Source organism: Providencia sp. PROV156 (assembly GCF_028480905.1).
Taxonomy (GTDB): Bacteria; Pseudomonadota; Gammaproteobacteria; order Enterobacterales; family Enterobacteriaceae; genus Providencia; species Providencia hangzhouensis.
In genome coordinates this window covers 1-57,671 of sequence record NZ_JAMPPE010000023.1, presented here as the reverse complement: position 1 = coordinate 57,671, position 57,671 = coordinate 1, and the positions used below count along the sequence as shown (strand labels likewise).

Here is a 57,671-nt window from a genome sequence, read left to right as displayed (position 1 = left end):
TAAAATCTTTAAACGATCTACTCTATGCTGATTTAACAAGAGATAAACTCGCTTTTCTTGCAAGTAATCCAAACAAACAACCAACCAGCATAACTAATGCTAATGATATTTTTGGTGAGATAGACAAACCGATTGCACAGAGTCCGAGAGTTGCTCCCCCTGCCATTTGAACAAAACCCACTAAGGCAGATGCAGTGCCTGCTTCATTACCAAACGGTTCTAAAGCATAACTGGTTGCCGTTCCCATCATAAAGGCCAGCCCTGTACAAGCACAAGCGACAGGCAACATATAGACTAACCAATGGCTTTGTATTTCTATCGGCAATACGACAAAACCTAGCAATAATCCTAAGCAGCCAAGTGCCATCATTGAACTACCAATCAATAAACAGGTTGGCCGCCCTATTTTATGAATAAAATAATTAGCGATATAACTGGCAAACATGATCCAAAAACCATTAACACCAAATACTATAGAAAACGCGAGCGGGCTTAACTGGGCATCCCCCATCAGTACAGTTGGTGCAAGTGATACATATGTTAATGCCATACCCATCGTGCCTGCGTTCACTAAGGCAAAAATAATAAATTGAGGATTCCCCAAAATTCGCCAATAGGTTTTCAGTGGGATAACTTTTGCTTTTGACAAATTAGCTGGGCGAGTTTCAGGTAAAAAGGCAACAATCAGCACTAATATGACTAACGCATACAAAGCAAGAAACCAGAACGGTGCTCGCCAGCCCCACGCTTCTGCTAACAGGCCTCCGAGCAGCGGAGCTAACGCAGGAACAATATTCAATGTTCCATTTAAAAAACCAAAGGCGCGGGCCGCTTCTGTGCCATTCATTCGGTCACGTACACAGCTAAATGCCACCACCGAAGTACAACAGACTGCAACCCCTTGCAATAAACGCGAGGCAATAAATACTGTGGGTGTTGTTGCTACAATGGCAACACCAGCACCAACGATGTACAACACCATGCCCAAAATCGCGATAGGTTTTCGTCCATATCTATCGACTAATGGGCCTGAAATTAACTGCCCTAAGCCTAACACTAAAATAAACAAGGCAATTGTAGATTGAATCACCGACTCACTGCTTCCTAAATCCTTCGCAATATCAGGTATTGTTGGTAAATATAAATCAATCCCTAATGGACCAAGTAATACCAATAAAAGTAATAAGATAAGAAAATTACGCATAAACCATGCCCAGACTCGATAAAGTTAATTTTTAAAATATGAGATGCAATAAATTATAGAAAAGCTAAAGCCACCGTCGAATTAATGATTTACTTATAATAATAAATTAAATATTTTACGGCTCTTCAAAGTCAAAAAAGGCGCTAAACCTAGCGCCTTTTGTGTTATCAAAAATTAATGATAACGAATTTTATTCCATCCACTCAGTGTGGAAAACACCGTCTTTATCCGTACGTTTATAAGTGTGAGCACCGAAGTAGTCACGCTGGGCTTGGATTAAGTTTGCAGGCAACACCGCTGAACGGTAGCTATCATAATAAGAGATAGCCGCTGAGAATGTCGGTGTTGGGATACCATTTTGTACGCCATAGCAGACAACATCACGCAGTGCTTGCTGATATTCGTCAGCAATTTGCTTGAAATATGGCGCTAGCAGTAAGTTTGCAATTTTCGCATCTTGGTTATACGCATCAGTAATTTTTTGCAGGAACTGCGCACGAATAATACAACCTGCACGGAAGATTTTTGCAATTTCACCGTAGTTTAAATCCCAGTTATATTCTTCCGATGCCGCTTTGAGCTGTTGGAAGCCTTGTGCATAAGATACAATTTTACCTAAATACAGCGCACGGCGAACTTTTTCAATAAAGTCTTTTTTATCGCCTTCAACGGCTTTCAGGGTTGGACCCGTTAATACTTTGGATGCCGCAACACGCTGATCTTTTAAGAAAGAAATATAACGCGCAAATACAGATTCAGTAATTAAAGTCAGAGGAATACCTAAATCCAGCGCACTCTGGCTAGTCCATTTACCAGTACCTTTATTAGCCGCTTCATCGAGGATCACATCAACGAGATATTTACCATCTTCATCTTTTTTCTTGAAAATATCAGCTGTAATTTCAATTAAATAGCTGCTCAGCTCACCTTTGTTCCACTCAGCAAAGATACCAGCTAACTCTTCGTTGCTCAGGTTCAAAGAACCTTTTAATAATGAATAGGCTTCTGCGATTAATTGCATATCACCGTATTCAATACCGTTGTGAACCATTTTCACATAGTGGCCCGCACCATCTGCACCAATATAGGTCACACAAGGTTCGCCTTCAGCCTGTGCTGCGATTTCTTTTAAGATTGGCGCAACTAATTCATAAGCTTCTTTTTGCCCGCCCGGCATAATTGAAGGGCCTTTCAGTGCGCCTTCTTCACCACCTGAAACACCAGTACCGATGAAATTAAAACCTTGCTCGGATAATTCACGATTACGACGGATAGTATCAGTGAATAAGGTATTACCGCCGTCAATTAAGATATCCCCTTTGTCCAGATGAGGAGTCAGCGAGGCAATGGTTTTGTCCGTAGCTTCACCCGCTTTAACCATCAACAAGATGCGGCGAGGTTTTTCCAGAGAGTCAACAAACTCTTCAATTGTATAGTTGGGAACTAATTTTTTCCCTGGATTTTCGGCAATCACTTCGTCTGTTTTATCTTTAGAACGGTTAAAGATAGACACTGAGTAACCGCGGCTTTCAATATTGAGCGCAAGGTTACGCCCCATGACTGCCATTCCGACAACACCAATCTGCTGCTTTGACATGAACAACTCCTGTCTGATTAGGACCAAGTCAGCCTCGACCGTGCTGACATTCTGTTAACGGGATCACATATTAACCTAGGATTGGGCAGCATGGTAGTTATTGATGCAATCGATGACGTATACAAGGCCATTTTTGTCAAGAATTGTCCAATTAGCGTGATTTTTTATTGATATTTCATTCAACAAACCGCATTATTCATTCGTCGGTATAAGCCGTCATATCAGAAGGTAAAACAAACTGTATGGAATGGATCGCAGATCCTTCGATTTGGGCGGGCCTCGCTACCCTTATCGTTCTAGAAATCGTTCTTGGTATTGATAACCTCGTTTTCATCGCCATTCTGGCAGATAAGCTCCCGCCAAAGCTGCGTGATAGAGCCCGTGTAACTGGACTTTTATTAGCCCTGATTATGCGTGTTGTGCTTCTATTTAGCTTGTCATGGCTCATTACCCTCACGAAACCAATATTAACCCTCTTTGAGCATCCTTTTAGTGCTCGAGATTTAATCATGTTGGTGGGTGGTCTATTCCTCTTGTTTAAAGCCACAATGGAACTAAACGAGCGGTTGGAGGGGAAAGACGAACACACCAATACTCAAAGAAAGACATCGAATTTCTGGGCTGTTGTTGCACAAATTATTGTTCTTGATGCCGTATTCTCACTGGACTCCGTGATCACCGCTGTCGGCATGGTTGACCATATCGGCGTAATGATTGCCGCTGTAACCATTGCTATGGTATTAATGATTTGGGCAAGTAAACCGTTAACTAGCTTTGTTAACCAGCACCCAACCATTGTCATACTGTGTTTAAGCTTCTTACTGATGATTGGTTTCAGCTTAGTTGCCGAAGGGTTTGGCTATGCCATACCGAAAGGTTACTTATACGCTGCAATTGGCTTCTCTATCATGATTGAAGTCCTAAATCAATTTGCCCAATTTAACCGTCGTAAGTTCCTTAAAGGCTCACGTCCACTACGTGAACGTACGGCAGAAGCGGTCTTACGTATTCTTAGCGGTAATAATGAGCGTGGGGAATTAGACCCGCACACTTCTGACCTTATCGCTGATAATCAATCGGTTTTTGACCCACAAGAGCGCTTGATGATTGCTCGTGTGTTAGGTATGGCACAACGTAACGTAGAAAGCATCATGACATCACGCCATGATGTGGATTACCTTGACATTAATAAGTCTTCTGCGGATTTACTGCAATTAATGGAGAAAAACCCACACTCACGTTTAGTTGTCATTGATGAAACGATTAGTGATGAACCTGTTGGGGTGGTACATGTAATGGATTTGGTTAAACAGCAATTAAAAGGCCAGCCATTAAACTTACGAGCACTGATTACCCAGCCATTGATATTCCCTGAAGGGCTATCTCTGTTAAAAGCGTTAGAGCAGTTCCGTAAGGCGCATACTCACTTTGCCTTTGTTGTGGACGAGTTTGGTTCTATCGAAGGTATAGTGACATTGACCGACGTAATGGAAACCATCGCGGGTAATTTACCCGTTGGTGATGAAGAAAATGACTCTCGCCACGACATTCAAAAACTCGATGATGGTACTTGGATTGCCAACGGCTTTATGCCACTTGAAGACCTGATCATGTTTATCCCTATGGAATTAGACGATAAACGTGAATATGAAACGATTGCAGGCCTTTTAATGGAGCACTTGCAGCGTGTTCCTGAAGTGGGAGAGCAAGTCACTATCAATGGTTGTATTTTCCAACCACTGGAAGTCAATAGCCACCGAGTCAATAAAGTGTTAATCACGCCACCTGCCCCTGAAGGGGATGGTTATGAGTTTGAAGATGACTAATTAGTTTTATTTCTTTACTACAATACCGGCCTATAGAGTCGGTATTTTTTTGTCTAAAAACCGCAGATGTTATCTCTTTACCCGTTAACAATAAAAACAGTAGCGTTTTATTAAAGAAAATAGCATTGAAACACTGAATAATTCGACCAATAAAATACAATTAACTTTAATAAAGGTCATATTATGTATATCAATAGCAATCAACCAAATAATACTAGTCAGAATGTAAAAATAAATAACTCATCAAAAGGTGTAAGTGGAAACACGAGTAGCGTTAGTAATCATAATCAAAAATGCCCTGTGGCAACTTTAGAAAAAATAGTCCATAAAAAAGAGATTACTAAGCTGAATAAAGATATTACTACTGGATTAAGTCACATTAAATCGAAGCTAAGTAATATTCTAAGTGACAAAGCATCAGGACCTTTCCAAAATGATTCTATCAAAGAGTTAAAGTCACAGCTAGATAGACTAACGGCATCCGTTAAATCGTATCAGGATAAACTAGATTCCTCACCATATAAACACAATAGTTCAAAGCAAAAAACAATCACTAAGCTAGAGACTAAATTATCAACAATCACTGAAAAGATGAGTAAGGCAGAAAGTAACAATAAGTTTAATGTTAGTAGAGGTAACCAAGCTCATCTTGATAATATGCAAAAAGCGGCTGATTTAAGGGAGGGGAACAAAGCCCCATCCAAATTTGAACCATAAATATTAAGTGGAGTCACCTGTTTTAGGTGGCTCCATGATGACATATATCGTTACAATGCATTCAATAAATCATTAAGCCCTTTATTTTCTTCTTTCTTTAAAAAATTACCAAGCGCTTCTTTGGCTTGAGTCCGTAACTCATCACGCAGTAGTTTTTCCACATCTAATTGGTATTTTAAATTATTCCAACTACCATAAATACGCAGTGGAATGGTCATCGCTTGCAATTGCTGGACTAAACGTGAATCACCGCCCCAGCCGTTAGCAATATTAACCCCTAAATTGACATCAATGGTTTCATTAGGGATATTTATACGGCCTTGCCCACTAATATTCACTAAGGATGACATTGCATTCATAGAGGAAATATTCAAATTACCTTTATTTAATTTTCCTGCTACAGTGAAAGAATCAACCTCAGTGACGTTACCCGTATTCACTGGTGCATTAATTTTATTGGTTACTCTGGAAACGGATTGCTGAATTAATAACGGAATATTCAACCCCTGCAATTTTGCATTTCTTAGCTCAAAATTAACAGGCCCCTGCCATTGATTTTTTACTGCATAATCATCATAACCCACCCCTGATAACGCAGCATTTAACGAAATTACTCCACTTAACTTCTGTGGCATATTGAAGGCACTTAATAATGGAGCCAGATCGATATTTTTTAAATCAGGTTTTGCTGAAACATAGGCAGGCGTTGAACTGTAATTAAATGTCACAGGTAATGAAAAATCACCATCAAATGCCTTACCTTGTAATTTTGAAACTGTCAAGCGAGGTGTTTGGTTTTGTGCCTCAAAAACTACGTCACTAACCTTCATTCCACGATAGATTAGCTGGTTAATGGCTAAATTGATATTGGCGGAAAATGCCTGCAAGCTGGATAAATCATATTGTTGAGGATTCGCACCAGAAATAACCGGTTTAACACCAACACGGTTATTATTCACCTCTGATTCGATACGGGTACTGCTAGGCACAGTCCCCAGTAAGTTATCTAAATCTAATTTCTCGGCCACTAAATTGACCATGATTTTTGGAGTATCGGCTAATTGAATACTGGCATCGCCTGACAGGGCACTTTCATTAGCCGTTATCACCAAATGGCTTAAACTTGCACTTTCTACTTTCCCTTTGGTGTAGAGAAAATCACTTGTTATTTGCCCTTCAATTCCACTTTCAGGCAAATCAACACCACTCAATTTATAATCAAATTGCGTTAATTTCCCACTAATCTTTTGATTAATATCCGATAAATCGATATCTGCACGCAGATTAAATACAAACTCTTGTTGGTTTTTATTTAGATTTCCACTGAATTTAACGGCGACCTGTTTTTTATCACTTTTCTTCAGTGATAAATCAATGTTACGTAGGTTAAACTCATCTTTAGATGTTTGCCAAATCACTAAGCTATTAGAAATATTAATTTTTTCTATATCTAATAACCAGCTATTTTTCTCTGGTAAAGGGGGGGATGTAGGCACACCACCTGGCGCGACAGGAGCATTACGGTGAGTTTGGATTTCGCTATCCGGTGTTTTGCGGATAACAGCACCATCAATCACAATTTGCTCAACAGAAAGCTTATGGGAGATAAGTGGCCATAATTCAACATCTAAGCGCATATTATCTGCACTTAGTATGGGTTTAGCGGCATTCGGTGCAGTAAGGGAAACAGGGCCAGTAATAATGCTTAAAGTTGGCCATACATGCCAACGCATATCACCGTTGAATTCAAGTTGATAACCGCTTTTTTTCTCTACCTGTTCAACAATATAATGACGAAAATCATTCGGGTTCACCAACATTACAAGTGTGGTTAACCCTGCAACAATTACCACGAGTAAAATAATCAGTGTCGTCAAAAAACGTTTCATTCTTCCCTCTCTTAAATTCCGCTTGCGCTCGCCACAAAAATGAACTCACACCTATCCCTGAAAATGGGCGGAAATTACCTGTTTAATCTCCATTAAACGCCGCAATTTCCGCAAAGTTCACCGGTTATCAGTCTTCGCTGATACGGCTACCAACAGCACCTTGTTGGTTTTTATATTTAGCGTCTTGTCGGCTATTATAAGGGCGATCAGCACTACCAGATAACGGCTCAAAACTTAATGCGCCAATCACCATGCCAGGACGCAACGCTAACGGTAATTTACCTGAATTATAGAATTCTAGCACGATTTGCCCATGCCAACCGGGGTCAATTCGATGTGCTGTTACGTGCACCATCAAACCTAACCGCGCTAATGAAGAGCGCCCGTCTAGCCAACCGACAAGGTTATCAGGGAGCGTAACAGACTCAAGCGTCACTGCAAGTGCTAATTCACCTGGATGTAGGAAAAAGGGCTCATCTTCATCAAGCACAATTTCATCACTCATGACGCGATCTAATGCGGCATTAACCTCATCTTTAGGGCCACTAAGGTCAATAAATGCAGCCGTGTGTCCTCGAAAAACACGGAATTGATTTCCTAAACGAACATCTGCAGTTGCACCATTGATTCGTTCAACTGGTGGGCGTGGGCTAATAACTAATTTACCATCATCCATCCATTGAATAATATCGCGGTCACAAAGACGCATGGTTGTTTCCCCCTTCATTATTTTAATTTCTGCGCGGTTTAATCTTGACAGAATTCGCCAATTTTTGCTTTCAAGATATCAATCGCAACACGGTTTTTCCCCCCGCGAGGTACTATAATATCGGCATATTGCTTTGATGGCTCAATAAATTGCAAAAACATTGGGCGAACCGTTTTATTATATTGGTCAATAACGGAGTCGAGCGTTCTGCCCCTTTCATTTACATCACGTTTAATACGGCGCATCAAGCAAATATCAAGTGGCGTATCGACAAAAATAGAAAAATCCATTTCACCACGTAAGCGCTTATCTGTTAATAATAAAATACCTTCAATGATAATAACTTTTTTAGGTTTAAACGTGATGGTTTTTTGTTTACGGGTATGAGCGACATAGTCGTATTGCGGAATTTCTACTGCTTGGCCACTTTTTAGTGATTTGAGATGTTCATAAAGCAAGCTGTGGTCCATCGAGTTAGGATGGTCATAATTTACTTTAAGACGCTCTTCCATTGGGACATCGGCTTGGTCCTTGTAATAACAATCTTCTGGAATAACACCGATATTATGATCACCAACCTGTTCCCTTAATTCACGGTATAACGTACTGGCAATTAAGCTTTTGCCAGATGCAGAGGCTCCCGATATACCTACAATGGTACAGTGATGCGCTATGTCAGTCATAAAATGATAACCTGGTTAAATATTAGAAATGAAAATACACAACAGCAAAATGTTATGTTGGCGGAATTATAGGGGGTAATGGCGTGTTGTTCCAGCATACCTCAACAAAGTTCGCTAAAAAAACACCCATTAGATAGGAAATGCCGTAAATCAAAGCGTACAAAATGTCATTTATACACTAAAACTGTTTTTTTCCTTCTAATACCGCAATGCGATTTTCAATCGAAGGGTGAGTTGAAAACACAGAATCGCCCTTATTAAAAATATAAGCGGCCTTACGGTAAGCTTGCCCTGTACTCGCCTTATCATACTCGTGGGTTTCGTGCTTACCCGATATTTTTTTCAGTGCGCTGATCATCGCTTGGTTATCAGAAGTGAGATCGACCGCTGCGGCATCCGCCATATATTCACGGGTACGCGATAAATAAAAATAGAGAATTTGAGTTATCCACGGTAAAACAAAATTCAGAACTAATAGGATCATTTGCGCTTTGTTCGCCGCATTATTGCGACTGCGCCCTGCTGTTCGAATAAAAATCTGACTAAATAAATTGGTCACGGTTAAAATCACATTCGCCAAAATCCCCACGTACAGAGTTAATTTTGAATCACCGTGAATAATGTGCCCAACTTCATGAGCAAGAACGGCTTGAACCTCTTGCCGATTAAGTGTCTGTAATAAGCCTCTTGTCACCCCCACAAGTGCATTACGATTATTCCACCCTGCTGCGAAAGCATTAGGCTCGTCCGTTTCTAAAATATATAAGCGAGGAATATAGCCTAAGCTGGCACTTAAACTTAATTCTTCAATAATATTAAAAAGTTGCTTTTCTTGGGGGATATTCGCATTTTCTTGGGTGATTTCTCTGGCATTCATCCCAGCTAACATCATTTTATGGCCTCTAAAATGAATATAAATTAGCCCAAGGAAGGTTAAACCTAAAACAATGAAAGTGGCGATAGGTAATTCATGAAGTGTCACAAACATCATCGCATTGTCGACCAAATCCAATTGTTCATTTGGATGTGTTGCAATATCCGCCAGTAATCCAATGATTAGCATTAAAACAATATAGCTCATCACCACCAAACGTGTGCGAATATTATTTTTACGAATGACGTTTCTAAAATCCATAATGTAACCTGTTATCTACTACTCATAAAATATCGGAACACCATAAGGCATCCCGATGATTTATCACTTCAAAGGTTTAAAGGCTTTTAATCAAAATTAATTCGACGTGATTCCTCAGTCTTAATGGTTTCTTCATCAAGACGCCAATATTCCTTTGAAATTTTTAAGCTAGGAATAATGCCAACAATGAGTGCCGCAGGCATAGAAGCGATATACGCATTATAAGTTTCTAATGAACGGTTATAACCACGTTTAGCAAATGACAATTTATTTTCTGAAGAAACGATTTCTTCTTGTAAATTTGCCATAATTGCATCGGATTTTAGCTCAGGATAAGCTTCCACCGCGACATTAATTGCCCCACTTGTTACCATTTTTGATAACGCATCTTCGGCTTCACGAGCTTTATCCCCAGTCGCCGTTTGTGCTTGCGTCCGTAGCTCAGTAATTTTACTGAACACCTCGCTTTCATGGCTTAAATATTTTTTAACTGTTGCCAATAAGCTATCAAATACTTTTCCACGACGATCTAATTGAACTGAAATTTCTGTTTCACTCGAAATAACAGCTTCTCGCAATGCGACGATACGGTTATAAAAATAAATAACGATCAGCACCACGACAACAATAAAAATTAAAAATTTCATAGTCACCTTTTCGGGTTGCCCGTAGAAAGAAAACTGATTAAATAAAAGATGTGGTTATTCTACGCGAACATGACTCAATAAAGAAATGTTCCGCAAACAATTCAGAAAAATAGAAGGTTAAAAAACACGTTTAGTAAAGAAAAGTATCAACAATAAATAAGGCTATCTAGCGATAAACTAAATAGCCTTTTTTCTCTATAACCGATTAAACGGCACGGAAAGAAATCTCTGTTGGGATTTTATCCCCTTCCCAATACATCAAGGCTGAAATACCCGAAGCAATTTCACGGTAGATATCTGCAAATTCACCTTCAGGATCACGCATAACAGTAGGCTGGCCACGGTCAAGGTCTTCACGTAAAGAAATATGCAGAGGCACCTGTCCCAATAATTTAGTATGGTATTTTTCAGCTAATTTCTCAGCACCACCGGTACCGAAAATTGGCTCAACATGGCCACAATTACTGCAAATATGTGCGCTCATATTTTCAACAACACCCAGCACTGGGACATTGACTTTCTTAAACATCACAATGCCTTTCATGGCATCGACCAAGGCGATATCTTGTGGAGTCGTCACCACAACAGCACCGGTTACTGGGATATTTTGAGAAAGTGTTAGCTGGATATCACCTGTTCCCGGTGGCATATCGATGACTAAATAATCCAAATCTGGCCATAACGTATCTTGCAGCATTTGCATCAACGCTTTGCTTGCCATTGGCCCACGCCAGACCATCGCGTTATCATCAGTCACTAAGTAACCGATTGAGTTTGTCGCCAAACCATACGCCATAATTGGCGCCATATGCTGACCATCTGGGGAGGTTGGGCGCTCTAAAGTTGTGCCTAACATATTTGGAATTGATGGGCCGTAAATATCCGCATCAAGGATCCCCACTTTCGCCCCTTCTTGTGCCAGTGCGAGCGCTAAGTTCACAGAAGTACTGGATTTACCAACACCACCTTTACCCGAACTGACGGCTAAGATATTACGAACACCATTAATACCCGGCAAATCATTTGCACGTTTTAATGTGGTGATGTCATGGCGCAGTTTCCATTCAACTGCATGAGCCCCTGTTTGTTGCTTTAATTCAGCAGTTTTTTCGCTAATTAAAGTTTGAAACGGCCCTTTCCAAACGAATGGCATAACTAATTCGACATGCAGCACGTTGTCCAACATTGCACAATGATGTAACGCTTTGATAGAAATCAAATTACGTTGCAGTGTTGGGTGTGTAAATGAAGCCAAAACTTTGGAGACTTGTTCAGTCAGCAGTTCTGGTTTGTTCTGCTCGGGGGATTTATCGTTCATCCCGGCTCCTTTATTTATATTTTTGAACTATGTATATCCTAGAATAAGTTACAGAAAATTGGGCGGATATACTTTGACTGAGATTAATCATAACAGAGAACAGGAAGAAAGTTATTATATCGAGATAGGAAAAGCCACGAAGAGGTAAAAATTCTTTTTCAAACAAATTTCCAATTAATATTTTATACCCCTAGCAGCGATGGTTTTGATCGGTTAACATCAAAGACCCTTTTCAAATAATGGAAGTAAGAAAGTTACTATGTCTCAAGTCGCGAATAAATTACTGGTAACCTGTGCGTTACCCTATGCTAACGGTTCAATCCATCTTGGTCATATCCTGGAACACATTCAGGCTGATATTTGGGTCCGTTATCAGCGAATGCGCGGCAAAGAGGTTCACTTTATCTGTGCCGATGACGCGCACGGAACTCCAATCATGCTTAAAGCTCAACAGCTTGGCGTAACGCCAGAAGAGATGATTGCGGCAGTGAACCAAGAGCATCAGAACGATTTTGCTGGTTTCGCCATTAGTTATGATAACTACCACTCCACACACAGTGAAGAAAACAAAGTTTTATCAGAGCTGATTTACGGGAAACTAAAAAATAACGGTTTTATTAAGAACCGTACTATTTCACAGCTTTTCGACCCAGAAAAAGGCATGTTCTTACCGGATCGCTTCGTTAAAGGCACTTGTCCAAAATGTAAAGCCGAAGACCAATATGGTGATAACTGTGAAGTCTGTAGCGCAACCTATAGCCCAACAGAACTGATTAACCCACGTTCAGTGATTTCTGGCGCTACACCTGTAATGCGTGATTCAGAACACTTTTTCTTTGATCTTCCTGCATTTAGCGACATGCTTCAAGCGTGGACTCGCTCTGGCGCCTTACAAGAACAAGTCGCCAACAAAATGCAAGAATGGTTCGAATCAGGCCTACAACAATGGGATATTACCCGTGATGCGCCTTATTTCGGTTTTGAAATTCCTGATGCGCCGGGTAAATATTTCTATGTTTGGTTAGATGCGCCTATCGGTTACATGGGCTCCTTTAAAAACCTGTGTGACAAACGCGGCGATCTTGATTTTGATGAGTTTTGGAATAAAGATTCGAAAACCGACCTTTACCACTTCATTGGTAAAGATATCGTCTATTTCCACAGCCTGTTTTGGCCTGCTATGTTAGAAGGTAGCCAGTATCGTAAACCAACAAACCTGTTTGTTCATGGCTATGTCACGGTTAACGGGGCAAAAATGTCTAAATCGCGCGGAACATTTATTACTGCGCGTTCGTATTTAGATCATTTAGATGCTGACTGCTTGCGCTATTACTATGCAGCAAAACTGTCTTCGCGTATTGATGACATCGATTTTAATTTGGAAGATTTCGTCCAGCGCGTCAACAGCGACATCGTCAATAAAGTGGTTAACTTGGCATCACGTAATGCGGGCTTTATTGCTAAACGCTTTGATGGCAAATTATCAGCAAACCTTGCTGAGCCAGAGTTATACCAACAATTTATCGATGCAGCTAAAGTTATCGGTGAGGATTATAACAACCGTGAATATAACAAAGCGATCCGTGAAATCATGGCATTAGCCGATATCGCAAACCGCTATGTTGATGAAAAAGCACCTTGGGTTGTCGCCAAACAAGAAGGTAAAGATCAAGAACTGCAAGATATTTGCTCGATGGGCATCAACTTATTCCGCGTTCTGATGACGTACCTGAAACCTGTTTTACCAGGCCTTACTAAGCGTGCTGAAGCCTTCTTAAATAGTGAATTATCATGGGATGCGATTAACACCCCATTACTGAACCACAGCGTCGCACCGTTCAAAGCGCTATTTAACCGCATTGAAATGGCAAAAGTGGATGCGATGGTTGAAGCCTCAAAAGAGAGCATCAAACCCGTACAGCAACTTACGGGGCCACTTGCCGATGACCCAATTCAAGAAACCATCACTTTTGATGATTTTGCGAAAATTGACCTGCGAATTGCATTAATCAAGCAAGCTGATTTTGTTGAAGGCTCAGACAAGCTACTGAAATTGCAATTGGATATCGGTGGTGAAACGCGCCAAGTATTTTCTGGTATTCGCTCCGCTTATCCAGACCCTAAAGCTTTAGAAGGCCGTTTAACGGTGATGGTTGCCAACCTCGCGCCACGTAAAATGCGTTTCGGTGTTTCTGAAGGCATGGTAATGGCAGCAGGTCCTGGCGGTAAAGATATCTTCTTACTCAGCCCAGACAGTGGTGCACAACCCGGTATGCAAGTTAAATAACCCATACTTGCTCTAGTCTGTTATTCATCAAAAGTGGGAAGCTAAATACTTCCCACTTTTTTATTGGCTTTTTATTGTGATCGGTAGCACAATAATAAAGTTAATTGTATGATGAATAGATATTACATTACAGGACCAGTCTCATGTCATTTAAACAGGTACTGATAACGGGATGGCAATATTTGCGAGCTTTCGCAATACTCTACCTTTGCCTGATTATTGGAAACCTTATCTCAACACTACTTCCATTCTCCATCCCTGGCAGCATTGTCGGCATGTTAATTTTATTCATATTGCTTGCGTTACAAATTATCCCCGCGAAGTGGGCACAACCCGGTTGCAGCATTTTGTTGAAAAATATGACCATCCTGTTTGTTCCTATTGGTGTTGGCATAATGAATTACTATGAATTACTCAGCCAACAAATGATTCCTATCATCGTTTCCTGTGTAGTTAGTACCTTAATCGTTATGGTGGTTGTCGCCATCAGTTCCAACTATATTCATAAGGAACGCCCTGTCGTTGGGGCTCAACCTGATGACGTTCCTTTACCCCCCGAAGACCCAATTTCTTCGGTCATTAATAATGATAAAACTAAGGGGAATGAATAATGTTAGAACATATTTGGTGGTCATTACCGCTGACCATTGTGGTGTTTTATTTAGCGCGTAAGTTGTCGACCACATTTAAGTTACCGATTTTAAACCCACTATTAATTACTATTGCGGTATTGATTGCATTACTAGTGATCACGAATACCTCTTATGAGCACTATTTTGCAGGTAGCAAAATACTCAATGATTTACTACAACCCGCAGTCGTTGCGCTCGCTTTTCCACTTTACGAACAAATGCACCAAATTCGTGCCCAGTGGAAATCTTTATTAAGCATTTGTTTTGCAGGTAGTTTAGTGGCCATGTTCAGCGGTGCTGCCATCGCACTATGGTTGGGGGCAACCCCAGATATCGCGGGTTCTATTTTACCTAAATCAGTAACTACTCCTATTGCGATGGCTGTCGCTGATTCTGTTGGTGGGATCCCTGCGATTAGTGCCGCTTGCGTGTTGTTTGTTGGGATCTTAGGCGCCATGTTTGGCCATAGCTTATTTGATGTACTGCGTGTACGAACCCACGCTTCAAGAGGGCTCGCGATGGGAACCGCTTCCCACGCCCTAGGCACTGCCCGCTGTGCCGAAGTGAATTACATTGAAGGTGCTTATAGTTCCCTTGCATTAATGACCTGTGGGGTTATCACCTCACTTATTGCCCCATTTATATTCCCTGTCATTTTACATCTTTTTAGCTAAGCTTAATTCACTGAGCCAAAAACAAAGCATATGAGTAAGAGGAGTCCATTAGCCTCTTGCTCATACGCACACTGATAAAATATGAGATATATCTCACAACAAAAGAATATGTTTCATGTATTACATCCAAAATAGTGATAATTATCACACATAGTTCTACGTATTATTGAATAGAATAAAAACAATTAAAATAGGGAGAGTAACTCATGCATTCAAGATTTAAGGCCGCTTGGGCCGAGCTTCCAGAAAAGTTACAGTCAGTACTTAGACCTATCATTGATAAATCTGATTTTCAAGGCATGTTAACGGCGGAACAAGTTGAACAGATTAAAGCTGAAACAAGTGTAGACGACGCTGAGTTAGCCTTTGCATTATTGCCTTTTGCTGCTGCCTATGCCCTCACTCCTATTTCCCATTTTAACGTGGGTGCAATCGCACGTGGAGCAAGTGGTAACTTGTATTTTGGTGCCAATATGGAATTTAGCCATGTATCAATGGGCCAAGTGATCCATGCAGAACAGTGTGCAGTGACACACTCTTGGATGAAAGGTGAAACGCAGATTACCTCAATTACTGTAAATTACACACCTTGTGGCCACTGCCGCCAATTTATGAATGAATTACGTGAAGGTGGTAAAATTATGGTGAATTTACCAGGTCGCACACCTGCGGTACTACACCACTATTTACCCGACTCATTTGGGCCGTCTGACCTCAATATTACCACTTTACTGCTAGACCCTGTTGACCATGGCTATAAAAACCAAAGCCGTGACCGGTTATTAAGTGCAGCAATTGAGGCTGCAAACCAATCCCATGCACCTTATAGCCAATCCCATTCAGGAATTGCGTTACAATTAAAAGATGGCTCACTGTTTACCGGACGCTACGCAGAAAATGCCGCATTCAACCCAAGTTTACCGCCACTACAAGCCGCTTTAATTATGATTAACCTTGCAGGTAAAGATATTCACGCCATCGACCAAGCTAAGTTTGTTGAAAAACAAGATGCAATTATCAAACATTGGTATGTTACCGAAAATACATTACAGGCATTGGGTTGCCAAAATATTGAATTAGCTTATTTGGATTAATTTTATATTTATTTAAATATAACGGTTATTGCTGGGAGATTGAATAAACAGCAATAACCGTATAGTTGCTATTAGAACTTTAGTCTTGTTCACAAAACCATTTACCTGCAAAGTGGCCATCCATAATAGAACTCACTAGTTTTGATTAATATATGCCCTAGTAAGTGAATTCATTAAACAATTTTTCTGTTTCATTTATCGTCTCTTCTAATGTAATAACTAAAGGGATCTTTCGCATTTTTTCTAGCCAAGCTTGGCTTTGTTGCTGTTTTATCGATGCAGATTGCGCGGCTTCTTCTTTCATGTCTAGCCAAATGCTAGCAAATAACGCTGATTCACCATTAAGTGATTTATTAGAAAAGCTATTTAATAGTTTCCCTATAATTTTATTCTGTTTATCTATAGATAATACTTCAAATACATCTTTAAATAACCAACCTTCATAAGGAATTCCTGTATTTAACATCGCTTCTTTTTTTATTTTAATAAATTCTTGATGTGTAATATCACCAATTGGAATGTTATCACTTTCTTTCCGATTTTTCATAATTCGTCCATATGCTAATTTTACTTCTTTTTGATACCGACTCCGTTTTTCACTGGTAAATGACTCACCCCGTGCCTTCATATGATTATTTAAAAATTCTTTTTCTAGATAAATAAAAATACTAAAATATTTATCATCCGAATTATTAACCTTTTGAATATTGTCTTTATCAGTAAAAGCATAACCTTTATTTAAAAGACTTAAACATGATAAAATTATACAAATAAAAATTAATGTAATAATAGATTTGTATTTAAATGATATCATTAGAACCCCTTCGATTTTTATTATAAAACTTTGAATCATCAATCATTTCTTCAAACATAAAATCTAACTTTCTCTCTAGCTTATTGACTAAAGCAATCCGCCTCATCTTCTCCAGCCATCTTTTGCTTTTAATTTGCTTGTCTGATGGTGGTTTGGAAGCTTCCCTTACCATTGCATACCAAAGCATCATGAATAATTTAGCTTCCTTCGCAGGATCATTGTTATTCATCACAAAAATGAACTGTTGCCATAGTGTCTCCCGGTTTCTCTCATTAATAACATCTAAAACATCTGCTAAAATCCAAGCATGATAAGACATTCCCATTTCATTTAAATTCTTACGATAAAAACCCATTGCCTGTTCATGGCTTAATTTTTTAATAAATACTTCTTTTGTATACTTTAAAAATTCTAACATTGGGTTATTATCTTTTCCCCCCTTGAAAATAACTAATTTTTTTCTATCAAATATTAAATCCTTAGATTCAGAAAAGTATAACATCTGTAGCATAAAGAAAAGACGTGGCGTTTTAACACCTTTTTTTTCACAAAAATTAGTTATATTTTTTTTATTATATTTTACATTATTTCCTTGAGGATTTTGGCAAGCACCGAGAAGAAAAACTGAAAGCACAACTATTAATTTATAATTCATATACATCCTTGTGATTCATAAAGTTAGAAACCAACAATCTTAAAAAGCAATTATGTAAAAAACACATTGCCAACATAAAAACAAACATCAGTAATCACCATTCGTTTACTAATAACTAAAATAATTTATTTTATTATAAGTAGACTTTTTAAATATTAATTAAAACTAAAAGATCCTCCAGAAGAATAACCACTATAACTAAATTCAGGTATACTTGGCATTGAGGGTATTGAGTATTTATCTTCAAATGAGTCCATTGAATTGTTCATTGATGACATATTGTCTCTTAACTGGCCAATCATATTTTCAAAATGAGGGTTATTTCTTATGGTATCTGTAGGGAAGTCTTTAAATCCTGGCGTTTCCGGAAGAACAACACTCGGGCGTTCTAGATAATAATTTGTTGGTGTTTCATTATCCTTAAACCTATCAAGTAGGTTTGTTGTACGAGGTGCTAATTGTCTATTCGGTTCGGATTTTGGATAAGTGCTTTCCAATATCGATTTATCTACCATATTGTGTGGATACTTAATTGGAGGTGTTGACTTGTTGTTTATTGATGGCATATTTCCCCTTAAATCATCAATCATACGATCATAATGAGCAACATCTGGTTGATAATTAACTGATGGTGAATCAAATAAGCCTGTTTCTGGTAATATATAATCAGGTCTTTCTAGATAATATTCAGATAATAAATTTTTATGTGTAAATTCCGTTTGCCCACGCCAATCTGTTTGTACAGAAAATCGACTACCATCGCCAGATGGAAAATTCCAAAATGAAAAACGCTCTGTTCCTCTATCGATTAAAGGGTTTCCTGTATTATATAGAATATAATTATTATATTGCATATTATCTATAGTTTCAGAAGGTAAAATTTCTCTATATATTTTTTTTGCTGTTATATTTAACCCATCTATAAGATTATCAATATCAATAGCTTTTCTCATCCAATTATGAATTCTAGGTTGTTCTTTTGCTGGTGACTCCTCTAATCTCTCTAACATAAAACTCATCGTGTTCAAACTCAATAATGTTTCTTTTTCTGTGTTTCCTATTGAATTTAAAGCTGATTGCCAATATTTCTCTCTATTTTCTTCTGGCATAACATCAAATACAATTTTTAACGTCCAAGCGTCTCTAGAATAATCTAAATTATCAAAAATATCGTTATGAATTTCCATTGCTTCAATATGATTAATATCGCCTTTTATTATAAACCCTTCATTATGAAACCTACTATAAAGAGTGACAAGATACCTTTTTGCCATTTGGAATCGAATTTTATCTTCTATATTCTCAATTTTTTTTCCATTTTCTAATTTAAACTCATCTAAGTGATTCATCGCAAAAGCACCTAAAAGAGAATCACCTTTAACCACACTATTTGCTAGCTTCGCATAACGGTCTCCTTTACTTTCTAAATAATCATACATAAGTTCAGGCCTTTTGCTAACCATTAAAATTCGGGTAACATTAGATAAATCTGTTGATATTAATTCTAAGTCTCCCTGCCTACGTTCCCTAATATTCATATTTTTAGTTCCTAATTTTTAATATATTCAGATAAAAATAGCCTTACCTTGTCTTGAATAGCTTCCCAATTAACAAGATTTGAAAATTCAAATGAAACACTATATTTAAGACCAAATTCAGGCATTAATGATAATAATTTACAACGCCGATAACTATCATCTAACTGTCTCCATGAACACTCCATTAAAACATTAACTTCACCATTATCTTCATCCCAATAGTAACCATACTTTATTATATTGACATAAACTTTATTACCATTAATATGTTTAGACTCAATAAAAACCTCATTAAAATACAACTCTAATTCTTCATCATAATATAGTTCACCTTTCCTTTTAATAACCCCCATATTTAGATATATATTTTTCTTATGACTAAAATATTTTTCAGGGTCTCCATTTAATGGCTCAACATAGACTTCTATCATTCTAACATCATGACTGACTTCACTAAATGGTTTTAAGTCTGGCCATGACATCCTCATTGGCAGAATTCTAAAATTAGCCTCACACCCTTTTTTGTTTTCAACAAACCTTGGGTCAAAATAGCTATATCCTTCATATTCAGCAAATGGAAAAACATACTTACTAGGAACTTCGATAATATTCCTATTAAACTGTCCACAAACAAAACCGGGGCGGTTCTCGCCATTAACAATGCAGGAAAATAATAATAACGGTAGAATTAAACAAAAATATAATTTCATAATAATTGACACCTTAATACTTATATAACATTTAGTTTTCAAACTTATTTAAATGAAAACTATGATTTAGCAGAAGCTAATGTTTTACTCATACGTTCATACCATTTATTAATAATGATTTTCTGTTTTTTAGTGGCCTTCTTTTCCTTTTCTAACATCACTTTCATCAAGCTGTATATTACCGATAATTCATGGCCACGGTCTCCGGAAGCTGCCATAATTTTTTGCCAATAAAATTCTTTTTCTTTTTCATCTAATACAGAAAATACCACACCTAAAACCCAAGCTTCTTCGGGTATTTTATTACGTAACATGACCAGATAGTGTATTTCATCTGCTTCTTTATAAGTCATATCATGAGAGACTTTTTCACCTGTACTCTGTTTCTTCGCTTTTCGCTTCAATACTTGAAGCATTTCTAATGCATGGTCATAATTTATTTTGTCTATCAATGTGTTATTAATTGTTTTGTTTTTTTCTTTCATCACCAAATAAAAATAATCTGTTATAACTCGACCAAAAATTGATGAACCATATTTGTTTTCATAGAAATAGCTGTCAATATTCCTTAGTGTTTCGATTGGGTTATAGTCTGCTCTTGAATGATTCATTCCTCCTATAAATGCCATAATAAGTAATATATATATACAGTTATACCTTAACACTCCATTAATTAAATTCATAAAACTCCTTAGTGAAAAATGAAATATAAAAACAAATTTCAACTTATATAAATTTAAAACTTGCAGCAATATATGATATTTAAAAATATAATTTAACTTTCAGTGAATCCGTTTTTTCTCTCTGTAACTGACTAAAAATAAGAAAAAACATGAAAAAATTGAACCCGCAGCAAAGCTAAACTAACGTTTGAAAACGTAAAAATAACGATGAGACATTCATTATTTGCCTAAGCGTGATCTACCTACCGTAATGCGTATGCCGTTATCGGCTTTCATTCCCTTTCGCGCTTAAACTCCTTATCATATGCACAATATTTTTCAGTAAATTTTTTAACGCTTTTTTATCATTATTTACTGTACATATTTGCTGTTTAGCTTAGGATCTACCCTGACTTTGTTGATTAATCGTCCGAAGAGTGATATTTCATGGAACATGAGTACGAAACAAAACGCCCTCTCTATATACCCTACGCTGGCCCAATTTTGCTTGAATTCCCTTTGCTGAATAAAGGAAGCGCCTTCACCGAAGAAGAGCGTGCAAATTTTAACTTGCATGGTTTACTTCCTGAACAAGTAGAAACCATCGAAGAACAAGTTGAACGTGCCTACCGCCAATTAATTGATTTTAAATCAGATATTGATAAACACATTTATCTGCGAAATATTCAAGACACCAACGAAACCTTATTTTATCGCCTTATAGATGCTCACCTTACTGAAGTAATGCCTATTATCTATACCCCAACCGTGGGTGAAGCTTGTGAGCATTTCTCTGACATTTATCGTCGTGCACGTGGTTTATTTATTTCTTATCCAAACCGTGAATACATCGACGACATGCTACAAAACGCCACCAAACAAAATGTGAAAGTGATTGTTGTCACCGATGGTGAACGTATTTTAGGCCTTGGTGACCAAGGTATCGGTGGTATGGGCATCCCAATAGGGAAACTCTCTCTCTATACCGCGTGCGGGGGTATCAGCCCTGCTTATACCTTACCTATTGTTATTGACGTAGGAACCAACAACCCACAGCGTCTGAATGACCCTCTGTATATGGGATGGCGTCACCCACGTATTACGGGTGATGAATACAACGAGTTCCTTGATGAATTTGTTCAGGCAGTTAAACGCCGCTGGCCAAATGTATTATTACAATTTGAAGATTTCGCACAGAAAAATGCGATGCCTTTATTAACCCGTTACCGTGATGAGCTATGCTGTTTCAATGATGATATTCAAGGCACCGCATCGGTTGCATTAGGTAGCTTAATTGCCGCCAGCCATGCCGCAGGCAGTAAGCTAAGCGACCAACGCGTGACTTTCTTGGGTGCAGGCTCAGCAGGCTGCGGTATTGCAGAACAAATCATCGCCCAGATGAAATCCGAAGGCTTGAGTGACGAAGAAGCGCGTTCACGTATTTATATGGTTGACCGCTTTGGTTTATTAACCGATAAACTACCTAACTTACTCGATTTCCAAGCCAAATTAACCCAAAACAGTGGGAATTTAACCGACTGGGATGTTAACAGTGACTCAATTTCACTGTTAGATGTGGTACGCAATGCCAAACCAACCATATTGATTGGTGTGTCTGGCCAAGCTGGGTTATTCACAGAAGAAATCATTAAAGAGATGCATAAGCACTGTGAACGCCCTATCGTGATGCCGTTATCTAACCCAACATCACGTGTTGAAGCTCGCCCTGAAGACATTATCAATTGGACTGATGGCAAAGCCTTAGTCGCAACAGGAAGTCCATTTAGCCCAGTATCTTACAAAGACCAAGTGTTCCCAATTGCACAATGTAACAACTCCTATATCTTCCCGGGTATCGGTCTTGGTGTGATTGCCTCTGGTGCCAAACGTGTTACTGATGGCATGTTAATGGCCGCCAGCCGTGCGCTTGCCAGCTGTTCACCACTTGCCAAAAATGGTGAAGGTGCGCTATTACCTCTACTGTCTGATATTCAAGATGTCTCTCGCATTATTGCTAAACAAGTGGCAAAAGAAGCACAAATTCAAGGTGTGGCAACGGTCACCTCTGATAGCGCATTGGATGAAGCCATTGAGCGTAATTTCTGGAAACCAGAGTACCGTACCTATAAACGGACTTCGTTTTAATTTGTCATAACGGTATTGATTGAAAGGGGCTCTTTAGAGCTCCTTTTTTGTTTTTTATAGATCCGAAAAAACGAATGTCTGTTTTCTCAGATAATGATAAATTGCGCTAAACAAATCACTTATTTAAGATAACGGCCATGATTGATTAATAGGATATTGACATGACTGGCGACCTCAATGCTGCTATTCCACAGAAACCAAAGTTTTCCCTATGGGCAATAGCCCTAACGCTTTTTATTGCGGTGCTGAATATTGTTGTTTATTTTTACCAGCTCAATTATGCCGCCCCACTCGATTCCCAAGAAAATAACTTATTGTTATTTGGTGCCAATGTTTACCAACTTTCATTAACGGGGGATTGGTGGCGTTATCCAGTCAGTATGGTATTGCACTCAGGTGGTATGCACCTTGCTTTAAATACATTGGCCTTGTTTGTTATTGGGATTGAATGCGAGCGCACCTATGGAAAATTTAGGATGCTCGCAATATACCTATTTTCAGGTATTGGCGCGGCATTTTTTAGCGCTTATTGGCAATACAGTGAAGCCATTAACGCCGCAGCAAACCGCGCGTCAATGAATGCATGGAATAGTTTATATTTACCTGATAACACGGTATATATTACCGTTGGTATTGGCGCATCTGGAGCCATTATGGGGTTAGCTGCCGCTTCCGTAATTTATTTATTAAAAGGGATAAATAACCCAAACCTCTCTCTTGAAGAGCGCAACCAATTAAAACGCCCGCTATATAATATTATTGGAATGATTGCGCTAACTCTCATCAATGGTTTGCAGTCAGGTATTGATAACGCTGCTCATATTGGTGGAGCAGTACTTGGCGCTGTTATTAGTGGCGCTTTTGTACTTGCGCCCCAAGCAACCGTCCGGACAAAACTACTCTCTAGCGGTGTCATTGTACTTATAGCTGCCGCCTTACTGGCCATAACACTAAGCCAGTTTTCTTCCCTACAAGACGAAGACCTGAACTATGAGCGCCAGTTTATTTACCAAGAAATGGTAAAAGAGCTTAATCAGCGATAAACACACCGTTTTTGTTGAAAAGTAAGTCCTATTATTAACAACGCCAATAATAGGACTTATGACCCTAGAAAGTGAATAAATTCATTGTCATCATTACTGCACTGCAGGTGATTAATAACAATGTAATGTATTGAAAGGTGCGTTCAGATAAACGGACCAGTAAATATTTAGCCAGTGGCATCACAATCAATGCCCCTGCACACAATATCAGCGCCAGTTTTAAATCCGTATAGCCATCTTGCGCATAAGCTAAAGCAGAGGAACCAGACAACACGGTTGTTACAAAAATCGATGTACCAATTGCTTGCTTAATATTCAGTTGCATATAGCGCAGCAACATAGGGAGAACAACCACCCCACCACCAACTCCAGTTGCACCAAGTACAACACCCGCTAGGATAGCCGGCACAGCCATGGATTTTAGCTGATCCCCTTTTGCCGCTTCTTGCTTGATGATCGAAACAAAAAACATTCGCTGAACAAATAAATATAGCGAAAAAATAATGGCAACAGCCACTAACAGGTTAATACCCCACTCGACTTGTTTTTCATACCCCGGTAATCCCCCCAACCATGTAACAAACAGACTTGAGAGAAATGTGCTCGGCAACATAATCGCTAATACAATCATAGCGCCTTTAAAGGGGATATTGCCTAATCGAAAATGCATATAAGAAGAAGAAACCTTCATTAGCATCGAAAGGAAATTGGCAGTGGCTACTGCTGCTAGTGCATTTAGCCCAAAAAAATAGGTCAGTATCGGTAAGACAATCACACCACCACCGACACCCGTTGTGCTGATAATCAGCCCAATAAGTGCGCCTATCGCTAACTCCGTTACAATCATTAACTCTTGCCTTGTATCAGTGCTCGTCGCCCTTTTTGTAATGCTTCATTTGCATCACTATCTGCTAACGTGAGGTATTTAAAAAATAATGTATCGAAAGTAATCATCTGTAACACTTGGGGGGTGATGATGCCTAATTGGGAATGTTGCTCATCATAAAAATAAGGCAAGGCGAAGTCCGCTAACTTTATCGCTTCATCTTGACCAAAACGTGTCAGTGCGACTGTCGGGCAACCTGTTTCTTTTGCAGCACGAAGCATACTATTGATTTCTTGAGTATTTCCACGCGCCGTTACTGCAATAGCTAGATCTTCCGGCCCCAAATTTGCCGAGTAACTTAGCTGAACATGCAAATCATAACTAAACAGTGCGTGTTTATTAATGCGAATTAATTTATGGAAAATATCACTGGCAACAATGGCTGAAGACCCGACACCAAACAGCACGATACGTTTGGCCTGAAACATTTTTTGCGCGATGGTATCTACGACAGAGGGCTCAAGTAAATCCAGTGATTTTTCAATAGCCGAAATAAACATTTGCCCTGTTTTGGCGATAATCTGAGAGGTATCATCGTGACGACTCAGATTACCGTATAAACTTTCTGCTTTGTGTTGCTTCTCATCAGACAAATAATCAACTTTAAATTCAGGATAGCCACGGTACCCCATTTGGCGTGAAAAGCGGATAACAGATGCACTACTGACCCCAGCCGCCTGTGCCAATTCCGCTGCATTCATCGCGATAAGACTTTCGCGGTTATCCAGCAAAAATGTGGCAATACGTTGTTCTGTGCCTTTACCGCGTGTCTGCAAGCTTTCCAGTTTTACCGTCAGTGTCGACATGGCTTTTCCTTCTAATTATTTTTCTGGATCAGTGAAGCCTATTATCATACTGGCAATGAACCCGACAATCCATGCACCTGCAACAGCAATTAAGAAATCCAATATTTGGCCATCACCCACTAATGGAATTAATGATAACCCTGCTGTTCCAAAAGGAATGATGATCCCGACATGGAAGAACGCCATTAATGCCCCGCCCGCAGCTCCGCCAATGCAACCTGCAATAAATGGTTTACCTAATGGTAATGACACACCAAATAAAAGTGGTTCACCGACACCAAAAATACCCACAGGTAACGCACCGACTAAGGTTTTCTTCAAGCGTTGGTTTTTGGTTTTTAAATAAACCCAGAAACACGAACCCACTTGCCCCATTCCCCCCATAGCTAAAATTGGGAACAAGTAATTCAGACCAAAAGTTTGTAAAATTTCAGCGTGAATTGGGATCAAACCTTGATGTAAACCCGTTAGTAATAAGAATAAGAAACTCCCCCCCAAGATACCGCCAGTCGCCACGGCACCACCGCCACTATTTAATAAAGCGACAGAAACACCTTGAGCCAAAATTTGGTTTAAGTAATGTCCTGCGGGTTGGAACACCACAATTGCGACCATCGCAGAGACTAAAATGGTCACAAATGGCGTCACGATAAGGTCTAAGCTTTCTTTAATAATGCTCCTAAACCACACTTCAAATTTAGAAGAGAAAACGACCACCATGAGCACTGCAAAAATACCCCCGCTACCCGGGACTAATTTCGAACCAAATAAGGTGATATCCGCTAACCCCGGCATCGAAAGTAACCCAGCCATGACCGCACCAATTGAGGTAGATGCACCAAGCTCTTTCGCGGTATTCACCCCAATCATAATTGAAAGATAAACAAAGACTGCGCTACCAATCAATTTTAATAACTTAAATAACTCAGGGAATTGGTCGACAACCCCCGGAGCAACCAAGCGGACGATATTGATTAGCCCCATAATTAGACCACAACCAATCAACGCTGGAATAGTAGGAACAAATATAGCGGCTAACGTATTCAACGTACGGCGAATGGAAAACGCTTTTTTCTCCGCCGGTGCTGCATTTTCTGATGTCGTAGAGGTGCTACCTTGCATACGTTTGTTCATCACCGAAAAAACTTTCGCTGCGGTTCCCATCCCAACAATCACTTGTTGCTGTTCACCATTAAAAATAACACCTTTTACGCCCTCAATTTGTTTCAAGGACTCAGCATCAAATTTACTGTTATCTTTTAAAACTAAACGGATACGCGTCATACAATGAGTTAATGTTGCCACGTTCTCAAAGCCGCCCGCATATTTTTCTATTTCTCTGGCGAGTACTTCCAGATGTTCTATCTTATTAGCCATATGATCCCCCTGATGTTGACTGAGCCAATAACCCTGCTCTTCAACATGCTATCCCATTACTTAACGGTAATTGCTAACATGCTATCCAAGGTGGTATTTGGATGTTGTTGAACGATATCCGTCGCTTGCTGTGCATTAATTTGTAGCTCATGCATTAAAATTGCGCGTCGTGGATGATAATCCACTTGCGCTAATAACCCTGCCGCGGTGTGTTCATCAATACCGCAGACTTCACTCACAATCCGTTCTGCGCGGCGCAGTAATTTGATATTACTGGCAACAACATCAACCATTAAATTAGTATGAATACGGCCTAGTCTCCCCATCACACAAGTACTTAGCATGCCTAAAATCATTTTTTGCGCAGTACCACTTTTCATACGAGTCGAACCCGATAACACTTCAGGGCCAACATCGGGGGCAATTGCCAATTTTGCTACGTCACTTAATAACCCTCTTCCTCGCGTGGTGATAGCCACCGTTAACGCACCGATTTCATTAGCGTATTCAATACCCGCTAAGGTAAATGGTGTACGTCCACTCGCAGCAATGCCCACCACGACATCTTTGGCACAAAGTTGGCGTTTTTTTAGCTCAGCAATCGCTGATTCTGCTGAATCCTCAATATTTTCAACCGCTTTTAGCATTGCATCTTGGCCACCCGCAATAATCGATTGCACCATTTCAGATGAAGTACCAAATGTGGGTGGACATTCTGCACTATCTAATACGGCTAACCTACCGCTAGTACCCGCGCCAATGTAAAACAAACGTCCACCTTGCTTTAAGCACTCAGCAACAGCGTCAACCACTTGAGCAATCGCAGGTAGAACAGCCTGAATGGCACCTGCAACCGTGCTATCAGCTTGGTTAATGACGTTCACCATCGATAGCGTATCCAAACGTGAAAACTGCTGCGTTTCCTGATTGAATTCATTGTGTAGACAGTTACTCAGAGTATTTTCGGCTAGAGACATTCAAATGCCCTAATGAAATTTAATTTCATTAAAAAATACATTAAATGAATTTTAATTTCAATTCAAATCACAGCAATTTCGTACCACTTAATTGCGGGTTATGATCTTACTCACAATAATAGGTTTGTATTGAAAAATACCGGTGACAAAAGCCACCGGCGATAATGCTATTTTACGAACTTACAGGTTCCGAAGGCTGATGGGATGTGAAAATCAGGTTTAACGGAATCAGGTTTGATCCAGCTAATCCATTTACGCACTTGCTTAGGTTCACCCGCGCTGAACTCTCCACGCAAAATGGCACACATTAGTGTCTGTTTGTCTGCGTCTTGCCATAAATCGAGTTTAGTGAATTCATCTAAATCAATTTTTCCCGTTAATACATAACCATTTGGCGTTATTTCACCCACGGTTTGTAATGTTTCCCAGTTCCAACTTGGGTCAATTTCACGGTAATAATTAGCTTTTGCATCGAAAGTACGCCCTTTCGGGTCCATTTCAGCCGTGTAATAAGGTTTTAATTCAGGGCTAGTCGCGAAAAAGAGTTCGACTCGGTCAGAATCTAACACCGCTTGGTCTTTATCTGGGTTATCACCTAACTGAATATCTTTATCATCTGCAATAAAACGGAAATATAGTGCGTCATCACTCCATAAAGCGCGAAAATCTGTTTTGGGAGCCACTTCCTTTTCCCATGGGTAAGTAAAATCGGTTAATACTTCTGCTTTTTCCCAGACTTCAGTACTTTTAGTCGCATCATTGAGTGATTTTAACTGATCGGTATGATTGATTTGGTACTCTTTTGCCGCCACACTTGCTGTAACAAGCACAGCGCTCGCGGCTAGTAATGTCGTTAATTTCATACTTTCCTCACCTATCGGATTAGAGAACTGTTATTCACAAAAAACCGCCAAAGAAACAATATTTCACAGAACACACAAAATATAGAATTAAAATTTCATAATATATAGCTTCATTCTATAAAAACTATCATGATGTGAAGCCGCTCACTCTTTAATGAGAATGTGATTTATCTTTTTCATCCAATGTCTGATTAATTTTAATTCAATTATTAGGCTTAATATTAGTCAACTTCGATTGGTATTCAGACATTGACATGACTTTACGTTACGCGACTTGCGTCACTAATTTAAGTCAAGTAGCCTAAAGACACAGGCCTATTGGGGCTGACAATTTCGGATTATGACTTTTTATTATCAAGGCTAGGACATGAGGAAACGTCTGTTTTTTGGTCTTATTATTATTGCAGGGATCGCATTTACGACCATAATGTTGCTTGATCGCTGGATAAGCTGGGATACCGCCCCCTATATCTATGAAGATGTAGAAAAATTGCCTGCACGCGATGTTGGGATGGTACTTGGCACATCCAAATATTATGCCTCTGGTGTTAATAACCTCTATTATACCTATCGCATTAAAGGCGCAGCAGAGGCATACCACAGTGGAAAAGTTAAATATTTGCTCCTCAGTGGTGATAATGGCGCTCATAATTACAATGAGCCAATCAACATGCGTAAAGATTTAATTAAAGAAGGGGTTCCAGCCTCTAAAATCGTGCTCGATTTCGCAGGTTTTAGGACATTAGACTCCGTAGTACGCACTAAAAAAGTGTTTGATACCGATAATTTTACGATTATTACCCAGCGTTTTCATTGTGAACGCGCGGTCTTTATCGCCAAACATAAAGGTATTGATGCACAATGTTTAGCAGTTCCGACACCTTCTGGAATGTATAGAGTGAGAGTGCGTGAAGTGTTTGCACGGCTAGGCGCTCTGGCGGATTTATATATCTTAAAACGGGAACCTAAATTTTTAGGTGAACAAGAATCCATCCCAGCCCCCATTAAGATGCCAGCAGGAATTAAAGGCTATCCGGCGGTTTCACCGGATGAAGTCAATAAATTGAAGTAGATATAGGTAGATGAATACTCATCTACCTATGAGGTTGTTGACAAAGCGGGATAAAAGCGTGGTTTTTCCCGCTTTGTGTTATCAGCCGAAAATCAATAAATTGATTTTCCTAGTTTATTTTCAATAACCTATTCGACTTGCCGCCAAACATAATATGTTTGTCAGCAGTCTGATAGGTAGATGAATACTCATCTACCTATCAGCTTTCTCGTTAATTTGCGCCAACACCATTCAAGTGGGCCTTGCCTGAAAAACATCAACCAATAATAAGAAAACAATAAATTTGCTCCCCAAATAATGGGAACCAAGGCAAGTAATTCAACCCGCGTAAATTGACCAAAATAGCCGAATTGGTAAAACAACATGGTACAAATTAGCGTTTGCAAAATATAATTACTTAGCGCCATCCGCCCCACATATTGCAAGCCAAGAGCGACTTTGCTGTTTGCCAGTATCGTCCAAAAGCCATACACCAGAGCTATGTATCCTAAAGATTGAAATGGAATAACTAGCTCATTAATAATGTAACCAATGATTGATGTTGAAAAATAACTCCAATTGAATTGGCTTTGCATGTATAGCGAAACTATTTGGACCAATATAGATGGCAAGATAAATATGTAGGCTACTTTGCGGTAGTGTTGAGCGCTAAATTGCCCTCGTAACCAACCATTTTTCATTAGCAGTGCACCAATAACCATCAATGCCGCTAATTGCCAGCCATATTGGATAACCAACATTTCAACCATTTTTAGCATCTCTGACGCTCGATAAAGCACGCCATCCATTCCCCCTGAGGTATGTATCGCATATTCAAATGCCAGTTGCTCATCAGAGGTTTGCCAAAAACCGGAGGGGTCTACACTACTACCCAACACGAGCAAGATAACTAACCCAATCAAATAGATTGATAGTGCTATTTTCAATAAAAAACCATCTTCATATTGATTAAGCAGATAGGTTACCAACAAGCCCGTCAATGCATAAGCCAAAAGAATATCACCATCCCAAAAACCAACCCCATGAATCACCCCGAACAGGGCTAGAACGAATAGACGGCACTGGTTCCAACGAAGAGAACGGGGTTGTAATAAAGCAAGGGTTGCCCCAAATAGGATTGAAAAAATAGCGAGAACTTTGCCTTGGAAAAGGACATTGAAAATCCCCCAGAGGTAAGCCTCTGAGTCGGGTGTTTTATTGGTGTAATAAGGATTTAAATACGCCGCTTGTGGTAAAGCAAAAGCAAAGATATTCATTAAAAGAATACCTAAAATCGCCATACCACGAACAGCGTCAAGTTGGCCAATGCGACTTGACGGCGTCGTTGCTGTCATAAATTATAAGTGACGCACTGCACGTAAAAATTCTTGCCGTGTATTTTGGCTTGATTTAAATAACCCGCCTAATGACGTTGTTGTTGTTGCACTTGTCGCGTCACGAATACCACGTGCTTTCACGCAATAATGCACTGCATCTATACAAACAGCTACATTTGTTGTTCCCAATAATGTTTGCAGAGCAACCAAAATTTGCTGTGTTAAGCGCTCTTGCACTTGTGGACGCTGTGAGAAAAATTGCACAATTCGATTAATTTTCGATAAACCAATGACTTTATCTTTTGGAATATAGGCAACCGTGGCCTTTCCATCAATCGTAACAAAATGGTGTTCACAGGTACTTGTTAACGTAATATCACGCACAGTGACCATTTCATCCACTTTCATTTTATTTTCAATTAAAGTGATTTTTGGAAAGTTTGCATAATCAAGCCCTGAAAAAATTTCATCAACATACATTTTTGCGATGCGACGAGGGGTATCAGCTAAACTGTCATCGGTTAAATCCAAATTCAGTAGCGTCATGATCTCTGTCATGTGCCCTTCAATCAGTTTCTTACGTTCGTCGCCTGATTTTGGCTGGATACGTAAAGGCGTTTCTAAGCCTCTAGCCTCCAGCGCGGCATGAACTAATTCGGCCTCTTTACTCAGAGATGACATGTGATCCTCCACAAATGGTATAACTATTTTTATAAAATGCAGGTGTGCGGTACTCTAAAACAGCAGGTAGAGATAATCCAGTACAACATCGTTAATCGCTGTGAAATATTTGCATTTAGCCCTGTAATTTATTCACAAGATGAATACATACATTAAAAGGTTTTACACCTTATATAAGGTGATTAGTAGCACATTTTTTATCAATGTTTTAACCTTGAATGGCGATAAACGAATAAACTTGAAATGATTAACGCAATAAATAATCTAAAAATTGGTCATTTCATGTGTAATTTTGTCTGCGTTAATGCCTCCCTATTCGTTAAATCTAACCAAAAGCTATCTGTAATCAATTTCTATTCATTCACGCACTAATGGATTTCTGCCATAATATGCATCACGAACACATTTTAAAGCCTCAAGGCAGATAACAATAATGAGGGTCATTATTTATGGATCAGTGTCATACTAACGATTTGATTTCTCTAGATGTTGCATTGGAAAAATTACTATCTCAAACGAAAACCGTCACAGATACAGAAATCATTCCACTGACCTCCTCTGCACAACGCATCATTGCGACAGACCTGATTTCCCCTATCAATGTTCCACCATTTGATAATTCTGCTATGGATGGTTATGGCTTACGTTTCGCCGATTGGGATGGTAAAACGCCAATGCCTGTAGCAGGTAAATCTTTTGCGGGTAACCCGATGGAAGGTGAACTAAAAGCAGGTTGCTGCGTACGTATTATGACAGGCGCACCAATTCCACAAGGAGTGGATACCGTTGTGATGCAAGAATCTACACAACAAACGGACCAAGGTATTGTATTCACCCAACCAATTAAACAAGGTAGTAATATCCGCAAAGCAGGGGAAGATATCACCCAAGGCAGTGCCGTATTCCCTGCGGGCACCTTACTAACGACCGCTCAGCTACCTTTAATTGCTTCACTGGGTATTGCTGATGTCACCGTATATCGCCGCCTTAAAGTTGCCGTTTTTTCAACGGGAGATGAGCTACAAGCCGTCGGCCTTCCTTTAGCAGATGGGCAAATTTATGATACTAACCGTTTTACCGTTCGCCTGATGCTGGAAAAACTTAATTGTGAAGTGCTTGATTTAGGGGTAATACCGGACTCGCCCGAAAAACTCAAGCAAACCTTTATCGAAGCTAACCAACACGCTGATTTAGTGATCAGTAGTGGCGGTGTTTCCGTAGGTGAAGCCGACTATACCAAACAAATTTTGGATGAATTAGGCACCATTGGTTTTTGGAAGTTAGCCATTAAACCAGGAAAACCCTTTGCTTTTGGTAAGCTGAGCGACGCTTGGTTTTGTGGGCTACCGGGGAACCCTGTTTCCGCCGCACTCACCTTCTATCAATTGGTTCAACCGCTGATTGCCCGCCTTTCAGGACACAGCCAATGGCGTGCTCCGCTACGCTTTAAGGTTCCAGTGACCACCGCGTTGAAGAAAAGCCCGGGCCGTTTAGATTTTCAACGAGGAATTCTAAGCACCAATGAGCAAGGGCAGTTGCAAGTCGCCACGACGGGTCACCAAGGCTCACATGTGTTTAGTTCATTTAGTTTAGCCAACTGTTTTATTGTCCTTGAAAGAGAACGTGGGCGCGTTGAAGCAGGTGAAATGGTTGAAGTCGAAATGTTTAACTATTTATTAAAAAGTGAATAATGACAGTGCAAGAGCTTAGCGATCCGGAAATGTTGCGGTACAACCGCCAAATTATCCTCCGTGGGTTTGATTTCGATGGGCAGGAAAAACTTAAAGCTGGCAAAGTACTGGTTATTGGCCTTGGCGGTTTAGGCTGTGCCGCAACTCAATACCTTGCTGCTGCTGGTGTCGGTCATCTGACATTGGTGGATTTCGATACCGTGTCATTGTCTAACTTGCAACGGCAAATTTTGCACCGTGACGTCACCATTGGTACACCGAAAGTTGATTCAGCTAAAGCGCAACTTGCTGCCATTAACCCATATATTCAAATTGACACCGTCAATGCACAACTTGATGATGCACAACTTGATGAATTAATTATGCATCATGATGTGATCTTAGACTGCACAGATAACGTTGCCATTCGTGAACAGCTCAACCGCTTGTGTTTACCACAGAAAAAACCACTGGTTTCAGGTGCTGCTATTCGCATGGAAGGGCAATTATCTGTTTTCACTTATGAAGAAAACACCCCTTGCTATCACTGTTTAAGCCGTTTATTTGGTGAAAATAACTTAACTTGTGTGGAAGCAGGGGTTATGTCCCCTTTAGTCGGTACCATTGGTACGCTAGAAGCGATGGAAACCATTAAATTATTAGCTAATTATGGGAAAGTTAATTCAGGAAAAGTATTGCTATTTGATGCAATGACCATGGATTTTCGCCAATTTAAACTTAGCAAAGACCCGCATTGTGAAGTCTGTGCTAAAGGCTAACTGCTAAATTTTCGGGCAAGTTGGCTTTTCTCATCATTCAGGCGAGGCTTTTCTCGCCTTTTTCCTATTTTTATCACATCAAAATTAAGAATAATCCGAAAAAATAATTTAATTGCCCTTTCACCTTATACTATCTCTCTTTTGTGGTGCTTGATGGTTTAAATATCACCACTGTTTATTCTTTTGATAAAGTTACTGAGAGTATGAATATGCAATTCCCTCCTTGCCCGAAATGCCAGTCTGAATACACCTATACTGATAACGATATGTATATCTGCCCTGAGTGCGCGCATGAATGGAATGATGCCGAACCTGTAGCTGATATTGATGAATTGATTGTAAAAGATGCCAATGGCAACCTGTTAGCTGATGGTGATACCATCACGGTTATTAAAGATCTCAAAGTCAAAGGCAGCTCTTCTATGCTAAAAATTGGTACCCGCGTTAAAGGTATCCGTTTGGTCGAAGGCGACCACAATATCGACTGTAAAATTGATGGTTTCGGTCAAATGAAATTGAAATCTGAGTTTGTGAAGAAAAACTAAGTTTACTTCACCCATTAAAAAGCCCTCAAAATTTGAGGGCTTTTTGTTTCTAATCTAAAAACTCTATTTAGATAACCACACCTTGGCTTGTCAGGTATTCATCATAAGTACCTTTGAAATCAATGACTTTATCTTCTTTGATTTCTAAAATACGGCTCGCTAACGAGCTAACAAACTCACGGTCATGAGAAACGAAAATTAATGTACCTTTGTATAATTCGAGGGCTAAGTTTAATGACTCGATAGATTCCATATCCAAGTGGTTAGTTGGCTCATCCATAATCAAAATATTTGGCTGTTGCATCATTAACTTACCAAATAACATACGCCCTTGTTCACCACCGGATAACACTTTAACTTTCTTTTTAATGTCATCTTGAGAAAACAGTAAACGGCCTAAAATACTGCGCACCGCTTGCTCGTCATCCCCTTCACTTTTCCACTGACTCATCCAGTCAAACACGGTTAAATCCGTTTCAAAATCTTCTGCGTGGTCTTGGGCATAGTATCCAATGCTGCTGTTTTCTGACCATTTAACCATCCCGCTCGTTGCAGGCTGTTCACCCACCAGCGTTTTTAAGAATGTAGTTTTACCGATACCATTAGCACCAATGACAGCCATTTTTTCGCCAACTTCCAGTAATAAATTGACGTTTTTGAATAATGGCCCTTGGTCATAACCGTTCGTTACAGCTTCTAATTCAAGCGCATTTCGGAACAATTTTTTCTCTTGTTCAAAACGAATAAATGGATTTTGTCGGCTAGACGCTTTCACTTCATCCAATTGAATTTTATCAATTTGACGTGCGCGTGAAGTCGCTTGTTTCGATTTAGATGCGTTAGCGCTAAAGCGGCTAACAAAAGATTGCAGTTCTGCAATTTGTGCTTTTTTCTTCGCGTTATCTGCCAGTAAACGCTCACGTGCTTGAGTTGCCGCGATCATATATTCATCATAGTTACCAGTGAATAAACGCAATTCACCGTAATCTAGATCAGCCATATGGGTACATACGGTATTTAAAAAGTGCCTATCATGGGAAATAATGATCATAGTACAGTTACGATCGTTCAGCACTTGTTCTAACCAACGAATCGTATCGATATCCAAGTTATTCGTCGGCTCATCGAGTAATAAGATATCAGGGTCAGAAAATAGGGCTTGAGCCAACAGCACTCGCAGCTTCCAGCCTGGTGCGACTTCACTCATCGGCCCATAGTGTTGTTCAACAGGAATACCCACACCCAGTAATAATTCACCTGCGCGCGCTTCCGCACTATAACCGTCCATTTCACCATAAGCGACTTCTAGGTCAGCCACACGGTAGCCGTCTTCTTCGCTCATTTCAGGTAAGGCGTAGATTCTATCGCGCTCTTGTTTGACGTCCCACAGCTCGCTATGGCCCATAATCACGGTATCAAGTACGGTAAATTCTTCAAATGCGAACTGATCTTGGCGAAGTTTACCAATACGCTCATTTGGATCAGTCGTGCTCACATTTCCAGCTGTAGGGGTTAAATCTCCCCCTAAAATCTTCATAAACGTGGATTTACCCGCGCCATTTGCGCCGATCAAACCATAACGGTTGCCTGTGCCAAATTTAACTGAAATGTTTTCAAACAGTGGCTTACTGCCAAACTGCATAGTGATATTGTTCGTTGTTAACACTGCTATGCCTTAAATTAAACGGTGTAAAATAGCCTGCGATGATTAGGGGTCTATGACCACAGCGTGCAAAACAACCCAAAATAGTGATTTGAGCAGCAAAATACACTCCATGTATGGTCATTAGAGTATGGCAGGTATAAATAGCGGCGCATTATGCCATATTACACCGCTTAGATCTTGTGCTGTTTTCAGCAAATTGATTAACACGAAAGGAAAGGCTGACTAAATGCCAAACTAAAGAGTGATCCCCATAGTACGGCTGATTTCAGTTAGCCCTTCTCGCTCATAAAATTTAATCGCTTTATGGTTTTGCGCTAACACTGACAGCTCCAAGTGGCTCAATTGTCTACCCTTCGCCCATGCTTTCATCGCATTTAGTAATTTTTGGCCTACTTTTTCACCACGGAAATTAGGCTCAACCACTAGGTCAAAGATATAACCAAAATTTCGAGGAACAACACAGTTATAAGGGTCAGCTGCTTGTTGTTGTGCAATACAAAACCCTTTAATCTCACTGTTAAATTCAGCAACTAATAAACAAAATTTATCGTCAATAATCGCATTTTCAATAAATTCCCTAGTCTGCTCCGCTGGTTGTAAACGTTCAGGGTCGAATAATGCCATTTCCGAAAACAAAATTTGGTAAAGCGATAAAATGGATTCTACATCACTTTTAATAGCTTCCCTTATCATGCATTCCTCTCTGTGATTTTAATATTAACGCTAGTCGTAGGTTTTAATTGGTGGGGCGACATAAGATTCAAAACTTTCTAATAACTCAGCGGGAGAATCATTCACAATCGCCATATGACGGTATTTTTCATGGAGGAAACCTTCATCTGCCATCTTATTTGTCATATCAATCAATGGTTGCCAATAATTATTAATATTAAATAAAGCGCATGGCTTAGCATGTAAACCAATTTGGCTCCAAGTAAATACTTCTGCATACTCTTCAAGCGTGCCATAACCGCCAGGCAAAGCGACAAAGGCATCCGCAAGCTCAATCATTTTACTTTTACGCTGATGCATCGTTTCAACTTTATACAACTCAGTTAAATTCTTATGAGAAATTTCACGTTCTTCTAGCAATGATGGGATCACCCCAATCGCTTTTCCCCCTAATGACAATACGGTATCAGCAACTGTCCCCATAATTCCCACGCTCGCTCCACCATAGACTAACGTGATATCACGTTTAACCATTTCTTTAGCAAACTCAATGGCTTTTTGCTGATAGACCTCATTTTTTCCCATACTGGAACCACAATACACTGCAATACTTTTAATTTTTCCCATTTGTTCCTCATTTTCCATTTTTATTGTGACTTTTTAGTTAAAGCACTGAATTATACGAGCCTAATACAGAAGCTCAAGCTTCACTCTTCGCCATAATAAAATGAGACTAACTCATGTTTATAGCACTGCTATTCACCTAAACCAACAAGTTGACAACCAATAGAGCACATTTACCCCCTTATTCTCTATAGCTAAACCATAAACAAATATAAAGCCGTGCTGTTTTATGAGATAATCTTTAAGAAATTATTTTTCATCACTGAATACTTATTTTCTAAATATTTATTATCAATTAAGTTACGTTTTCCGAGGTTTACTTATTTATGTCTGCCGACACTAAAAAGAGCGCATTTCCGCTATTACCTATAGGGTTATTACTGCTTGCAATGACCTCTATTCAAAGCGGAGCTTCTTTAGCTAAAACTTTATTTCCTGTTATCGGCGCTCCCGGTGTTACTGGTTTACGTTTATTGCTTGCTACTATTATTTTGTTCGTTATTTTTAAGCCTTGGCGTTTAAAATTCAGAAAAAATTCGCTAGTTCCATTGCTTGCTTATGGGTTATCCCTAGGTACGATGAATTATTTGTTTTACCTATCTCTTGAACGAATTCCATTAGGGATAGCTGTTGCTTTAGAATTTACTGGTCCTTTAGCCGTTGCGATGTTTTCTTCTCGCCGTCCGATTGATTTTTTATGGATAGCCCTTGTTATTGTTGGGTTATTATTCTTACTTCCAATCGGCGATAATATTGATTCCATTGATACACTCGGTGCTCTCTATGCTCTCGGAGCCGGTGTCTGCTGGGGGTTATATATTATATTCGGGCAACGTGCAGGAGCGGGTTACGGTGCAGCAACCGTTGCAATAGGTTCATTTATTTCTGCCATGATCTTCTTCCCTATCGGCTTAATGCAAACAGGTGTCGAGGTGATGTTCGACCCCTCAATTTTACCTATTGCACTAGCAGTCGCGATTTTATCAACCGCATTTCCTTATACATTAGAAATGATCGCGCTAACGCGTTTACCAGCCCGAACTTTTGGTACATTGATGAGCCTTGAACCTTGTATGGGCGCATTTTTAGGAATTGTTTTCCTAAATGAGCACTTAACGATGACTCAATGGTTGGCATTATTATGTATTGTCTGTGCTTCTATTGGCTCCACCTCAACAGCAGTACCAAAGTCAAAAATCGAAAAAGTGTCCTAGCCACTAAAAGCTCGAAGCAAACAAAGACAATCAAGGTTAATAAATTCGATATATAGATATTTATTAACCTTTTTTCGTGTAAAGTTTTATTCATCAATTTGAAATAATCTATTTTTATTTCTAGTTTATGCTTTAAATAAAAATTTATTATCTCTATCGCACTTATTGTCAAAAACGATTAGTACCGAAGATCCACAATTAATTAACGGTTAATAAAGTATATCGAATAGACCTATTAAATTAATCGTTTATTACATTATGACAAATTAGTTTAGTTATTTTATATTTATTGACAGATGAGGTTACTAAACAAATTCATATTTAAGAGAGGATGAATCATGAGCACAGCTAAATTATTTAAAGCATCTTCAAATGAACTTTTATATACACGTAATGATATGGAAGACAGCGTAAAATTGGAAACCATTGGAATTCTTAATGTTATGGTGGTCCATTTTACCGATCTCTCTCTAATGACTAAACAAGCCCACTGGAATATGCGTGGCCGTAATTTTATTGCTATACATGAAATGCTAGATGGCTTTAGAACCACGTTAGTTGAACATTTAGATGAATTCGCAGAGCGCGCGGTTCAATTGGGAGGTGTTGCTATTGGTACAACGCAAGAAGTTAACCGCTTCACCTCGTTAGAAGCTTACCCAATTAATATCCATAGCGTACAAGACCACTTAAAAGCGTTAGCCGACCGCTATGCTATTGTCGCAAATGATATCCGTAAAGCCATTGATGAAGTGGAAGACGAAGACACTGCGGATATGTTTACCGCAGCTTCCCGCGATATGGATAAATTCCTCTGGTTCTTAGAAGCAAATATTGAGTAATGTCGTAAATAGAGTCAATTAAAATTGACCAATGGCCACTGTAGAGTGGCCATTTTATTTGCGAGTCATTAACTATAATCAAACTGTTATTCAAATACCTAAAAATAAAATAAGTTAACTTAGTTATTTACTGTTTTTAGGTATCTCAGGTTGTTCTATAGGAAATACAGGTAATGCATTTAATAGCCTTTTACCATAATTTTTAGTTAGCAAACGTTTATCATAAATAATAATTTCACCATAGCACTCATGACTACGAATCAACCTACCTGCTTGCTGTATCAAGTTAAATGAGGCGCTAGGTAAACTTTGTACTTCAAATGGGTATCGCTTCAATGATTTCAACCAATCCCCTTCGGTGATAATCACAGGGTTTGTTACTGGTGGAAATGCAATTTTATGGATATGGACCTGAGTTAAATATTCCCCTTTTAGGTCTAACCCCTCAGCAAACGATTGTAAGCCAATTAAGGCACTAGATTGCCCTTGGTTAATTCTTTCGCAATGTGTTTCGACTAACCGGTAACGTGGTTGATCTCCTTGAACTAAAAGCTGCAAACGCAAATCCTTTACGTGCTCAAGAAAACCTTCCATCGCTCTTTGGCTACTAAATAAAACCAGTACTCCACGGTGAGTATTTTTAGTGAATTGTTCACGGAAAAATACTGCCATTTCCGCTAAATGTTCAGCTTCAGTGTTTATCGTTGGCTCATATTCCATTTTAGGAATAATAATTTTTCCTTGCTCAACATGGTTAAAAGGAGAAGACAATGTCACGAAGCGGTCATCACTTTTTTCGGATAACCCAGTAAGTTCCATAAAACGTGAATAACTGTTCAATGACCTCAGTGTTGCCGAGGTAATCACAATATGAGGAACATTTCGCCATAACAAATGTTGTAATTGTTCGCTGACTCGGATCCCTGCACAATGCATAAAGAAGCGAGATTGGTTTTTCTCATAACGCCGACTTAACCATTTTGATACAGGGGCACCTGAACTTTGTTCTAATGCCGCCAACCGCCAAAGCTTCGACATATTTTCAAAGTACCCCATAGCCCTACTAGTCACAATAATGGAGCGATGTAAGCGGACAATATCTTGCTTCGCAGTTTGTTCCGTCAAATCATTTAAGATGGCTTCCGCCAGCCCCTGTAATGCATCAGTTTGCTTAAACAAGGCCTGACAGCTCAGTTGCATAGCTTCAGGCAATACACCAAGCGGAAATAAATATTCAGTTTCTTTTGATGTTTCTGGTAATAATGCATTCGCTAATAATGAGAAATCACGAAATGTTTCACGTAATTTTTCTGCATGTTGCTGTAACCGTTCGGGGTTAGCTAACTTTGGTGGCTTCGCCGGACGAAATTGCCCCATGTACTGCCCAACATGCTGAATAAAGCTATCAAGCTGTGCCGTTAGTTGAACTAACGTAATTTCGCCTTCAACTTCAAGGGCATCCCTTGCAACATCCGGAACATGATGGCCTTCATCAAGCACTAATAATAAATTTTTCGGGTCAGGTAATACCGATTCACTTTCCATTGCAGCCATAACTAACGCATGATTAGCAACCACCACATCGGCATCTTCGATTTCCCGCCTAGCAATAAAAAATGGGCAACGCTGATAAAATTGACAATTACGACCTAAACAATTCATTTTATCTGTGCTGACTTTGCGCCATAAGCTATCACTAAATGCACGTTTGTGGTGATCCCTTAGCCCATCCCATGCAAAACTCTGAAAGTCATGCCGCAGTTGCTGACAAATAGCCCGCTCTTCACTATTCGCAATTTCTGTTTTATCTTCCACCAATAACATTAAATCAATTTGTTCGCCTTCCGCGGCACAAATAGCTTCTAAATTACGAGGGCAAACATAACGAGCACGCCCAAACGCCCCTGTATATTTTAAATCAGGAATAATTTTGCTTAATAAGGGTAAATCTTTACTATAAATTTGATCTTGTAATGCCACATTCGCTGTACTAACCACTAAGGTTTTACCTTCTTCCCTACCAACCGCTATCCCCGGTATTAAATAAGATAGCGTTTTACCCACCCCAGTAGGTGCTTCTATGACCAAATGGCGGCCGTCATCATCTGCTAAATTTTTTGCAACTTGCGCGATCATCTGCCGCTGCGGGGCTCGGGAAACAAACCCGTCAATTTGTACGGACAACCCTTTATACCACTGAGTTATTTGTTCTTTAGTTTTATTCGACAGGGACATAAATTATGCAGGTGACCAAAGTTAAAATGAAAGATAACGAAACTGACAACAATACGGAATATGTAAAAAACGCTTTTGCCAACCGCTTCGCAAAACTACTGTATTAATACCCATTATACATAAAAATTGGGAAGCTTTTTGCAAAACGCCCATTCTGCAACAGAAAAAATAGCTTTTAACTTGTTTGCAACACTCATCCGGTTATACTTTGAGTTCTTATATCATTTGGATTTTTATCACTAGGCAGGCTATAGAAAATGAAAAAGGTTGTTATCGCACTTTGCGCATTATGCGCTTTTGGTTCTGTAGGCGGTATTGTTTTAGCGGGTATGAACATTTATACACGTTCAACCACACCACTTGAGCAAGGGCAACCGCAATCCCCTTCAGCACTGCCAGCACCCAATCAAATTCAGTAATTTTAAAATAATTTATCAGCCCAGGATGGAGATAGCTTATGTACAACGATTATTTCGTAACCCCACAATGGTTAAATTCACATCTATTTGATGATAACATCATTGTACTCGATGCTTCTTCTCCACCACCGACCGCACCTTATGATTGCCGCCAACAATATCTAGAAGAACATATTCCTAACGCTCAGTTCTTTCATCAAGATGAAATTGCAGACAAAAGCTGTGATTTACCCCATATGCTGCCAAGTGCCGATGTTTTTAGCCAAGCAGTTAGTGCCATGGGCATAGGTAATGACACCCAAGTTATTATTTATTCGCAGAATAACTTATTTTCGTCCCCAAGAGCATGGTGGACTTTCACCACTATGGGCTGCAAAAACGTTAAAATTTTAGCCGGTGGCATCGATGCTTGGAAAGCAGCAGGGTTTGATGTTCAGTCCGGGGAAGTTACTCCGCCAGCTGCGAAACAATTCCATGCCATACGTAAAGACAGTAACGCACTGAATCAAGAGCACATGCTTGATATTGTAAATCAAGGAAAAATTCAAATTATTGATGCTCGTGCAGAACCACGCTTTCTTGCCAAAGCGCCAGAACCACGTCCGGGTCTACGTATGGGGCATATTCCTGGGAGCAAAAACGTCCCATGGGATCTTCTCGTTGAAAAGGGTGAATTCAAATCACCGGAGCAACTTAAAGCTATTTTTACTAAACAAGGTGTGGATATCCATGCACCTTCAGTGATGACCTGTGGTTCAGGAATGACCGCAGCTGTGGTATTAATGGCATTAACATTATTAGGTAACCAAAACGTGCGTTTGTATGATGGTTCATGGGCCCAATGGGGGCAAGATAACGGCCTGCCAATCGAGTCGTAATCCTCTTCTTCCATAAAAATATAAGCCACTTGATTATTTAAGTGGCTTATAGAATGAAGATTTACCAAGTAGAGGAAATGGTTATTTGGCAAATATCCCGGCTAAGAACAGTACGACAATCGCACCGATAACCGCGACAACAAAACTCCCAAAGTTGAAACCATCAACTTTTCCTTTACCAAAGAAAGTACTGATGTAACCACCCACAACGGCACCAACAATCCCCAGCACGGTGGTCATAATGAACCCCATGTGATAAGTACCTGGCATCAGCCACTTAGCTAAAACACCTGCAATTAGACCAAAAATAATCCAAGCAATTACACCCATCTTACGCCTCCCAGACTAGGTAATTTCACTATAATGTCAAAATGTTCTCATATAATAGTAGAGCTTTAAATAAATAAAATCGCTCTCCTACCAATTAAGTAAAGACCCTATAAGTTAATTTCGCAACTATAAAATTTTGCCAATCAACATTATTCATAACTAATTGCTCACAATTTCAGTTATCACTTGCGCAATCTGTTGGGCATTTTTTAACGACCTAACCTGAGAAAAAAGTTCATCTGCTTGATGATATTCTTTACGTAAATAGCCTAGCCATTGCTTAATCCGGGCTGCATGGTAATGGCCGGTATCCCCTTGTTTTTCAAGTTCTGTATACTTTAATAACAACCTGCCAACTTGCTCCCAAGGCATTTTAGATTCATTAAATTTGACCACTCGACTTAGGTTTGGGGTGTTTAGTGCTCCACGGCCAATCATCACGGCATCACAACCTGTGATTTCAAGGCAGCGCTGTGCACTTGCATAGTCCCAAATTTCACCATTAGCAATCACTGGGATCGATAATTTACGGCGGATCTCTCCAATGGCAGACCAATTAATACTCTCTGCTTTATAACCGTCTTCTTTGGTTCTACCATGGACAGTAAGTTCTGTTGCCCCCGCCTGTTGAACCGCATCTGCAATTTCATAAGCAAATTCGGAACTATCCCACCCCAAACGAACCTTAACCGAAATAGGTAATTCTTTTGGAACTGCTTCACGCATTGATTTCGCAGCTTGATAAATCAAATCAGGTTGCTTCAATAACGTCGCACCACCACCGTGGCCATTAACTGTTTTTGATGGACACCCGCAATTTAAATCAACCCCCCAAGATCCTAACTCGACCGCTCGGTTTGCGTTCTCTGCCAACCACTGAGGGTGTTGCCCTAATAACTGCACGCGAACTAATGTCCCTGAAGGGGTACGACTGCCATGTTTTAGTTCAGGGCATAAACGGTAAAAAGTTTTTGCCGGTAAAAGGGTATCAACCACGCGAACAAACTCTGTTATGCACAGGTCATAGTCATTAACTTCGCTTAATAGACAACGTACTAAAGGGTCTAAAACTCCTTCCATAGGAGCTAATAAAACGCGCATAAATGGCTCACAAAAAACGTAATAACACCTGCTTATCATACCGTTTATTGAATAGATGAGCAGGAAAATTCTAAGATGGGGGTGACCAGTGACAGGCTTGAAATAGTTTCACAAGTAGCTCTAGTTAATGCCATTAACATTAAAAAGAGCTACAAGCTTTATGGAAGATTAGCTGTCACTTCGCCCTTGTTTGACTTTTTTCTGGGCGTTTTTCCATGGGGAACTTGCCCCCTTCCCTGAACTAGGCTTTGACGATGGCGAATTACTGCGACGTGGTGGTTTACCTTGGTTTCTATCACCTGAACGACGTTCATTGCGTTGTGGTGTTTTTTGAATAGGCTCCGCCTTTATGGAGGGGTCGGGCTCATAGCCCTCAATCGCCATCAATGGAATCGATTTTTTCAATAATTTTTCAATATCCTTGAGTAACTTAGCCTCATCGATACATACTAAGGAAACTGCCATCCCAGTTGCTTCTGCACGGCCTGTACGACCGATACGGTGAACATAGTCTTCTGCAACATTAGGAAGCTCAAAATTCACCACATAAGGAAGCTGTTCAATATCAAGGCCACGAGCTGCGATATCCGTTGCCACTAACACACGAATATCCCCAGATTTAAAATCAGCTAATGCACGAGTACGAGCCCCTTGGCTCTTGTTACCATGGATAGCAGCAGCTTTGACACCATCTTTATTTAAATGCTCAGCGAGACGGTTTGCACCATGTTTTGTACGTGTAAAAACAAGAACTTGTTGCCAGTTTTCACGGCCAATCATAAACGAAAGTAATTCCGCTTTTCGTTTTTTATCAACCAGATGAACATATTGAGCCACTTGCTCAGAAGCTGAGTTTCGCGGAGCAACCTCAATAGTTACAGGGTTATTGAGTAATTTATTCGCCAATTGTTTGATTTCGTCAGAAAACGTCGCTGAGAACAATAAGTTTTGACGTTTTTTAGGTAATTTATTAATCACCCTACGAATATCATGAATGAACCCCATATCTAACATACGGTCAGCTTCATCCAGAACAAAAACTTCGACTTGGGAAAGATCTACTGCATTTTGGTGTTCTAAATCTAATAAGCGCCCCGGAGTTGCAATTAAGATATCAACCCCGCCACGTAACTTCATCATTTGTGGGTTAATACTTACCCCACCAAAGACGACAAAAGAACGAATACGCAGGTGACGGCTATATTCTTTTACATTTTCAGCAACTTGCGCTGCAAGCTCCCTTGTTGGCGTCAAAATTAACGCACGAATAGGCTTGCGATCCTTTCCTGCTCGAGGAGTTGTAATCAGCTTCTGTAAAATTGGCAATGTAAAACCCGCTGTTTTACCTGTACCAGTTTGGGCGCTAGCTAAAAGGTCGTTTCCTGCAAGCACGGCTGGGATAGCTTGTTGTTGAATAGGCGTAGGGCTTTCATAACCTAATTCATTAATGGCAAGCAAAATTTCCTCGTTTAACGCGAGGTCTGAAAAAGTAGTCAAATTAAATTACTCCGGGCTTCACCGCTTCAAATTGAATATGGCAGTTATGGGGGAAGTGAGTCAGAAGATAAAGCGCAAACTGCCGTGCGACACTGTGTAAAATTCTAACATTATTTACAGATGATAAATATATTAATTTAGTTTGGTTAATAAATTAATATAAAATCCGACCCACATAGTATATATACTTACATTGTACTATGAGATGTCGTTTTTTACTTTTTATAAAAATGAAAAGCCATTAAGAGCTAATTAGGTGTTATTTAATTCTGAATTTTTAAAGGAATGGTTATGAATACAGGTTCATCGTCAACGTTGCGAGGAGAAAATGCGAAAATGCAATTGCTTCTCACTGCTGCTGATGTATATGGAGAACAAGGGCTTGATGGCGCTACTACACGCAAGATCGCACAGGCATCAGGGCAAAATATTGCCGCAATTTCTTATTATTTTGGCTCAAAAGAAGGTCTTTACTTAGCGGTAGCTCAGCTTATCGCAAAAACTATTCGGGACGATTTCCATGATGTTTTTCAAGCAATTGACAACTTTCTAAATCAACCTTTGTCAGTACAAGTAACTGATGATGCACTTGATTTACTACAAAAAACAGTCATTGCCTATAATCATTTTCAGTTGGAAAAGAAAAATTTAAGTTTTTCTCGGATATTAGCACGAGAACAACTCAACCCGACCGAAGCCTATACGGTAATCCATGAACAGGCTTTAGGCCCAATACATTCGCGCCTAAACCGCTTGATTGCGATTTACATTGGTGCTGACCCCAATCATTTAACAACGCTAATCCACACACACGCAATCCTTGGCGAAACACTTTCATTTCGAATTGCTCGAGAAACTTTGTTACGCCAAACGGGTTGGAAACATATCAATGAAAATGAATTTAAAATTATTAATCAAGTTCTTATTGAACATACAAATATATTATTAGCAGGCTTACGCCATCGCAAACAATATGAAAAGTGATATGATAAAATAATTAAAGTGATTCATTCACATTGATAATAACTAGAGGCTGGTGATTTTATTGCAGCTGGTGCCACATTTCTTCATTAAAAACAGCGGCCTCTAACAACAAAGTTTGTTTTCATATCGTTGATTCTTTAAGTAAGGTTAGCTATGAGCAATAAAAACCGTTCTGTTGTTGTTTTCATTATTCTCATATTAATCGGTGCTGCAATTGGTGGTTATTACTACTATCAATCACAGCAAGACAAAATATTAACACTCTACGGCAATGTTGATGTCCGAACGGTAAATCTTGGTTTTCGAGTGTCAGGTAAGCTCAAATCCCTAAGCGTTGATGAAGGTGCAAAAATTATTGCAGGCGAGCAACTTGGTCTACTGGATGATGCCCCCTACATTAACGCGTTAAATAAAGCCAAAGGGGTACGTGACAGCGCCAAAGCCCAACTTGCTTTAAAAGAAAGTGGTTACCGTACTCAAGAGGTTGCACAAGTTGAAGCTGAATTGGCTCAAAAACAAGCGGCTTGGCAATATGCCGATAACTTCTATAAACGTCAGCAAGGGCTTGCTGCCTCCCGCGTTATTTCAGCTAATGATTTAGATAACGCGAAGAACAATCGAAACCAAGCATTTGCCGCCCTTCAAGCGGCACAAGATAAACTAAATCAATACCAAAGCGGTTTTCGCCAAGAAGAGATAGCTGCCGCTCGAGGCGAATGGTTACAAGCCGAAGCGGCTGTCGCTCAAGCTGAACTCGACTTACAAGACACCGTTTTAACTGCACCTTCCTCTGGGACTATTTTAACCCGAGCAATCGAACCTGGCACAATCATCGGTGCAGGTAATACCGTATTTAGCGTCACTTTAACAAATCCTGTTTGGGTCAGAGCTTATGTTAGCGAACCACACCTCGGTGATGCCATCCCCGGTAGAGAAGTCTTGCTGTATACGGATAGCCGCCCAAATCAGCCTTACCATGGTACCATCGGGTTTGTTTCCCCTACCGCCGAGTTTACCCCTAAAAGCGTACAAACACCGGATTTACGAACCGATTTAGTCTATCGACTACGTATCGTCGTCAATGATGCAGATGATGCTTTACGCCAAGGTATGCCTGTAACTATTCAATTTACTGATAATAAACAGTAAGAGTTTGCTATGAGTGATGATTACAGTATCCGCCTATCCAATGTCGAGAAAACATTTGTTGGCTTGGATACTCCAGCCGTTGAAAGCTTAACAATCGATATTCATGGGGGCTCTGTAACAGGCCTTGTCGGCCCTGATGGTGCAGGAAAAACAACTTTAATGCGCATGATTGCAGGGCTATTAAAACCAGATGCAGGGAAAATTAGCGTGATGGGGCTCGACCCTATCGACGACAGCATTGCTATGCGAGCTGGCCTTGGTTATATGCCCCAAAAATTTGGTTTATATGAAGACCTGACCGTACAAGAAAATTTAAATTTGTACGCAGATTTGCGTGGCGTACTCGGCGAAGAGCGCCAAAAAACCTATCAGCAACTGCTTTCTTTCACCAGCCTAGCCCCTTTTACCAATAGGCTAGCCGGTAAATTATCGGGGGGGATGAAGCAAAAACTCGGGTTAGCCTGTACATTATTAGGAAAACCCAAGGTCCTTTTACTCGACGAACCCGGTGTTGGTGTTGACCCCATCGCTCGACGCGAACTATGGCAAATGGTTCATACTCTTGCCGATGATGGAATGCTCATTCTTTGGAGTACTTCCTATTTAGATGAAGCTCAGCAATGTAAAAATGTGCTGCTATTAAATAAAGGCAAACAGCTTTATGCAGGCAAACCCGAGTTATTAACTGAAAAAATGGCGGGACGCTCGTTTTTACTTGATGTACCAGCCACACAAAAACGCACTGTATTACAAAACGCACTCGTATTACCAGAAACCACCGATGGTGTAATCCAAGGCCGCTATATTCGCTTAATTTTGAAGCCTAATGCATCACAGACAAGTTTATTAACTGCATTAAATATGGCAGATGGAAAACTCATTGAAGCACAGCCACGTTTTGAAGATGCGTTTATTGACTTATTAGGCGGGGGCCCATCTCATCGTTCGGAATTAGCCGCTATCGTACCGCAAATTCCACCTAATCCTGAAGAAACCGTCATAGAAGCGCGTAATTTAACCAAAAAATTTGGCCAATTTGCGGCAACTGATACCGTAAATTTCCAAGTTAAACGAGGAGAAATTTTTGGTTTATTGGGGCCAAATGGTGCGGGAAAATCGACAACTTTTAAAATGATGTGTGCGTTAATGAAGCCAACAGATGGGCAAGCACTCGTTCTTGGAATGGATTTAAAAACGAGTTCAAACAAAGTCAGGCAGCACCTTGGCTATATGGCACAAAAGTTCTCGCTGTACGGTAACCTAAAAGTGGGGCAAAACCTGAAATTCTTTTCGGGTGTTTATGGTTTACATCATCAACAACAAACCCAAAAAATCCAAGAAATGGTTGAGGCCTTTAATTTCAAACCGATTATCAATCAGGTGACTGAATCCCTCCCTCTGGGGTATAAGCAGCGTTTAGCCCTCGCCTGCTCATTAATGCATGAGCCTGATATCTTATTTTTAGATGAGCCAACCTCAGGTGTTGACCCACTAACTCGTAGAGAATTTTGGTTACATATCAATGGAATGGTTGATAAAGGCGTTACCGTTATGGTCACGACTCACTTTATGGATGAGGCAGAGTATTGTGACCGTATCGGGCTGGTTTACCATGGAAAAATTATTGCGGCAGGAACCCCTGATGAACTGAAACAGCAAGTCGCAAGTGCTGAAAACCCTGACCCATCCATGGAAGATGCATTCATCGAGCTCATCATGAATTATGATAAGCAACAGGAGGCACTATGACTCACACCGCTTCTCATTTTTCATGGCGTAGGCTTAAAGCACTATGCTGGAAAGAAAGTAAACAAATTGTGCGGGATCCTAGCAGCGCTCTTATAGCTGTGCTTATTCCATTGATGTTACTATTTATTTTTGGTTATGGTATCAATTTAGACTCAAGTAAATTACGTGTCGGTATTTTACTTGAGCAACAAAGTTCGCAAGCTCGTGAATTGGTTGATACCTTCACTGGTTCGCCATTTATCGATGCGACTATTAGTAATAACCGCCATTTATTAATCGATAAAATGCAAGCAGGAGAAATTCGCGGCATTATCGTCATCCCAGTGAATTTCGCAGCCGAATTGTTGAAAAAACAAGGCAATGCTGCAATTCAAGTCATTACTGATGGCAGCGAACCGAATACGGCTAACTTTGTACAAGCTTATACTCAAGGTGTGTGGCAAACGTGGCTGGTGCAGCAAGGGGAAAATAAAGGCTACCCAACAGACCCACTAATTGAACTCAATATGCGCTATTGGTTTAATGAAGCGGCAATTAGTCAGCATTTTATTATTCCAGGGGCAATTAGCATCATTATTACCGTAGTTGGTGCTATTTTGACCTCTTTAGTTATTGCAAGAGAATGGGAACGTGGCACGATGGAAGCATTGCTTTCAACCCAAATCACTAAAACTGAGTTATTGCTTTCAAAATTATTGCCTTACCAAGTGCTTGGTACTTTTGTGATGGTGTTATGCATGTTTGTCACCACATTTGTCTTAGGAGTACCTTATCGCGGCTCTCTATTGGTATTATTTGTCATTACCAGCCTTTATTTGGCAACGGCATTAGGGATGGGGTTATTGATTTCAACAATTACTCGTAACCAATTTAATGCAGCGATGGTTGCTCTGAATGCCGCCTTCTTACCTGCTATTATGTTATCTGGCTTTATTTTTGAAATTGATAGTATGCCAGCCATTATTCAAGCTGTGACTTATTTTATCCCTGCCCGGTACTTTGTCAGCAGTTTACAAACTCTCTTTCTTGCAGGTGATATCTATATTGTTTTATTGATAGATTTCCTGCTACTCATCGCTTCTGCAATACTATTTATTGGACTGACGGCGCTAAAAACTCGCCGTCGTTTGGATTGAGGTGAAGTTATGTTTTATCGCCTATACACCTTAATTATGAAAGAGCTTCAATCATTACTTCAAGAACCACAAACACGGGCTATTTTGATTTTACCCGTGATATTTCAGATGATTTTATTTCCTCTGGCTGCCACTCTTGAGGTCACTAACACCACCATTGCAATTTTTGACCAAGACAGTGGTGAACATTCTATCGAGTTGACTCAACGTCTCGCCAAAGCCAGTGCGTTTTCTCAAGTTTTATTATTGAAGAATGAACATGAAATTCGTGAAACGCTCGATAACCGTAAGGCTCTGCTGGTTGTCCGTTTTGGGCAAAACTTTAGTGCTGATATTGCAAGCCACCATAACGCTAATATGCTGTTACTCCTTGATGGACGTAATTCAAATAGTGCGCAAATTGCAGCAAATTATGTTGCACAAATTGTCACTCAATACCAACATGAGCTAACGCAATCACAGACTCTGCCGAACAACAGTGAATTAATCGTTCGTAATTGGTACAACCCCAATTTAGATTATAAATGGTTTATTGTGCCTTCATTAGTAGCTTTAATAACTACGATCGGGGTACTGATTGTGACATCTCTTTCTATCGCGAGGGAAAGAGAACAAGGCACCCTGGACCAATTGCTCGTTTCTCCCCTTACCACTTGGCAAATATTTATTGGTAAGGCGGTACCTGCATTGATAGTAGCGACTGCACAGGCAAGTTTAGTCCTAGTTATTGGGATCTTTTGCTATCAAATTCCTTTTGCTGGCTCCCTACTCCTCTTTTATGCCACAATGTTATTCTATGGGTTGTCCTTGGTGGGGTTTGGTTTACTTATTTCAGCACTGTGTTCAACTCAGCAACAAGCGTTCATTGGAGTATTTGTATTTATGATGCCAGCAGTGCTGCTATCAGGTTATATTTCCCCAGTCGAAAACATGCCAATTTGGCTGCAACAAATCACTTGGATTAACCCAATTCGTCATTTCACTGAAATCACCAAACAGATATACCTAAAAAATGCTGATTTTTCAGTTATCTTCCATAGTTTATGGCCATTATTCATCATTGCGATAATCACCAGTTCAGTGGCCTATTACTTATTTAGGAAGAAGATAGCGTGATCAAAAGAAATAATATTACACTTTGAAAATACAATTAAAAGCATTGGAACTATCATTAACGCCTTGAATCACAAACAAGTTAATAATATTCAAATCATATTTTACGATAGTATTTAGATCAAAAAACCCTTGTTACCAAAGTAACAAGGGTTTTCAATTTTAACGACTTCTATCCCCTCATTTCACTGAGTAATGAGGAAAGCCACTCAAATTAGCGACGGTCACCAAAGATACGCAGCAACATTAAGAACAGGTTAATGAAGTCTAAATACAGAGATAACGCACCCATAATAGAGTATTTACGCATTGTTTCTCTATCGTCTTCATCAATTTGTGAACCCATTTCTTTCAGTTTTTGAGTGTCATAAGCAGTTAAAGCAGCAAACAGTAAAACACCACCGTAAGTGATCACCCAATACATCATGGTGCTTTGCAGCCAGATGTTAACCAAAGAAGCGACAACAATACCAATCAGCGCCATAAACAGGAAGTTACCCATACCTGTTAAGCTACGTTTAGTGGTATAGCCGTAGAAACTTAATGCACCAAACATTACCGCAGTAATGACAAATGTGCCCGCAACGGACTCACCAGTATATGCGGCAAGAATAACTGAAATCGTTAAGCCGGTGAGCAATGAATAGAGCATAAACATGCCCGTTGCTGCCATGCCACTAATTTTTTGCAGCAGGAATGAAATGCCCATCACTAAACCAAGTTCAGCAATTATCATTCCAAAAAAGAGAATCTTATTGGTTGCAATGGTATAGTACAAACCACTGCTTACAGAATACCATGCCACAAAAGCTGTCAGCAGTAGACCGACTGTCATCCAGCCGTATACTTGCGACATAAATGCCTGAACGCCAGTATTGGCACCCTGGACAAGAGAATCATTACGTTGATCAAACTGACCCATGATGGTTACCCTTTCGCTAAAAGAAAAATCGACCCAGTAAAAATACTGCAATCGGAGAAATTAACCAAAGTCTAACACATTCTTTTGACAATACCATTCAGCAAATTCGTATTTTTTAGCGGAAAAAATGCGATTACCAGCGGTTTGCAGACGCCTCGTCGGTTTCTTTCGCTTCTACCCAACGTTCATTTTCAGGTAAGGTTTCTTTTTTCCAAAATGGGGCTTTGGTCTTTAAGTAATCCATAATAAATTCAGCCGCTTGAAATGCAGCATTACGATGAGCACTCGTGACCCCAACAAAAACAATTTCTTCGCCGGGTTGTAAGGTGCCAATGCGGTGGATCACACTAACTCTCTGCAATGGCCAACGCTCTTTTGCTTCTATGACTATATTCGCTAACGCTTTTTCAGTCATTCCTGGGTAGTGTTCGAGTGTTAATGCCGCAACGCTGTCACCTAAATTATGGTTACGCACTTTCCCCGTAAAAGTCACCACTGCGCCATCACTATCACACTGTGCAAGCCATTGATATTGCTCACCAACACTAAAATTTTCAGTTTGTACTGCAATATGGGTATTTTCCATATTACCCCCCAGTGACAGGTGGGAAAAATGCCACTTCGTCCCCTTCTGAGAGAGGGTGGTCTAGTGAAACAAATGATTGATTAACAGCGGCAAGTAATTTGCCATCTTCAAGTGCCAACGCCCAACGATCCCCTTTTTGTGAAAGTGCTTGGCGCAAGTCTTCCACTTTTTGGTACGAGTCTGTAAGTTCTAAACGTTCCGTTCCAACTAGCTCACGTACCTGAGCAAAAAATAATACTGTGATCATTATTCCACCTTAAAATGTCCAGATTTGCCGCCTGTTTTCTCTAATAAACGAACAGGGCCAATCACCATATCTTTTTGCACGGCTTTACACATGTCATAAATCGTTAACGCAGCAACGGATGCGGCTGTTAACGCTTCCATTTCTACCCCTGTTTTCCCTGTTAACCGGCAACAAGTTTCAATACGGACGCGGTTATGTTCAGGTTCCGCTTTCAAGATCACTTCAACTTTGGTTAACAACAATGGGTGGCATAATGGGATAAGCTGCCAAGTGTTTTTTGCCGCTTGAATACCCGCAATACGTGCCGTGGCGAACACATCCCCTTTATGATGGCTACCATCGACAATCATCGTTAAGGTTGCTGGGTTCATGGTGACATAAGCTTCTGCGCGAGCTTCACGGATAGTTTCAGCTTTGGCTGAAACATCAACCATATGCGCCTCGCCCGACGCATTGAGGTGAGTCAGTTGGGACATATTTTCTCCTGAAATAAAAAAGAGTTAACCGCCGATTACGGATAAATTTGGTGTAATTCCGCTATCGCCCATATGCAGAAAATGGGTTTCTCGTTTATGGTGTAAGCCCCGTTGAATACGCGCTTTTAACGCTTCGTTTTGGTCATCTGCGCCCAATAAATCACGAAGTGGAATACCATTTTCACCAAATAAACATAAATGGAGATTTCCTAGTGAGGAAACACGTAAGCGGTTACAGCTTTGGCAAAAATCTTTTTCGTAAGGCATGATAAGCCCAATTTCGCCTTGGTAATCTGGATGACTAAAGACTTGAGCTGGCCCATCACTACGAGAACGAGGAAGCATATACCAGCCTTCTTCGATTAAACGTTCGCGAATAGTTTCGCCTGAAATATGAAAGCGTTGGAAGATATCACTTCCATCACCGGTTTCCATGAGTTCAATAAAACGTAATTGAATTGGTCGGTGCTTGATCCAATTTAGGAATGACTTCAACGCAATATCATTGACATTTTTCATGAGCACTGCATTGACTTTTACTTTTTCGAAGCCTGCTTCAAAGGCGGCATCAATGCCTTTCATCACCTGAAAGAATTTATCTTGCCCTGTGATGGCCGCAAATTGGCGTGGATCTAAGCTGTCAACGCTCACATTGATCGCGTTCAACCCTGCGGCTTTCCATTCATGCACATCTCGCGCCATACGGTAGCCGTTGGTTGTTACGGCTATTTTTTTGATTGATTCATTTTCATTGATGGCAGCAATAATATCACTGAAATCTTTGCGCATAGTCGGCTCACCGCCCGTAATACGCACTTTTTCTGTGCCTAATTCTGCAAATGCCGTACTGATACGACGAATTTCATCTAATGTTAAGAATTCATGGCGACCGCTTGGCTTGTAGCCATCGGGTAGGCAGTATGTACAACGAAAGTTGCAAACATCTGTTATAGAAAGCCGAAGATAATAAAATTTCCGGTCAAATTGATCGACAAGTTGCTGCATAATCACACCTTTCCAAGTACGGGAGATGCAGACATTTCTATCTTGCACCCTGGTGGCTCTAGGCCACGGCCAGTGCATCATATTCAGTCGTTCAAACTTAGACGCAAAGGCTAGGAGTTTTATCTGGAACCGAGTCACTGATTTTAAACTGTAAAATGCGTCACTCTGTTCACTTAATTTATGTAAGGATTCTAGCCGATAGAAATTGAAAAAGCGAATTGCAATTCGATATATATCATTATATACAACGACTTACAAAAGACATAGTTGAATCACCGAAGCTATTATTATCAATGACAATTTTCCATTTTGAGTGGTTTCAAACCGTATAATTTCATACTAATTGATTAACATCCCTAACTATTTAATTAAACATTTATTGATATAGATCTAAAATGGGGAACAAGCTCCCCATCTGATTGTTTACGTTATAAATATCAGCACTTAACGCTTATCAAAACCGATATTTCAAATTGAATAATTGGCATATCAATTAAAAATAAATAGTGAAGCACAGAATTCATTAATCAAAACGCTAAATAATTTGCGTTGTTAGTTGTGATTAGGCGACAGATGAAGATACCTTGGAAGTACACACCAATACAGAATCGTCTCTTTTATTGTTTTTTGTCACGGTACTTAAGCCAAGAATGATGTTTTATGGTAGATTAACGCCCAATTTATTTTAGTCGCCATAAAACGGGCATTAGCGTAAAAAACGTATTTCGTAACTCGCTGGTTTACTTGCTTTTATAAGTACTGAAAATTAACTGATATAGGAACACTATGCCGAATTGTAGTCTGGCGGATCTCAAACATGTTGTCGCTTTAGGTGGCGGCCATGGGCTTGGTCGCGTGATGTCTTCACTTTCTTCTTTAGGTTCTCGTTTAACGGGTATTGTCACCACAACCGATAATGGGGGCTCGACTGGTCGTATTCGTCGCTCTGAAGGTGGGATAGCTTGGGGAGACATGCGTAACTGTTTAAATCAGCTAATTACTGAGCCGTCCATTGCTTCAGCGATGTTTGAATACCGTTTTAGCGGAAATGGTGAGCTTTCAGGCCATAATTTAGGTAATTTAATGTTAAAATCATTAGATCACTTAAGTGTGCGACCACTAGAAGCCATAAATCTTATCCGTAATATGCTAAAAGTCGATGCGCAGTTGATCCCGATGTCGGAATCTCCTGTTGATTTAATGGCTGTCGATGAAATGGGTAATGAAGTGTACGGTGAGGTGAATGTTGATGCCTTACATGAAATCCCACAAGAGTTACGTTTGTATCCAACAGTCAAGGCAACTAAAGAAGCCTTGCAGGCTATCCACCAAGCAGACTTAATTATTATCGGCCCTGGCAGTTTTTTTACTAGTTTAATGCCATTATTACTTTTGGATGAAATTGCGGCTGCACTACGCGAATGTAAAGCCCCGATGATTTATATTGGCAATTTAGCGAAAGAAATTAGCTCCCCTGCTGCAAACCTGTCTTTACCTGACAAACTAAAAATGATGGAACAGTATATTGGCTGCCAAAAAATTGATGCGTTAATCCTTGGCCCACGCACACAAACCAATAATATCAGCCCTGACCGCAAAGTAATCCAACGGGTACTCGAAGCTGACGATATTCCGTATCGCCATGATAGGAAGCTGTTACTGCAAGCCATCGAAGAAACCATCAACTTGTTATAATCCCCAACCGCCATTCCGCTGCTAAATACCCGCAGCGGAAAACTCTTCCAACCTTATTGTTACAATACCCATTTTCAAAATACTTTGCGTTGTGGGTAGGCGGCAAGTGAAGGCAGCTCGGGGAGCATACATAAAGTATGTGACCCGAGTGACTGAACGAAGCCAACACCCCCACAACGC

54 protein-coding genes and 1 riboswitch are annotated in these 57,671 nt (G+C 40.0%); of the genes, 22 read left to right on the top strand and 32 right to left on the bottom strand.

All coding sequences use genetic code 11. The features are described from left to right. Positions 1–22: 22 nt before the first annotated feature. A complete protein-coding gene (locus tag PSF31_RS16105) occupies positions 23–1,204 on the bottom strand; it encodes a multidrug effflux MFS transporter (protein ID WP_096864142.1) in 1,182 nt (393 codons plus the stop codon). A 190-nt stretch (positions 1,205–1,394) separates the two neighbouring features. Further along, entirely contained in the window at positions 1,395–2,801 is a 1,407-nt protein-coding gene (gene gndA / locus PSF31_RS16100) for an NADP-dependent phosphogluconate dehydrogenase (protein ID WP_004256481.1), read from the bottom strand. A 242-nt stretch (positions 2,802–3,043) separates the two neighbouring features. Here gndA and PSF31_RS16095 point away from each other — a divergent pair, with 242 nt between their 5' ends. Together PSF31_RS16095 and PSF31_RS16090 are read left to right on the top strand one after the other, a co-directional pair. Beyond that, entirely contained in the window at positions 3,044–4,627 is a 1,584-nt protein-coding gene (locus PSF31_RS16095) for a TerC family protein (RefSeq protein ID WP_094960641.1), read from the top strand. 183 nt (positions 4,628–4,810) lie between these two features. After that, on the top strand, positions 4,811–5,344 hold the full coding sequence (locus PSF31_RS16090; RefSeq protein ID WP_096864141.1) for a hypothetical protein: 534 nt from the start codon (positions 4,811–4,813) through the stop codon (positions 5,342–5,344). A gap of 50 nt (positions 5,345–5,394) precedes the next feature. Here the strand turns inward: PSF31_RS16090 and asmA are convergent, their stop codons facing one another. From asmA to apbC, 6 genes are all read right to left on the bottom strand, one after another. Beyond that, entirely contained in the window at positions 5,395–7,233 is a 1,839-nt protein-coding gene (gene asmA / locus PSF31_RS16085) for an outer membrane assembly protein AsmA (RefSeq protein ID WP_096864140.1), read from the bottom strand. Positions 7,234–7,360: 127 nt separating this feature from the next. Further along, a complete protein-coding gene (gene dcd / locus PSF31_RS16080; RefSeq protein ID WP_004909269.1) occupies positions 7,361–7,942 on the bottom strand; it encodes a dCTP deaminase in 582 nt (193 codons plus the stop codon). Positions 7,943–7,980: 38 nt separating this feature from the next. Then, a complete protein-coding gene (gene udk, locus PSF31_RS16075; RefSeq protein WP_004256495.1) occupies positions 7,981–8,625 on the bottom strand; it encodes a uridine kinase in 645 nt (214 codons plus the stop codon). Between the two features lie 178 nt (positions 8,626–8,803). Next, positions 8,804–9,760, bottom strand: coding sequence for a zinc metalloprotease HtpX (gene htpX, locus PSF31_RS16070; protein ID WP_004256497.1), 957 nt, complete (start codon positions 9,758–9,760; stop codon positions 8,804–8,806). 86 nt (positions 9,761–9,846) lie between these two features. Continuing rightward, positions 9,847–10,407 (bottom strand): LemA family protein, encoded by a 561-nt coding sequence (locus PSF31_RS16065; protein WP_004256501.1) that lies wholly within the window; start codon positions 10,405–10,407, stop codon positions 9,847–9,849. A gap of 205 nt (positions 10,408–10,612) precedes the next feature. Then, a complete protein-coding gene (apbC, locus tag PSF31_RS16060; protein WP_004256506.1) occupies positions 10,613–11,725 on the bottom strand; it encodes an iron-sulfur cluster carrier protein ApbC in 1,113 nt (370 codons plus the stop codon). 259 nt (positions 11,726–11,984) lie between these two features. Here apbC and metG point away from each other — a divergent pair, with 259 nt between their 5' ends. The 4 genes from metG to cdd all read left to right on the top strand — a co-directional run bounded on the left by metG (position 11,985) and on the right by cdd (position 16,412). Continuing rightward, entirely contained in the window at positions 11,985–14,012 is a 2,028-nt protein-coding gene (gene metG / locus PSF31_RS16055) for a methionine--tRNA ligase (protein ID WP_096864139.1), read from the top strand. Between the two features lie 143 nt (positions 14,013–14,155). Next, positions 14,156–14,623 carry a CidA/LrgA family protein gene (locus PSF31_RS16050; protein WP_096864138.1) on the top strand — a complete coding sequence of 156 codons (468 nt, stop codon included), beginning with the start codon at positions 14,156–14,158 and terminating at the stop codon, positions 14,621–14,623. Continuing rightward, positions 14,623–15,318 carry a CidB/LrgB family autolysis modulator gene (locus PSF31_RS16045; RefSeq protein WP_004256514.1) on the top strand — a complete coding sequence of 232 codons (696 nt, stop codon included), beginning with the start codon at positions 14,623–14,625 and terminating at the stop codon, positions 15,316–15,318. Before PSF31_RS16050 ends, PSF31_RS16045 begins: the two co-directional genes overlap by 1 nt. 206 nt (positions 15,319–15,524) lie before the next feature. Continuing rightward, positions 15,525–16,412 (top strand): cytidine deaminase, encoded by an 888-nt coding sequence (gene cdd / locus PSF31_RS16040; RefSeq protein ID WP_096864137.1) that lies wholly within the window; start codon positions 15,525–15,527, stop codon positions 16,410–16,412. Between the two features lie 157 nt (positions 16,413–16,569). Here the strand turns inward: cdd and PSF31_RS16035 are convergent, their stop codons facing one another. The 5 genes from PSF31_RS16035 to PSF31_RS16015 form a co-directional block, all read right to left on the bottom strand. Then, positions 16,570–17,226 (bottom strand): hypothetical protein, encoded by a 657-nt coding sequence (locus PSF31_RS16035; RefSeq protein WP_096864136.1) that lies wholly within the window; start codon positions 17,224–17,226, stop codon positions 16,570–16,572. Next, positions 17,213–17,881 (bottom strand): hypothetical protein, encoded by a 669-nt coding sequence (locus PSF31_RS16030; protein WP_164560960.1) that lies wholly within the window; start codon positions 17,879–17,881, stop codon positions 17,213–17,215. The genes PSF31_RS16035 and PSF31_RS16030 overlap by 14 nt, the downstream gene beginning before the upstream one ends. A 155-nt stretch (positions 17,882–18,036) precedes the next feature. Further along, positions 18,037–19,419, bottom strand: coding sequence for a serine protease (locus PSF31_RS16025; RefSeq protein ID WP_164560959.1), 1,383 nt, complete (start codon positions 19,417–19,419; stop codon positions 18,037–18,039). Between the two features lie 11 nt (positions 19,420–19,430). Continuing rightward, positions 19,431–20,129 (bottom strand): hypothetical protein, encoded by a 699-nt coding sequence (locus tag PSF31_RS16020; RefSeq protein ID WP_096864131.1) that lies wholly within the window; start codon positions 20,127–20,129, stop codon positions 19,431–19,433. A gap of 59 nt (positions 20,130–20,188) precedes the next feature. Continuing rightward, positions 20,189–20,812, bottom strand: coding sequence for a hypothetical protein (locus tag PSF31_RS16015; RefSeq protein ID WP_164560958.1), 624 nt, complete (start codon positions 20,810–20,812; stop codon positions 20,189–20,191). Positions 20,813–21,238: 426 nt separating this feature from the next. On the opposite strand from PSF31_RS16015, the gene PSF31_RS16010 reads away from it, so the two are divergent. Together PSF31_RS16010 and PSF31_RS16005 are read left to right on the top strand one after the other, a co-directional pair. Next, positions 21,239–22,936 carry an NAD-dependent malic enzyme gene (locus PSF31_RS16010; protein WP_004256541.1) on the top strand — a complete coding sequence of 566 codons (1,698 nt, stop codon included), beginning with the start codon at positions 21,239–21,241 and terminating at the stop codon, positions 22,934–22,936. A 161-nt stretch (positions 22,937–23,097) separates the two neighbouring features. Then, on the top strand, positions 23,098–23,979 hold the full coding sequence (locus tag PSF31_RS16005; RefSeq protein WP_096864129.1) for a rhomboid family intramembrane serine protease: 882 nt from the start codon (positions 23,098–23,100) through the stop codon (positions 23,977–23,979). 64 nt (positions 23,980–24,043) lie between these two features. Here the strand turns inward: PSF31_RS16005 and PSF31_RS16000 are convergent, their stop codons facing one another. From PSF31_RS16000 to PSF31_RS15980, 5 genes are all read right to left on the bottom strand, one after another. Further along, on the bottom strand, positions 24,044–24,826 hold the full coding sequence (locus tag PSF31_RS16000; RefSeq protein ID WP_096864128.1) for a sulfite exporter TauE/SafE family protein: 783 nt from the start codon (positions 24,824–24,826) through the stop codon (positions 24,044–24,046). Beyond that, on the bottom strand, positions 24,826–25,671 hold the full coding sequence (locus PSF31_RS15995; protein ID WP_004256548.1) for a MurR/RpiR family transcriptional regulator: 846 nt from the start codon (positions 25,669–25,671) through the stop codon (positions 24,826–24,828). Before PSF31_RS15995 ends, PSF31_RS16000 begins: the two co-directional genes overlap by 1 nt. Positions 25,672–25,686: 15 nt before the next feature. Next, complete coding sequence (locus PSF31_RS15990) at positions 25,687–27,048, bottom strand: PTS transporter subunit EIIC (RefSeq protein ID WP_004256550.1); 1,362 nt, start codon at positions 27,046–27,048, stop codon at positions 25,687–25,689. A 56-nt stretch (positions 27,049–27,104) separates the two neighbouring features. Then, positions 27,105–28,025: an N-acetylmuramic acid 6-phosphate etherase gene (murQ, locus tag PSF31_RS15985; RefSeq protein ID WP_096864127.1), complete on the bottom strand. Its 921-nt coding sequence runs from the start codon at positions 28,023–28,025 to the stop codon at positions 27,105–27,107. 167 nt (positions 28,026–28,192) lie between these two features. Continuing rightward, positions 28,193–28,888 carry a carbohydrate-binding family 9-like protein gene (locus PSF31_RS15980; RefSeq protein WP_096864126.1) on the bottom strand — a complete coding sequence of 232 codons (696 nt, stop codon included), beginning with the start codon at positions 28,886–28,888 and terminating at the stop codon, positions 28,193–28,195. Positions 28,889–29,255: 367 nt separating this feature from the next. Between PSF31_RS15980 and sanA the strand changes: the two genes are divergently transcribed. Next, the gene (gene sanA, locus PSF31_RS15975; protein ID WP_094962438.1) at positions 29,256–29,960 is read left to right on the top strand and encodes an outer membrane permeability protein SanA; all 705 of its coding nucleotides are present in this window, start codon (positions 29,256–29,258) and stop codon (positions 29,958–29,960) included. 188 nt (positions 29,961–30,148) lie between these two features. Here sanA and yeiB read toward each other — a convergent pair whose 3' ends face one another. Both yeiB and folE read right to left on the bottom strand, forming a co-directional pair. Further along, positions 30,149–31,294 carry a DUF418 domain-containing protein YeiB gene (gene yeiB, locus PSF31_RS15970; protein ID WP_096864125.1) on the bottom strand — a complete coding sequence of 382 codons (1,146 nt, stop codon included), beginning with the start codon at positions 31,292–31,294 and terminating at the stop codon, positions 30,149–30,151. A 3-nt stretch (positions 31,295–31,297) separates the two neighbouring features. Then, on the bottom strand, positions 31,298–31,957 hold the full coding sequence (folE, locus tag PSF31_RS15965; RefSeq protein WP_004256561.1) for a GTP cyclohydrolase I FolE: 660 nt from the start codon (positions 31,955–31,957) through the stop codon (positions 31,298–31,300). A 449-nt stretch (positions 31,958–32,406) separates the two neighbouring features. On the opposite strand from folE, the gene moeA reads away from it, so the two are divergent. The 3 genes from moeA (at position 32,407) to PSF31_RS15950 (ending at position 34,951) form a co-directional block, all read left to right on the top strand. Beyond that, positions 32,407–33,648, top strand: coding sequence for a molybdopterin molybdotransferase MoeA (gene moeA / locus PSF31_RS15960; protein ID WP_004256562.1), 1,242 nt, complete (start codon positions 32,407–32,409; stop codon positions 33,646–33,648). Further along, positions 33,648–34,406 (top strand): molybdopterin-synthase adenylyltransferase MoeB, encoded by a 759-nt coding sequence (gene moeB / locus PSF31_RS15955; RefSeq protein ID WP_036957929.1) that lies wholly within the window; start codon positions 33,648–33,650, stop codon positions 34,404–34,406. Before moeA ends, moeB begins: the two co-directional genes overlap by 1 nt. A gap of 209 nt (positions 34,407–34,615) precedes the next feature. Beyond that, positions 34,616–34,951 (top strand): zinc ribbon domain-containing protein YjdM, encoded by a 336-nt coding sequence (locus tag PSF31_RS15950; protein WP_004909208.1) that lies wholly within the window; start codon positions 34,616–34,618, stop codon positions 34,949–34,951. 67 nt (positions 34,952–35,018) lie between these two features. On the opposite strand, the gene PSF31_RS15945 is transcribed toward PSF31_RS15950, so the two are convergent. The 3 genes from PSF31_RS15945 to PSF31_RS15935 form a co-directional block, all read right to left on the bottom strand. Next, entirely contained in the window at positions 35,019–36,617 is a 1,599-nt protein-coding gene (locus PSF31_RS15945) for an ABC-F family ATPase (RefSeq protein WP_036957930.1), read from the bottom strand. A gap of 234 nt (positions 36,618–36,851) precedes the next feature. After that, a complete protein-coding gene (locus PSF31_RS15940; protein ID WP_004256569.1) occupies positions 36,852–37,310 on the bottom strand; it encodes a GNAT family N-acetyltransferase in 459 nt (152 codons plus the stop codon). Between the two features lie 30 nt (positions 37,311–37,340). Next, a complete protein-coding gene (locus PSF31_RS15935; RefSeq protein ID WP_096864124.1) occupies positions 37,341–37,916 on the bottom strand; it encodes a TIGR00730 family Rossman fold protein in 576 nt (191 codons plus the stop codon). Between the two features lie 323 nt (positions 37,917–38,239). On the opposite strand from PSF31_RS15935, the gene rhtA reads away from it, so the two are divergent. Both rhtA and dps read left to right on the top strand, forming a co-directional pair. After that, entirely contained in the window at positions 38,240–39,127 is an 888-nt protein-coding gene (rhtA, locus tag PSF31_RS15930) for a threonine/homoserine exporter RhtA (RefSeq protein ID WP_004256572.1), read from the top strand. A 338-nt stretch (positions 39,128–39,465) separates the two neighbouring features. Further along, on the top strand, positions 39,466–39,969 hold the full coding sequence (dps, locus tag PSF31_RS15925; RefSeq protein WP_004256573.1) for a DNA starvation/stationary phase protection protein Dps: 504 nt from the start codon (positions 39,466–39,468) through the stop codon (positions 39,967–39,969). Positions 39,970–40,092: 123 nt separating this feature from the next. Here the strand turns inward: dps and dinG are convergent, their stop codons facing one another. Beyond that, positions 40,093–42,204 (bottom strand): ATP-dependent DNA helicase DinG, encoded by a 2,112-nt coding sequence (gene dinG / locus PSF31_RS15920; protein WP_094962432.1) that lies wholly within the window; start codon positions 42,202–42,204, stop codon positions 40,093–40,095. 257 nt (positions 42,205–42,461) lie between these two features. Between dinG and PSF31_RS15915 the strand changes: the two genes are divergently transcribed. Beyond that, a complete protein-coding gene (locus PSF31_RS15915) occupies positions 42,462–42,623 on the top strand; it encodes a hypothetical protein (protein ID WP_004256593.1) in 162 nt (53 codons plus the stop codon). Positions 42,624–42,661: 38 nt separating this feature from the next. Beyond that, a complete protein-coding gene (gene sseA / locus PSF31_RS15910) occupies positions 42,662–43,501 on the top strand; it encodes a 3-mercaptopyruvate sulfurtransferase (RefSeq protein ID WP_094962431.1) in 840 nt (279 codons plus the stop codon). An 81-nt stretch (positions 43,502–43,582) separates the two neighbouring features. Here the strand turns inward: sseA and PSF31_RS15905 are convergent, their stop codons facing one another. From PSF31_RS15905 to rhlE, 3 genes are all read right to left on the bottom strand, one after another. Next, positions 43,583–43,831 carry a GlsB/YeaQ/YmgE family stress response membrane protein gene (locus tag PSF31_RS15905; RefSeq protein ID WP_004256598.1) on the bottom strand — a complete coding sequence of 83 codons (249 nt, stop codon included), beginning with the start codon at positions 43,829–43,831 and terminating at the stop codon, positions 43,583–43,585. Between the two features lie 159 nt (positions 43,832–43,990). Beyond that, the gene (dusC, locus tag PSF31_RS15900) at positions 43,991–44,932 is read right to left on the bottom strand and encodes a tRNA dihydrouridine(16) synthase DusC (RefSeq protein ID WP_096864122.1); all 942 of its coding nucleotides are present in this window, start codon (positions 44,930–44,932) and stop codon (positions 43,991–43,993) included. 168 nt (positions 44,933–45,100) lie between these two features. After that, positions 45,101–46,429 carry an ATP-dependent RNA helicase RhlE gene (rhlE, locus tag PSF31_RS15895; protein WP_096864121.1) on the bottom strand — a complete coding sequence of 443 codons (1,329 nt, stop codon included), beginning with the start codon at positions 46,427–46,429 and terminating at the stop codon, positions 45,101–45,103. A gap of 285 nt (positions 46,430–46,714) precedes the next feature. Between rhlE and cecR the strand changes: the two genes are divergently transcribed. The 5 genes from cecR to PSF31_RS15870 all read left to right on the top strand — a co-directional run bounded on the left by cecR (position 46,715) and on the right by PSF31_RS15870 (position 52,563). Next, positions 46,715–47,413, top strand: a complete 699-nt coding sequence (gene cecR / locus PSF31_RS15890; protein ID WP_004256610.1) for a transcriptional regulator CecR — start codon at positions 46,715–46,717, stop codon at positions 47,411–47,413. 153 nt (positions 47,414–47,566) lie between these two features. Continuing rightward, positions 47,567–48,562, top strand: a complete 996-nt coding sequence (gene hlyD, locus PSF31_RS15885) for a secretion protein HlyD (RefSeq protein WP_004256651.1) — start codon at positions 47,567–47,569, stop codon at positions 48,560–48,562. 9 nt (positions 48,563–48,571) lie between these two features. Further along, positions 48,572–50,311 carry an ATP-binding cassette domain-containing protein gene (locus tag PSF31_RS15880; RefSeq protein WP_096864120.1) on the top strand — a complete coding sequence of 580 codons (1,740 nt, stop codon included), beginning with the start codon at positions 48,572–48,574 and terminating at the stop codon, positions 50,309–50,311. Continuing rightward, the gene (locus tag PSF31_RS15875) at positions 50,308–51,447 is read left to right on the top strand and encodes an ABC transporter permease (protein ID WP_096864119.1); all 1,140 of its coding nucleotides are present in this window, start codon (positions 50,308–50,310) and stop codon (positions 51,445–51,447) included. Before PSF31_RS15880 ends, PSF31_RS15875 begins: the two co-directional genes overlap by 4 nt. Before the next feature lie 9 nt (positions 51,448–51,456). Continuing rightward, positions 51,457–52,563 carry an ABC transporter permease gene (locus tag PSF31_RS15870; RefSeq protein ID WP_094962425.1) on the top strand — a complete coding sequence of 369 codons (1,107 nt, stop codon included), beginning with the start codon at positions 51,457–51,459 and terminating at the stop codon, positions 52,561–52,563. Between the two features lie 211 nt (positions 52,564–52,774). On the opposite strand, the gene PSF31_RS15865 is transcribed toward PSF31_RS15870, so the two are convergent. The 5 genes from PSF31_RS15865 to moaA form a co-directional block, all read right to left on the bottom strand. Then, the gene (locus PSF31_RS15865; RefSeq protein ID WP_004256664.1) at positions 52,775–53,482 is read right to left on the bottom strand and encodes a Bax inhibitor-1/YccA family protein; all 708 of its coding nucleotides are present in this window, start codon (positions 53,480–53,482) and stop codon (positions 52,775–52,777) included. 133 nt (positions 53,483–53,615) lie between these two features. Further along, complete coding sequence (gene moaE, locus PSF31_RS15860; RefSeq protein WP_004256668.1) at positions 53,616–54,068, bottom strand: molybdopterin synthase catalytic subunit MoaE; 453 nt, start codon at positions 54,066–54,068, stop codon at positions 53,616–53,618. A 1-nt stretch (position 54,069) separates the two neighbouring features. After that, on the bottom strand, positions 54,070–54,315 hold the full coding sequence (moaD, locus tag PSF31_RS15855) for a molybdopterin synthase sulfur carrier subunit (protein ID WP_004256672.1): 246 nt from the start codon (positions 54,313–54,315) through the stop codon (positions 54,070–54,072). Then, positions 54,315–54,791 carry a cyclic pyranopterin monophosphate synthase MoaC gene (gene moaC, locus PSF31_RS15850; protein WP_004256674.1) on the bottom strand — a complete coding sequence of 159 codons (477 nt, stop codon included), beginning with the start codon at positions 54,789–54,791 and terminating at the stop codon, positions 54,315–54,317. Before moaC ends, moaD begins: the two co-directional genes overlap by 1 nt. Before the next feature lie 24 nt (positions 54,792–54,815). Next, on the bottom strand, positions 54,816–55,796 hold the full coding sequence (moaA, locus tag PSF31_RS15845) for a GTP 3',8-cyclase MoaA (protein ID WP_094962423.1): 981 nt from the start codon (positions 55,794–55,796) through the stop codon (positions 54,816–54,818). After that, positions 55,786–55,925, bottom strand: a riboswitch (molybdenum cofactor riboswitch). It overlaps the preceding gene by 11 nt. A gap of 657 nt (positions 55,926–56,582) precedes the next feature. Here moaA and PSF31_RS15840 point away from each other — a divergent pair. Further along, complete coding sequence (locus PSF31_RS15840; RefSeq protein ID WP_096864118.1) at positions 56,583–57,491, top strand: gluconeogenesis factor YvcK family protein; 909 nt, start codon at positions 56,583–56,585, stop codon at positions 57,489–57,491. The last annotated feature ends 180 nt before the right edge of the window (positions 57,492–57,671 follow it).

Excerpts from the sequence above, each read along its gene's own strand:
- PSF31_RS16105 (WP_096864142.1), bottom strand. The coding sequence starts at position 1,204 with ATGCGTAATTTTCTTATCTTATTACTTTTATTGGTATTACTTGGTCCA.
- gndA (WP_004256481.1), bottom strand. The coding sequence starts at position 2,801 with ATGTCAAAGCAGCAGATTGGTGTTGTCGGAATGGCAGTCATGGGGCGT.
- PSF31_RS16095 (WP_094960641.1), top strand. The coding sequence starts at position 3,044 with ATGGAATGGATCGCAGATCCTTCGATTTGGGCGGGCCTCGCTACCCTT.
- PSF31_RS16090 (WP_096864141.1), top strand. The coding sequence starts at position 4,811 with ATGTATATCAATAGCAATCAACCAAATAATACTAGTCAGAATGTAAAA.
- asmA (WP_096864140.1), bottom strand. The coding sequence starts at position 7,233 with ATGAAACGTTTTTTGACGACACTGATTATTTTACTCGTGGTAATTGTT.
- dcd (WP_004909269.1), bottom strand. The coding sequence starts at position 7,942 with ATGCGTCTTTGTGACCGCGATATTATTCAATGGATGGATGATGGTAAA.
- udk (WP_004256495.1), bottom strand. The coding sequence starts at position 8,625 with ATGACTGACATAGCGCATCACTGTACCATTGTAGGTATATCGGGAGCC.
- htpX (WP_004256497.1), bottom strand. The coding sequence starts at position 9,760 with ATGGATTTTAGAAACGTCATTCGTAAAAATAATATTCGCACACGTTTG.
- PSF31_RS16065 (WP_004256501.1), bottom strand. The coding sequence starts at position 10,407 with ATGAAATTTTTAATTTTTATTGTTGTCGTGGTGCTGATCGTTATTTAT.
- apbC (WP_004256506.1), bottom strand. The coding sequence starts at position 11,725 with ATGAACGATAAATCCCCCGAGCAGAACAAACCAGAACTGCTGACTGAA.
- metG (WP_096864139.1), top strand. The coding sequence starts at position 11,985 with ATGTCTCAAGTCGCGAATAAATTACTGGTAACCTGTGCGTTACCCTAT.
- PSF31_RS16050 (WP_096864138.1), top strand. The coding sequence starts at position 14,156 with ATGTCATTTAAACAGGTACTGATAACGGGATGGCAATATTTGCGAGCT.
- PSF31_RS16045 (WP_004256514.1), top strand. The coding sequence starts at position 14,623 with ATGTTAGAACATATTTGGTGGTCATTACCGCTGACCATTGTGGTGTTT.
- cdd (WP_096864137.1), top strand. The coding sequence starts at position 15,525 with ATGCATTCAAGATTTAAGGCCGCTTGGGCCGAGCTTCCAGAAAAGTTA.
- PSF31_RS16035 (WP_096864136.1), bottom strand. The coding sequence starts at position 17,226 with ATGATATCATTTAAATACAAATCTATTATTACATTAATTTTTATTTGT.
- PSF31_RS16030 (WP_164560960.1), bottom strand. The coding sequence starts at position 17,881 with ATGAATTATAAATTAATAGTTGTGCTTTCAGTTTTTCTTCTCGGTGCT.
- PSF31_RS16025 (WP_164560959.1), bottom strand. The coding sequence starts at position 19,419 with ATGAATATTAGGGAACGTAGGCAGGGAGACTTAGAATTAATATCAACA.
- PSF31_RS16020 (WP_096864131.1), bottom strand. The coding sequence starts at position 20,129 with ATGAAATTATATTTTTGTTTAATTCTACCGTTATTATTATTTTCCTGC.
- PSF31_RS16015 (WP_164560958.1), bottom strand. The coding sequence starts at position 20,812 with ATGAATTTAATTAATGGAGTGTTAAGGTATAACTGTATATATATATTA.
- PSF31_RS16010 (WP_004256541.1), top strand. The coding sequence starts at position 21,239 with ATGGAACATGAGTACGAAACAAAACGCCCTCTCTATATACCCTACGCT.
- PSF31_RS16005 (WP_096864129.1), top strand. The coding sequence starts at position 23,098 with ATGACTGGCGACCTCAATGCTGCTATTCCACAGAAACCAAAGTTTTCC.
- PSF31_RS16000 (WP_096864128.1), bottom strand. The coding sequence starts at position 24,826 with ATGATTGTAACGGAGTTAGCGATAGGCGCACTTATTGGGCTGATTATC.
- PSF31_RS15995 (WP_004256548.1), bottom strand. The coding sequence starts at position 25,671 with ATGTCGACACTGACGGTAAAACTGGAAAGCTTGCAGACACGCGGTAAA.
- PSF31_RS15990 (WP_004256550.1), bottom strand. The coding sequence starts at position 27,048 with ATGGCTAATAAGATAGAACATCTGGAAGTACTCGCCAGAGAAATAGAA.
- murQ (WP_096864127.1), bottom strand. The coding sequence starts at position 28,025 with ATGTCTCTAGCCGAAAATACTCTGAGTAACTGTCTACACAATGAATTC.
- PSF31_RS15980 (WP_096864126.1), bottom strand. The coding sequence starts at position 28,888 with ATGAAATTAACGACATTACTAGCCGCGAGCGCTGTGCTTGTTACAGCA.
- sanA (WP_094962438.1), top strand. The coding sequence starts at position 29,256 with ATGAGGAAACGTCTGTTTTTTGGTCTTATTATTATTGCAGGGATCGCA.
- yeiB (WP_096864125.1), bottom strand. The coding sequence starts at position 31,294 with ATGACAGCAACGACGCCGTCAAGTCGCATTGGCCAACTTGACGCTGTT.
- folE (WP_004256561.1), bottom strand. The coding sequence starts at position 31,957 with ATGTCATCTCTGAGTAAAGAGGCCGAATTAGTTCATGCCGCGCTGGAG.
- moeA (WP_004256562.1), top strand. The coding sequence starts at position 32,407 with ATGGATCAGTGTCATACTAACGATTTGATTTCTCTAGATGTTGCATTG.
- moeB (WP_036957929.1), top strand. The coding sequence starts at position 33,648 with ATGACAGTGCAAGAGCTTAGCGATCCGGAAATGTTGCGGTACAACCGC.
- PSF31_RS15950 (WP_004909208.1), top strand. The coding sequence starts at position 34,616 with ATGCAATTCCCTCCTTGCCCGAAATGCCAGTCTGAATACACCTATACT.
- PSF31_RS15940 (WP_004256569.1), bottom strand. The coding sequence starts at position 37,310 with ATGATAAGGGAAGCTATTAAAAGTGATGTAGAATCCATTTTATCGCTT.
- PSF31_RS15935 (WP_096864124.1), bottom strand. The coding sequence starts at position 37,916 with ATGGGAAAAATTAAAAGTATTGCAGTGTATTGTGGTTCCAGTATGGGA.
- rhtA (WP_004256572.1), top strand. The coding sequence starts at position 38,240 with ATGTCTGCCGACACTAAAAAGAGCGCATTTCCGCTATTACCTATAGGG.
- dps (WP_004256573.1), top strand. The coding sequence starts at position 39,466 with ATGAGCACAGCTAAATTATTTAAAGCATCTTCAAATGAACTTTTATAT.
- dinG (WP_094962432.1), bottom strand. The coding sequence starts at position 42,204 with ATGTCCCTGTCGAATAAAACTAAAGAACAAATAACTCAGTGGTATAAA.
- PSF31_RS15915 (WP_004256593.1), top strand. The coding sequence starts at position 42,462 with ATGAAAAAGGTTGTTATCGCACTTTGCGCATTATGCGCTTTTGGTTCT.
- sseA (WP_094962431.1), top strand. The coding sequence starts at position 42,662 with ATGTACAACGATTATTTCGTAACCCCACAATGGTTAAATTCACATCTA.
- PSF31_RS15905 (WP_004256598.1), bottom strand. The coding sequence starts at position 43,831 with ATGGGTGTAATTGCTTGGATTATTTTTGGTCTAATTGCAGGTGTTTTA.
- dusC (WP_096864122.1), bottom strand. The coding sequence starts at position 44,932 with ATGCGCGTTTTATTAGCTCCTATGGAAGGAGTTTTAGACCCTTTAGTA.
- cecR (WP_004256610.1), top strand. The coding sequence starts at position 46,715 with ATGGTTATGAATACAGGTTCATCGTCAACGTTGCGAGGAGAAAATGCG.
- hlyD (WP_004256651.1), top strand. The coding sequence starts at position 47,567 with ATGAGCAATAAAAACCGTTCTGTTGTTGTTTTCATTATTCTCATATTA.
- PSF31_RS15880 (WP_096864120.1), top strand. The coding sequence starts at position 48,572 with ATGAGTGATGATTACAGTATCCGCCTATCCAATGTCGAGAAAACATTT.
- PSF31_RS15875 (WP_096864119.1), top strand. The coding sequence starts at position 50,308 with ATGACTCACACCGCTTCTCATTTTTCATGGCGTAGGCTTAAAGCACTA.
- PSF31_RS15870 (WP_094962425.1), top strand. The coding sequence starts at position 51,457 with ATGTTTTATCGCCTATACACCTTAATTATGAAAGAGCTTCAATCATTA.
- PSF31_RS15865 (WP_004256664.1), bottom strand. The coding sequence starts at position 53,482 with ATGGGTCAGTTTGATCAACGTAATGATTCTCTTGTCCAGGGTGCCAAT.
- moaE (WP_004256668.1), bottom strand. The coding sequence starts at position 54,068 with ATGGAAAATACCCATATTGCAGTACAAACTGAAAATTTTAGTGTTGGT.
- moaD (WP_004256672.1), bottom strand. The coding sequence starts at position 54,315 with ATGATCACAGTATTATTTTTTGCTCAGGTACGTGAGCTAGTTGGAACG.
- moaC (WP_004256674.1), bottom strand. The coding sequence starts at position 54,791 with ATGTCCCAACTGACTCACCTCAATGCGTCGGGCGAGGCGCATATGGTT.
- moaA (WP_094962423.1), bottom strand. The coding sequence starts at position 55,796 with ATGCAGCAACTTGTCGATCAATTTGACCGGAAATTTTATTATCTTCGG.
- PSF31_RS15840 (WP_096864118.1), top strand. The coding sequence starts at position 56,583 with ATGCCGAATTGTAGTCTGGCGGATCTCAAACATGTTGTCGCTTTAGGT.